Origin of the sequence: Laedolimicola sp. (genome assembly GCF_051972735.1) — a bacterium.
Taxonomy (GTDB): Bacteria; Bacillota; Clostridia; order Lachnospirales; family Lachnospiraceae; genus Laedolimicola; species Laedolimicola intestinihominis.
This window is the reverse complement of sequence record NZ_JBOKYU010000004.1, coordinates 57,672-107,888: the sequence shown is the minus strand read 5'-3', so window position 1 is coordinate 107,888 and position 50,217 is coordinate 57,672. Positions and strand designations below refer to the sequence as shown.

Sequence of the window (50,217 nt, the reverse complement as noted above, 5' to 3'; positions counted from 1 at the left end):
GCCCTGATAGCAGCGCAAGCCCCGGCAAAGTGATCCGAAAAATCGAATTAGCAAAACGCAGAATTTTCTTAGCAAATTTCTGAAAAGCGTTCGAGTCCAATTAGCAAATATACATCATGCGGCGTATAAAAATCTCCCGGTAACGGAAGTGAAATTACCGGGAGAAGGAGGAACAAAAAAACGCTGCAAACCCCGAAAAAAGGCTTGCAGCGGTGCTTTCTGGCGTCCCAGAGAGGATTTGAACCTCCGACCCCACGCTTAGGAGGCGTGTGCTCTATCCAGCTGAGCTACTGAGACATTTTTAAGATTTATGCAATTTTCACTGCTCGAAGGAATCGAACAATCTGCCGCTTAGGAGGCGTGTGCTCTATCCAGCTGAGCTATATGGACACATGCCGTATTTCCGGGATTTTTCGACCCTTTAATTCCGGCTATCATTGGAAACCTGCGAGTCAGTCTTGACTGACCTCACTGGAACAGTGTACCATAAAATAAGAAAACAGACAAGGAGAAAAACGATGGAACGTGAGATTGATATGAAGGAGGTTTCCGACGGAAGGCTCTATGGTCTGCGGGATATGGTGAAGGCTGACTGCGGCGGCTGCGCAGGCTGCTCCCAGTGTTGCGAAAGCATGGGAAGCACAATTATTCTGGATCCCTACGATGTATGGCGGCTGACTGCGGGACTGCAGGTGAGCTTTGAGGCGCTTCTGCAGGACAAGCTGGAGCTGAACCTGGTGGAGGGGATTATTCTGCCGAACATGAAGACCTCCGGGGAAAATGAACGCTGTGGCTTCCTGAATGGGGAAGGGCGCTGCAGCATTCATGCGCTGCGGCCGGGCTTCTGCCGGATCTTTCCGCTGGGCCGGTTTTATGAGAACCACAGCTTTCAGTATTTCCTGCAGGTACACGAATGTCCCAGGGAGCCGAAGCTGAAGGTAAAGGTGCAGAAATGGATCGACACGCCGGATCTGAAGCGCAATGAGAAATTCATCATTGACTGGCACTATTTCCTGAAAGACGTCACAGCGCGCCTCGGGGAACAGAATGGGGAACAGTATCAGAAAATGATAGACCTCTATATTCTGAAAAGCTTTTATCAGGAGGAATGGGAGAAGGACAGAGACTTCTATGAGCAGTTTGACGAGCGGCTGACGAAGGCGAAGGAGATATTGAAAATTTCCGGGTGATGTAATAAAAAACGAGCATTCACAACGATCAGAAAATTTGTGAGTGCTCGTTTTTATTACGAATAGTGAATTTTACAGGTCCAAATCATCCCATCCGCCCCGGTCCTTCGGCGTCCGGTGATACCGGTTTTCCGAATGCTTATTTTTTGCTCCGGTTTTGGATCCGGTGAAAAAGGTGCGTCTTCCACGGGAACGTGCTCGTCTTCGATGGAGCTTCGGCAGATGAATGGAAAACCGGAAGGTCTTCATCAGATGGCGAAGCAAGCGGTAAAGCAGGAATAGAAGCAGAAGGATTCCGGCTACAATCAGAATCATCCGCACATTGATTTTGATAAAATGTGTCTGCTGAATCGGTTTTTCGGTGCCGTCCGTGTCAGCGGTTTCGTCAGAATCAGTTTCTTTATCGAATGTAAATTCCTGTAAATTATCCTTGGTAAGCGAAATATCCGCAGTTCCCACAGGTTCCTCGTTGTAAGTATAGGAGAGACTGGCAATCACGTCAGAATCCGTATTTTCATCCTGGAAGGTTAGCTCCGGAGAGGCGTCTGTAAAGGAAGCTCCGTTTGGAAGCACAATGCCTGCGTTGGTGTCGATCTGAATCAACGGCTTGGACTGACCGAAGATGGCGCTTCCGATATAGGAAGTGCCGGAACCGGCTACCGAGAAATTTGTTTCGTTTTCGGAGACATTAAACCGGGTGAAATTCTCGGAGGCATAATCCAGAAGCAGCGCTGTATCGGTGAACAGGGGTACGCCCTTCTCGCCGGTGGACTGAGTCCGCATGGTCACAACGATGAGCGTCATGCCGTTTCGTTCCGCTACAGTGACCAGAGTACCCTTGGCCACACTGGTGTTGCCGGTTTTTCCTGCAATAACCGAATCGTCCAGGTACTTTGTGACGCCTTTGTAGGGGGCAATCATATAGTGGTGATTGGTCATATAGGTGATTTCATCACGTTTATTGGTGGGCTGCATCTGGTACTTGGCCGTACCGGAGATGCGTAAGAAGTCTTCATTTTGAATGGCGGCCTTCGTAATCAGCGCCATATCGTGGGCACTGGTGTAATGATTATCGTTGTGAAGACCATTGGCGTTGGCAAAATGAGTATTGGTGCAGCCAAGCTCCGCAGCCTTCTGATTCATCATTTCCGTAAAGGCGTCGATGGATCCGGCCACATGCTCGGCCAGGCCGTTGGCACATTCATTGGCGGACTCCAGCATCAAGGCGTAGAGGGACTGCTCCACAGTCAGCTGCTCGTCTTCAGTGGTATAGATACTGCTGCTTCCCGCGTCGATGGTGTGGGTCGCGTTATAGGAATAGGTCACAGTTTCGTCCAGCGAGCAGTTCTCCAGGGTCAGAAGCGCAGTCATGATCTTCGTAATGCTGGCCGGATAATTTTTCATATCCATATCCTTATTATAAAGGATGGCGCCGCTGGAAGCCTCCATGACGATGGCAGATTCCGCGTAGATCTGCGGCCCCTGAGGCCAACCGTCGATGGCGTTCGAGTCGATGGCCTTATTATAAGCGGCTTGGCGTTCCGCCTCCAGCTGTTCGGCGGCAGCCTTTTCAGCAGCAATCTGCTTCGCTGATTTCTTACTGGCCTTCTTTGCAGCTTCTGCGGAAACAGGGCTAAAACAGAGGGAGCCTACCAGGGAAAGGGCCACAAAACCCGTGAAAAATCTAAATTTATGTGAAAATTTCATGTGAAAACGCTCCTGTAATTAAAATATATCTTAAAGATAGAAAAAATTTGGTTCGTAATTGAAAATTGTAACAAATGTAAATTTAAGTATAGGCTATTTCCACTACAGGCGCAAGGGCTTCGGGAAAAAGTTTAAAATTCCTTAAGAAAAAAGTGTGTAAAATCCCTGCCGAACGGTTGACAAAGCCCGCAAAAACGGGTTATACTGACTAATAGCGACGAAACATAAAGAAAAAGCATTGACGAAGAGAGTAGAAAAGCGCCAAAAGGCACAGAGAGCCGGGGAGGGTGGAAGCCCGGTGCGAGTAGGACTTTTTGAAAATCACTTCCGAGCTCCGGGCTGAAAGAATCCTGTATACAAGAGGGATGATTAGGTACCGGCGGTACTCCGCCGTTATGGGAGACACATGTGATGGCATGTTGTAATGAGGTGGTTTCACAGAAGCGATCGGCTTTTGTCCTGTTACAGGACAAGGGTCGTTTTTTTTCGCAAAAGGCACAAGTCCCTTCGGACGCAGCCCCGCGAATCTGAAATTCTGGAGAACAGGGTTTTCAGTGATTTCAAAAGGAGGAAAAATCATGTACAACAAAGTATCAACCGATCTGAATTTCGTTGGACGGGAGAAAGAGATTGAAAAGTTCTGGGATGAAAATCACATTTTCGAGAAGAGCATGGACAGCCGCAAGGAAGGCGAGACCTACACCTTCTACGATGGACCGCCTACCGCCAATGGTAAGCCTCATATCGGCCATGTACTGACCCGTGTTATCAAGGATATGATCCCCAGATACCGCACCATGAAGGGTTACATGGTACCGAGAAAGGCCGGCTGGGATACCCACGGACTTCCGGTAGAGCTGGAAGTGGAGAAGGCACTGGGACTGGACGGTAAGGAGCAGATCGAGCAGTACGGCCTGGATCCGTTTATCCGCAAATGTAAAGAGAGCGTCTGGAAATACAAGGGCATGTGGGAGGATTTCTCCGGAACCGTAGGTTTCTGGGCTGACATGGAGCATCCGTTTGTCACATACGATGACAACTACATTGAGTCCGAGTGGTGGGCGCTGAAGGAGATCTGGAAGAAGGGCCTGCTGTACAAGGGCTTCAAGATCGTTCCCTACTGCCCGCGCTGTGGTACCCCCCTTTCCAGCCATGAGGTAGCCCAGGGCTACAAGCAGGTGAAGGAGCGCTCCGCCATCGTCCGTTTCAAGGTAAAGGATGAGGACGCGTACTTCCTGGCATGGACCACCACCCCCTGGACCCTGCCGTCCAACGTGGGTCTGTGTATGAACCCCAGCGACACCTACGTAAAGGTCAAGGCAGCAGACGGCTACACCTACTACCTGGCAGAGGCCCTGGCAGACAAGGTGCTGGGCGGTCTCGCAGAGGAAGGCAAGCCCGCCTACGAGGTTCTGGAAAAATATGTCGGAAAAGATCTGGAGTACAAGGAGTACGAGCCGCTGTTTGCCTGCGCCGGAGAGGCAGCCGCAAAGCAGCATAAGAAAGGCTTCTATGTAACGGTAGACAACTATGTCAGCATGTCCGATGGTACCGGTATCGTTCATATCGCGCCGGCCTTCGGTGAGGACGACGGACGCGTGGGCCGCAACTACGACCTGCCCTTCGTACAGTTCGTGGACGGCAAGGGTAACATGACCGCCGAGACGCCGTATGCAGGTATGTTTGTAAAGAAGGCTGACCCCGAAGTCCTGAAGGATCTGGACGCAGAGGGCAAGCTTTTCGACGCGCCCAAGTTCGAGCATGATTACCCGTTCTGCTGGCGCTGTGACACACCGCTTATCTACTACGCGCGTGAGTCCTGGTTCATCAAAATGACCGCGGTAAAGGATGACCTGATCCGCAATAACAATACCATCAACTGGATCCCGGAGAGCATCGGTAAGGGACGTTTCGGCGACTGGCTGGAGAACATTCAGGACTGGGGCGTAAGCCGTAACCGTTACTGGGGAACTCCGCTGAACATCTGGGAGTGTGAAGGCTGCGGACACCAGGAGTCCATCGGAAGCCGCGAGGAGCTCTATGAGATGAGTGGCGACGAGAACGCGAAGACCGTCGAGTTCCATCGTCCGTACATTGACCAGATCACCATGAAGTGCCCCTGCTGTGGCAAGACCATGCGCCGCATACCGGAGGTACTGGACTGCTGGTTCGACTCCGGAGCGATGCCCTTCGCGCAGCATCATTACCCGTTTGAAAATCAGGAGCTGTTCCATCAGCAGTTCCCGGCACAGTTTATCTCAGAGGCCGTAGACCAGACCAGAGGCTGGTTCTATTCCCTGCTGGCAGAGTCCACTCTTCTGTTCAATAAGGCGCCGTATGAGAACGTTATCGTTCTGGGACATGTACAGGATGAGAACGGCCAGAAGATGAGTAAGTCTAAGGGAAATGCGGTGGATCCCTTCGACGCCCTGGATAAATACGGCGCAGACGCCATCCGCTGGTATTTCTACATCAACAGCGCACCCTGGCTGCCCAACCGTTTCCACGGAAAGGCCGTACAGGAAGGACAGCGTAAATTCATGGGTACCCTTTGGAACACCTATGCGTTCTTCGTGCTGTATGCCAACATTGACGAATTTGACGCAACGAAGTATGAGCTGAATTATGATTCCCTGAGTGTCATGGACAAATGGCTTCTGTCCAAGCTGAACACCGTAGTAGGCGAGGTCGACGATAACCTGAACAATTACCGGATCCCGGAGGCAGCAAGAGCCCTTCAGGAGTTCGTGGACGATATGTCCAACTGGTATGTACGCCGCAGCCGTGAGCGTTTCTGGGCAAAGGGCATGGAGCAGGATAAGATCAATGCTTATATGACCCTGTATACCTCCCTGGTAACCATTTCCAAGGCAGCAGCGCCCATGGTACCCTTCATGACAGAAGAAATTTATCAGAATCTGGTAAGAAGCATCGACAAGGACGCTCCCGAGAGCATCCATCTGTGCGACTTCCCGGTTGTAAATAAGGCATGGATCAACGAGGAGCTGGAGCGAGACATGGATGAGGTTCTGAAGATCGTTGTGATGGGACGTGCGTGCCGTAACACCGCGAACATCAAGAACCGTCAGCCCATCGCTCAGATGTATGTGAAGGCGCCCTACAAGCTGGCTGAGTACTACTGCGAGATCATCGAGGATGAGCTGAATGTGAAGAAGGTAGACTTCACCGACGACGTCCGCGCATTTACCACATACAGCTTCAAGCCGCAGCTGAAGACCGTAGGACCCAAGTATGGAAAGTGCCTGAACGGCATCCGCCAGCACCTGTCTGAGGTGGATGGCAATACCGCTATGGACGAGCTGAAGGAGAAGGGAAGCCTCACATTTGACGTAAACGGTACAAATGTGGTATTATCGGAGGAGGATCTGCTGATCGACATGGCACAGACCGAAGGCTTCGTATCCGACGGTGACAATACCATCACCGTAGTGCTGGACACCAAGCTCACGCCGGAACTGATCGAGGAGGGCTTTGTCCGCGAGATTATCAGCAAGGTGCAGACCATGCGGAAAGAGGCAGATTTCCAGGTAACCGACAAGATCGTGATTTCCTGCAAGGGCAATGAGAAGATCGAACAGCTTATCAAGGCCAATGCGGATCAGATCAAGTCCGAGGTTCTGGCAGTGGATGTGAAGTTCGACGAGGCCAATGGCTACGTGAAGGACTGGAGTATCAACGGCGAGAATGTTACCATGGGCGTAGAGCGCGCGTAAGCGCGTTCTGGTCTTGCAGCACGAAATGATGCGGACAGCATAATTTCTGTGCATTGCGAAGCGTGTCACTGTGAACGGAGTGAACAGTGATAAACGGTATCAAAGAGGAGGAAACTATTATGAGTAAGAGACCCTTTGACAAGGAACTCTTTAAGAGAAGCGTAGTTTACAACGTGAAGACTCTGTACCGGACACCCATTGAAGAGGCAACACAGCACCAGATTTTTCATGCGGTAGCGCTGGCTACCAAGGACGCGATCATCGATGCATGGATTGCGACCCAGGAGCAGATGAAAAAGCAGGATCCGAAGATTGTGTATTACATGTCCATGGAATTTTTGATGGGCCGTGCTCTTGGCAATAACCTGATTAACCTGACCTATTATGACGAAGTAAAGGAAGCTCTGGAGGAGCTGGGCTGCGATCTGAACGTGATCGAGGATCAGGAGCCGGACGCAGCTCTGGGAAATGGCGGTCTGGGAAGACTGGCAGCCTGCTTCCTGGATTCTCTGGCAACCCTGGGCTATGCGGCATACGGCTGCGGTATCCGTTACCGCTATGGTATGTTCAAGCAGAAAATTGAGAACGGCTATCAGAAAGAGATTCCCGACGACTGGCTTGTGGATGGCAATCCCTTCGAGCTCCGCCGTCCGGAGTACGCGAAGATCGTCAAGTTCGGCGGCTATGTAGATGTAGAAGTCGATCAGAACGGCAAGAACCATTTTATCCAGAAGGGCTATCAGGCCGTACGCGCTATCCCCTGCGACCTTCCGGTAGTAGGCTATGGCAATAACGTAGTAAATACCCTTCGTATCTGGGATGCAGAGGCCATGAATACCTTCCGTCTGGACGCCTTCGACAAGGGCGATTATCAGCAGGCCGTAGAGGAAGAGAACCTGGCGAAGCTGCTGGTAGAGGTTCTGTACCCCAACGACAACCATATGGCAGGCAAGGAGCTGCGTCTGAAGCAGCAGTATTTCTTTATCTCCGCCAGCGTGCAGGAGGCCATTGCCCGTTATAAGAGAAACCATGACGACATCCGTAAGTTTTACGAGAAGGCGGCGTTCCAGCTGAACGATACCCATCCGACCGTGGCGGTAGCCGAGCTGATGCGTATCCTCATCGACGAGGAAGGCCTGGAGTGGGACGAGGCATGGGAGGTCACCACTAAGACCTGCGCTTATACCAACCACACCATCATGGCAGAGGCCCTTGAGAAATGGCCCATCGAGCTGTTCTCCCGTCTGCTTCCCCGTGTATATCAGATCGTGGAGGAGATCAACCGTCGTTTTGTACTGGATATCCAGGCAAAATATCTAGGCGATCAGGAGAAGATCCGCAAGATGGCTATCATTTATGACGGACAGGTTAAGATGGCGCATCTGGCTATCGCAGCAGGCCATTCCGTAAACGGCGTAGCGAGACTGCATACAGAGATCCTGAAAAAGCAGGAGCTGAAGGATTTCTACGAGATGATGCCGGAGAAGTTCAACAACAAGACTAACGGTATTACCCAGCGTCGTTTCCTGCTTCACGGCAATCCGCTGCTGGCTCAGTGGGTGACCGACCACATCGGCGACGAGTGGATCACCGACCTGTCCCAGATCAGTAAGCTGAAGATTTACGCAGACGACGAGAAGGCGCAGCAGGAGTTCATGAACATCAAGTATCAGAACAAGGTGCGTCTGGCAAAATACATCCAGGAGCACAACGGTGTCACCGTAGACCCGCGCTCTATCTTCGATGTACAGGTGAAGAGACTGCATGAGTACAAGCGTCAGCTGCTGAACATCCTGCATGTGATGTATCTGTACAATAAGATCAAAGAGCATCCGGATATGGAATTCTATCCGAGAACCTTTATCTTCGGCGCCAAGGCTGCAGCAGGCTACCGCCGCGCGAAGCTGACCATCAAGCTTATCAACTCTGTGGCAGACGTGATCAACAACGATGCGTCCATCAATGGTAAAATCAAGGTTGTCTTCATCGAGGACTACCGCGTATCCAACGCCGAGCTGATCTTCGCAGCAGCAGACGTATCCGAGCAGATCTCTACCGCCAGCAAGGAGGCGTCCGGTACCGGTAACATGAAGTTCATGCTGAACGGAGCCCTGACCATCGGAACCATGGACGGCGCAAATGTGGAAATGGTAGAAGAGATGGGTGAGGAGAACGCCTTTATCTTCGGTCTGAGCGCAGACGAGGTTATCAATTATGAGCAGCATGGCGGCTACAACCCCATGGACATCTTCAATTCCGATCAGGATATCCGTCACGTGCTGATGCAGCTGATTAACGGCTACTACGCGCCTCAGGATCCGGAGCTGTTCCGGGATCTGTATGATTCCCTGTTGAACACCAACAACAGCGATCGGGCAGATACCTACTTTATCCTGAAGGATTTCCGGTCTTACGCAGAGACACACGCGAAGATCGAGGCTGTATACCGGGATGAGAAGCAGTGGGCGAAGAAAGCCCTCTGGAACACCGCATGCAGCGGCAAGTTCTCTTCCGACCGCACCATCCAGGAGTACGTGGACGACATCTGGCATCTGGATAAGATGACCGTAGAGCTTCCGAAGGAAGACGAGCCGGTTAAGGCCAAGGCCAAAGCAAAATAAAACAGCTTTTTCAAAGGGGCAGACGTTTTCGGGCGTCTGTCCTTTTTGCGATCCGCCGGTTGCAAAATGGGGTGAAATCGTGTATGGTTAAGAAAAAGGGGGGCAGGCTTATGTACAATGAACATCAGAAACCTTACCATATCGGCTTTGTAAATGAGGCGGGAGCTCGCTACGCGATTCTGCCGGGCGATCCGGGCCGCGTGGAGAAGATCGCGACGCATCTTACGAACCCGCGGTTTGTGGCCCAGAACCGGGAATACACCACCTGGGTGGGCGAGATCGAGGGCGAGTCCGTATATGTTATGTCAACCGGAATGGGCGGTCCGTCGGCGGCCATCGGAATCGAAGAGCTGCATCAGATTGGCGTGGATACGGTTATCCGCATCGGCACCTGCGGCGGCATGGCCCTGCCGGTGAAGGGCGGCGATCTGGTGGTGGCTACAGGAGCCATCCGCATGGAAGGCACCTCCAAGGAATATGTGCCAGTGGAATTTCCGGCCATCGCCCATCTGGATGTGACCAATGCGCTGGTAAACAGCGCAAAAGAGCTGGGCCATACGTATCATGCGGGCGTGGTCCAGTGCAAGGATTCCTTCTACGGCCAGCATAGCCCGGAGCGGATGCCGGTGGGCTACGAGCTCCTGAACAAATGGGACGCCTGGATCAAGGCAGGCTGCCTGGCGTCGGAGATGGAGAGCGCGGCAGTCTTTATTGTATCCCAGATCCTGGGTATGCGGGCAGGCTGCGTGCTGAACGTGCTCTGGAACCAGGAGCGCAGGAAACAGGGGATGGATGACACGGAAAGCCAGGACATGACGGCGGCGATTCAGGTGAGCGTCGAAGCCATTCGGAAATTGATTCTTGCGGACAAGGAAAATTAAGTTATGTAAATCATGCGAAAGCAGGCCGGAATTCCCGGTCTGCTTTTTCGTGGCCGCGCATAAGCTGTAGAATGAGAGAAAAAATAAAGACAGCGGCTTCGATTCTGATTATATTGATATTACTGCCCTATGTGGCTGTGGTGCTCTGCACCGGCGAGCTGGCGGGTGGGCAGACGGAGCCTGCGGAAGGCAACCTGGAGCGCTGTGTGGCGCAGATACTGCCCATGCAGATATCCGTGACCTATGAGACCGAGGCGTTGAAGGCTCAGGCGGTGGTGATTCGGACGAATCTTTTGCGGGCGGCCATGGAATATTATGAAGCGGCGGATTGGCAGCAGGCGGCAGAGGCCATCCGGGAGGAGGATTTGGCAGCGCTGGGCTTTACGGTCTGCACAGAAGGCGAGGCAGAAAAGCTCTGGAGCTATGAAAACCGTCAGCGATACCTGGAAAAATGCCGGACGGCGGCAGAGGAGACTGCCGGACAGGTGCTGGCTCTGGAAGGGGAACTGAAAGATCTGCCCTACCATGCAGTTAGCGCCGGAAAGACCAGAGAGGGAGGCGCATTGGGAGAGGGTTATACCTATCTTACTTCGGCGGACTGCGCGGGCGATGTGGAGTCGGCGGATTATCTGCAGATTTTTTATTTCCCGGAGCTGGAGCTGCCGGTGATTGAAAGCCGGGACAGCGCCGGATACGTGCTGGCGGTGCGGCTGGGGGATGAGACACTGACCGGCGAAGCCTTCCGGTTCCGATATGAGCTGAATTCCAGCTGTTTCACGGCGGAGGAGACGGACCAGGGCGTGCGCATCGTCACCCGGGGACTGGGCCACGGCTTTGGCATGAGCCTGTATACAGCTGGGCGGATGGCGCTGGAGGGGCGAACCTACCGGGAAATTTTGTCTTATTTTTATAAAAATCTGGATTGTATAAGCTTTACCGAAAATGGCTATGCTAGGGATAGCACTTAAAAAGCGGAATCATATCATAGAGGTGAAGTTTATGACAACAAAAAAGAAACGGCAGACGAGCCCGGCGGGAAGGCGGATGGCCACAGTGGCGCTGAGCCTGTGTCTTCTGGCGGGCGTGACTTTGTTTGGCATGTACACAGTGGGTAAGACCGAGGAGCAGCAGCGGAGGCTGGAGCAGGAGGTGGCAGACGCGGAAAAAGCGGCGCAGGCCCGGCAGCAGGAGGTGGCGGCGAAAGCCGCCCGGGAGCAGAAGGCAGCGGAGGCCGAGCGGCAGGCGGCTTCGGGAAGCGCCAGCCGGGACCGGACCGGTGAGAGCGCAGCGGAGACTGCGCAGGTCGAAGGCTCAGAGACAGCCGAGACAGACAATGCCGAGCTGGAGGGCGAATACGCGGAAATCAGTGTGGACGAGCCGGTGATCATTGAGGCAAACGCAGGCGCGGAAGCGCCGCCCCTGTCATTCTCGGCCGAGACTGATCAGCTTCTCTGGCCCATTGCCGGCAATATTCTGATGGATTTCAGCATGGACAAGACAGTCTATTTTTCGACGCTTGATCAGTATAAGTACAATCCGGCTATTATAATAGAAGGAAGTGTAGATCAAAGTGTTTTGAGCGCAGCCAGCGGAAAGGTAATTTCTATTGAAAATGTGGATGAGACCGGCACGACCATCACCATGGATATCGGCAGCGGTTACCAGGTTATTTACGGGCAGATCAAAGAACCGGCCGTGCAGCAGGGCGACTACGTGCAGGCCGGGGCTCTGATAGGCTATGTGGCGGAGCCTACCCGCTTTTACAGTAAAGAGGGCAGTAACCTGTATTTTCAGGTGCTGAAGGATGGGGAAAGTATCAATCCTAAAGAATTGCTCCCATAAATTACTTTTGTACACTTTCTGTAGTGGGTGCTTCATGCTGCTCCGAAGGTACTCCTATCGTATAGAGTAAATTTGCATCGGATTCAATAAGCCGTTCCTTCTGAGGGCGGCTTAATTTTTTGATGGCGCATTCCCGTTTCATGGCCTCCTCTTTCGTCTCAAAGATCTCATAGTAAGCCAGCTCCACAGGCCGGTGCGCTTTCGTATATTTGGCGCCGCGGCCTGCGTTGTGATCCGCCACGCGTTTATTCAGATGGTTGGTCCAGCCGGTGTAGAGCGAGCCGTCGCCGCACCGGAGGATGTAGGTGTAGTTCATAAAAAACTCCCTCGCATATAATAGAAGCTGTTGTGAGTCTTTCTTATTATACGCGAAGGAGTTCTTTTATGCAAATTTTACAACCCAATCGGCATCTTTGCCACAAATACATACATCATAATAAAATGACAGATACTCCCGCCCATTACAAACAGATGGAAAATCTCATGGGAGCCAAAATACTTATGTCTGGCGTTAAACAGCGGCAGCTTCAGCGCGTAGATAATACCGCCCACCGTGTAAATGATGCCGCCCGCCAGCAGCCAGCCGAAGGCCGCCGGTGACAGGGCGTTCAGAATCTGCGTGAAAGCCAGCACGCACACCCAGCCCATGGCGATATACAGCACCGAGGAAAACCATTTGGGGCAGGTGATCCAGAACAGCTTCAGGATAATGCCGGCGATGGCGATGCCCCAGACGATGGCGCAGAGGGTATACCCTACCTTGCCGCCCAGCACAATCAGGCACACCGGCGTATAGGAGCCTGCGATCAGCATGAAGATCATGCAATGATCGATTTTCCGCAGGATGCGGTTGGTTCGTTCGGACAGGTTCAGCGTGTGATAGGTGGTGCTGGCCGCGTACAGCAGAATCATGCTGATGATAAAAATGCTTAAGGAAATGAGATGGATCTTATCGGGATTGCTGGCCGCCCGAATTAAGAGCGGCGTCGCCGCAAAGGCAGCCATCAGCATGCCGATAAAATGAGTAATCGCGCTTCCCGGATCTTTGATTTCAAATTTCATGGTAACAACCCCTTTCGTTTAGCTATAATATAAATACGGTTTTTGATAATTCTATATGTAGTATTTAAAACTATGTGTAACTATATTCATATTATATGCGGAAAATGAAAAAAGTCAAGGGGATTTTTACATGCCTGATAGCCCTATAAAAATGTAAAAAAATGGCCCAGAGTGAGCAAGCTCCCTCTGAACCATTTCCTTACATTTTTGCATGCCCTGAAGGTAGTGAGGCTATAAGGCATGCCAGTTCGATTCCGCTGCGCTGCATCTCACTGTCGGGCTGGCGCCCTATAAAAATGTAAAAAAATGACCAAGAGGGAGCTCGCTCCCTCTTGGTCATTTCCTTACATTTTTGCATGCCTTATAGCTTACGCAAAGTATCTCTTCAGCAGACCCTCGAATGCTTTGCCGTGGCGGGCTTCGTCCTTAGCCATCTCATGAACGGTATCATGAATAGCATCCAGGTTAGCAGCCTTTGCGCGCTTTGCCAGGTCGAATTTGCCCTCGGTTGCGCCGTGCTCTGCAGCGACTCTCAGCTCCAGGTTCTTCTTGGTGCTGGGGGTAACTACCTCACCGAGCAGCTCTGCGAATTTTGCAGCGTGCTCAGCCTCTTCGTAAGCTGCTTTCTCCCAGTAGAGACCGATTTCCGGATAGCCCTCTCTGTGAGCTACGCGAGCCATTGCCAGATACATACCAACCTCAGAGCACTCGCCGTTGAAGTTTGCGCGAAGGTCTGCAAGGATATCCTCGCTTACGCCCTGTGCAACGCCTACCTCATGCTCAGCTGCCCAGGTAAGACCCCCAGCCTGCTCCTTGAACTTAGATGCCGGAACGCCACACTGCGGACATTTCTCCGGTGCTGTCTCGCCTTCCCAAACGTAACCACATACTGTACATACCCATGTCTTCATAATCTTGTTCTCCTTTTCTTTTTTTGATATTTAAGATTGTCAGTTATTTTTTACTAAATCAGTAACGATTCCTGTTACTGATATTAATATAGCATACGTTCCTGATTTCGTCAAGCATTATTTAAAAATTATTATCAATAAATTTTAAATCTTTCGCTGTCTCATTTCCTATAATATATAGAAGAAACGGCATCAGGACGTATGTATCTTCGCGCATTCCTCACAGAGCCCGAAATACTGTACCGTATGCCCTTCGATGATTCCCGGAAATACGTTCTGGGCCTTCTCATCGATAAAGGCCTCGTCGTCCATATGGATGTCAAAGAGCGCATGGCATTTCCTGCATATAAAATGAGAGTGGGGCGCCACATGTCCGTCGAAGCGGTCGGCTCCGTCGGTGGTAATCTTGATAATTTCTCCCAGATCCGTCAGCAGCGCCAGGTTGCGGTAGACAGTGCCGAGGCTGATATTCGGAAATTCCTCCTTTACGTGCAGATAGATGGTATCTGCGGTGGGGTGGTCATACCGGGACAACAGAAAGCGCTTGATAGACTCCCGCTGGCGGCTGTATTTTAAAGCTGGCATAAAACCCTCCTTTATCTGATAATAATAACGGTTACTGTTTCTTTTATTTTAGCAAATTTTCCGGGAATGTCAATGGAAAAATATGATAGTTTTGCGGAAAATGAAGCCCTGCGCCCCACAGAGAAAATCCGGCGAGTCATATTATGAAGCGTAAAATAACTCCGGAAGAATATCTGGATAAGGTTGACAAACAATAATCATGCTGTTATAATTCAGTCATAAGTTTTAATAAATTTGTAACATTTAAACTTTTGAGTGAAGAACAACAGCTCTGTGTAATGAGAAGGACGTAGAGCTGCTACAGATAACATTGGAGGAACGATAGCATGCACAAGTTTGCAATGATATGTCTCGCAGGAGCGCTTTGCTTTAGCTTCAGCGGAATCCGCGCGGAGGCAAGCAGCCTGTCACTGGCGTCAGAGGAAGGAATTGCTTCCGTTATGTCAGAGGCTCAGGCAGCAGATCCGGAGGCAGATGAGAAGGTACTGGAGGACATGACTCCGTCAGAGTTCGACGGTATCTGCATTGCGAAGGTAAATGATTACGTAAATGTCAGAAGTGAAGCCGGCGAGGACAGTGAGATCGTCGGAAAGCTTTACGATAAGTCCGCAGGAACTGTGGACGGAGAAGAGAACGGCTGGTACAAGATTACATCCGGCAGCGTGACCGGTTATGTGAAGGCTGATTATGTAGTGACCGGCGACGAGGCAGAGGAGCTGGCCAAAGAGGTCGGCAAGCGTGTGGCGACTGTCACTACCCAGACTCTGCGTGTCAGAACAGACGCCACCACAGACGCCAGCGTCCTGGGATTGATTGGTGAAGGTGAGGAGTTAACCGTTACCGATGAGCAGGAAGGCTTTGTAAAGGTATCCATCGAGGAAGGCGACGGCTGGGTATCCACCGATTATGTAGATTTGAGAACCGATTTCGTACAGGCGGAATCCAAGGCAGAAGAGGAAGCGCGTCTGGCCAAGGAAGAGGCTGCGAAAAAGGAAGGTAAGAAGAAGGCCGAGGAAGTAGCAGCGAAGACCAAGTCCGACAGCAGTTCAAACGCGGTTGTAGGCAGCGGTTCCGGAAGCAGCAGCGGCAATTCCGTAGTCAGCTATGCAAGTCAGTTTGTGGGTAATCCGTACGTATACGGCGGCACAAGCCTCACCAACGGAACAGACTGCTCCGGCTTTGTTATGGGTGTATACGCGCACTTCGGTGTGAGTCTGCCCCATTCTTCCAGCGCCATGAGAAGCGTAGGATACAGCGTAAGCCTTTCCGAGGCGCAGCCGGGTGATATCATCTGCTACAGTGGTCATGTAGCTATCTACTGTGGCAATAACACCGTAGTACATGCCAGCACACCGGCCACCGGAATCAAGTACACCTCTCCGGCGAACTATAAGAGCGTTATCTGTGTAAGACGTATTTTTTAATTTCCAATAGTATAAAATCTAAAGAGGCGGGAATCCGAAATGGTTCCCGCCTCTTGGTGTTTTCCATAGGGAGAAGCCCTGGCTGCACGCCGGACTGAAATCAGACAATATACTATAATTATCAGACACCCATACACAATTTTATGTTACCCATATACGGACCCGGTTACAGATTGCACAAAGAAATCCACCTTTCATAAAAATATGCACGAATCCACGTGGATAAGTGAAAAAGATATCCACATAAAAACGGACAAAAAAGCCCATAAAATAAAGTTATCAACCAAGTTATCCACATTATCCACATTTTTGGATGTGTAAAACCCAGGTTTACATAGTATTTTTAAAAACAAACGTTCTGTACAGATTGAATAAAACTGCATAAGACGAAAATAAAGTGGAAAACAGACTTGACTTTTGCAATGTCGAAATATAATTGGTATTGTCTGATAATTGTGAAAAAATCAGGGAATACAAGCGATGGGAAATAAACAAAAAAGTATGCCATGATACTCTAAGCCAAAGTATTTAGAGTATCATGGCAGTATAAGAAGCTTAGAAATTATGGCTGCAATAAATACCTACCGGATGGCAACCAGTTTATAGATGGGGTTACCCTTTGCTGAAAACTTCTCCTCGTACTCCGTCATGATATTGCCCTCATTCATGGTTGGATCATGATGCAGATCCCTGGAGCAGCCCACAAGCTTCCATCCGGCTTCCTCCACGCTCTCCAGTGAGAAATCGAACAAATCCATATTGTCGGTCTTGAATTCAATCTGACCATCCGCCGCCAGCACCAGATTGTAGCGCGCCAGGAACTCCGTGGAAGTCAGGCGTCGCTTTGCGTGCCGTGCCTTGGGCCAGGGATCGGAAAAATTCAGATAGATCCGGTTCAGTTCTCCATTTGCGAACATCTCCGGCAGCTCCGCCGCGTCCTCGCAGAGGAAATACAGATTCGGCAGCGGTTCTTCTCCCATCTTCTGCAGCGCCCGCAGCAGCACGCTGCTATAGCGCTCCATGCCCAAATAATTAATATCCGGATTCCGTCTGGCCAGCTCCATCAGGAACTGTCCTTTTCCCATACCAATCTCTATATGAATCGGATGATCGTTTCCGAAAAGCTCCTGCCACTTCCCCGGACGCTCTTTGGCGTCGTGAACGACATATTCATTAGCGGCAATGGCTTCTTCGGCTCCTTTAACATGTTTCAGTCTCAAAATAGTCCTCCTTTTTGTACGTAAACAGTGTATTTTTTCAGATACATAGAAATGATTTTTTATGGTTTTTGGGTTCCCGGAATAGGAAATCACTCAGAAACGTAGTTGTTTCTAAATTCCGGAGACTCGAAAAACCTTATAAATACGCGGTTTTTTTACATTGTAAACAAAATCGAAAAAAAAATCAAGAAAAATGAAAAAAAGTGCTTGCATTTTTGAAAACCATGCAGTATAATAAATCTTGCGTTGAGGGACAGCCCAAAACGAACAAAATATGCGCGATTAGCTCAGCTGGCAGAGCACCTGACTCTTAATCAGGGTGTCCAGGGTTCGAACCCCTGATCGCGCACTCTAAGGTACCGGTTTTGCAGATGACTGTGGGGTCGGTGCTTTTTTTGTGCCTGGAAACGGGGGGCTGAGATAATACACGTTTTCTTCTAAGCTGGACATTGTAATTTTTGGCCATCTTCGTTATACTGGGGCTATAGGGAAAAGAGTGCCGTCCCGGCGGTCAGGAGGAAGAAAATATGAAACTGATGATGGTAATTGTGCAGGATCAGGATTACGCGAAGCTGGCGACCCGGTTGATTCAGAACCGGATTCGTGCCACGAAGTTCGAGACGTCTGGTCTCTATTCCAATAAGAAGAACGTGACTCTGTTCATCTGTGTGGAGGAAGAACAGCAGGAGCGGATACTAACGTACATTCAGGAAAGCTGCACCGAACGGGAAGAAATCTGCGAAGTATGGGAGTACAATGGCAACATGATGGTGCAGGCTGAGAAGACCCTGAAAATTGGCGGAGCAACCGTATTTATATCTGAAGTAAACCAGATAATGAAATTTTAAAGATGTTACAAAATGACGACAAAAAAGCGGCCCTGCAAGTGCAGGGCCGTTGACATTTCAGAAATAATCTGAGTTTTACAAAAATTTACTTGCGTTATATAAAATCGTATACTAAAATATCCCTATAAATGAGGAAGTGTGATGGTAAAAGTCGTACCTCGCTGGGGAGTAGAGGCGACTTCGATGGTTCCGTAATGGGCCTTCACAATTTTCTGGGTAATTGCCAGACCAAGACCGGTTCCGCCGGTCTTACCGGAAGCAAAAGGGGTAAAAAGCTCCGCGGCAGCTTCCGGCGTCATACCGCAGCCGTCGTCAGAGATGCGGATAATGAGCTGATCCAGATATTTTCTGGCAGACAGTGAGACACAGCCGCTTTCATCGGTGGCCTCAAAGGCATTTTTGAGAAGATTCAGAAAGGCCTGTTTCAATTTCACAGGGTTTCCAAATACCGTGGGAAGGTGCGCAGGCAGATGGAGGGAAAAATGTTTCCCATGCTCCTGTATGTAAGGCTGGAGACTGCTTTCCAGTGAGGTAAACAGTTCTTTCATATCCACCTCGCACATGAAGAAACGGCGCCCGTCTGTATACGCGGCCAGGTCTTCCAGAAGCTGTCCCAGATAGTCCACATCTTCCAGGGTCTGATTCCAGAACTGGAAATCCCGCACCTCAGGGTGCATCGTCTCAATCAACTGAAGCGAGCTGTTGATTAAAGTCAGCGGGTTACGTATTTCGTGTGTGATTTTTGCGATAGTAAGGTTAAGTTCATCCATAGTTTGTACCACTCCTGTAACTAAGTGTAGCATGGGGTCGGGGATGTGACAATATGGATTCCGCCAACAAATAAAAACAAAAAAGCTTAAAATTCGACAAAAGGAGGAAGCATGATAATGAGACATGATGATTGTATTTTCTGTAAAATTGCGAATGGAGAGATTCCGTCCGCTACGATTTATGAGGATGACGACTTTCGGGCGTTTCTGGATCTGAATCCGGCCACCAGAGGGCATGCGCTTTTGGTACCGAAGGATCACTTTGCGAATCTTTTGGAGTTGGATGAAGAGCACGCAGAGAAGGCTATTCTGCTGGCAAAGAAAATCGGAAGCCGGATGAAGGAGAAGCTGGGCTGCGATGGATTGAATCTGGTTCAGAACAACGGAGAAGCAGCCGGTCAGACCGTATTCCATTTTCATATGCATCTGATTCCGCGTTACGAGAATGACGGAGCAGGAATCGGATGGAAACAGGGAGCGCTGACAGACGACGCGAAAGAGGAACTTGTGGAGCTGTTAAAAGATAATTAAAAAGCCGAATTCAGGGGAAATGCATGGGGATTAGTGAAGAAAAATTTCGTGAACTGCACGAAAAATATAAAAACCTGATACTTCGGCAAGTCTATGATATGACGAAAGATTATTATTTGGCACAGGATATCTGTCAGGAAACATTTCTGAAATTATACAGTTACCGTGACAGAATAGAAGAGGAGAAAGCAAAAGGCTGGATGCTGGTAGTGTCCTATAATAAAACATGTGATTGGCTGCGTCGCAATAAAAAGTACTACGAAATCGTTGAGAAAAACAGCGATGTGGTGGTAAGCAGCGCGGAAAATCCTCTGGAATATCACGCGGCAGAGATGGATAATCAGAATCGGTGTCTGCACATTCTGCGCGCAGTGCGTGAGAAGAATGAGGACTGGTACGAAATGTTGATACTTTTTGATTATTTTGGAATGTCGAAGAAGGAAATCGCGGAACGGACCGGATTCCCGGTCGGTACGGTGGATACCTATCTGAGACGATGTAAGAAATGGCTGAAGGCCAGGTTTCAGGATGTAAAGGAAAAATAAATAATACAGCGGCGGAAATACAGATTTCCGCCGCAAAGAAAACAATTGGGGCCTACCCTAACGGGCAGCAGCCTCTTCGATGAGCCCGATGATCGTATCGATGGAATCGGTCTGACGGCTGGCTTTCATGGCCTCGGAGAAGGAAACGCGCTCTGCGTAGAGTCTGCGGACTGTCTGGAGCAGAAGCTCATTGGTGAGCGTCTCTTCTTCCAGAACCAGACTAAAGCCCTGTTTCTCGAAGGAACGGGCATTGAGAATCTGATCGCCCCGGCTGGCTGCAGCGGAGAGCGGAATCAGCAGGTTCGGCTTGTGAAGGGCCAGCAGCTCGCAGATGGAGTTGGCGCCCGCCCGGGAGATGACCAGATCCGCCAGAGCGAACAGATCCTTCAGCTCCTCGTTAATGTACTCATACTGTACATAGCCGGAGAGACCGTACAGAGAAGCGTCCAGTTTTCCCTTGCCGCAGAGATGGATCACATGGAAATCCTTCAGCAGGGTGGGAAGAATCTTGCGGACCGCCTCATTGACAGCGGCAGCGCCCAGACTTCCGCCCATAACCAGAATGACGGGCTTGTCATCGGCGAGACCGGTGAACCTCCGCGCGGCCAGAGCGTCGCCGTGCAGCAGCTCCTGGCGGATGGGAGAGCCGGAGAGGACCGCCTTGTCCTTGGGCAGATACTGCAAAGTCTCAGGGAAATTACAGCAGACCTTCCAGGCAGCCGGAATTGCCAGCTTATTGGCCAGGCCCGGCGTCATATCGGATTCGTGGATGATACAGGGAACTTTACAGTGTTTCGCGGCCAGAACCACAGGCACGGACACGAAGCCGCCCTTGGAAAATACCACATCCGGCTTCAGTTTTTTCATGGTGCGGACGGCTTCGCCGTAGCCTTTCAGGACCTTGAAAGGATCCGAGAAGTTTTTCAGGTCGAAATACCGGCGCAGCTTACCGGAAGAGATGCCGTAGTAAGGAATCTGGAACTCCGTAATGAGCTTTTTCTCGATTCCATCGTAGGAACCCATATAGGAAATGTCGTAGCTGAGCTCGCGAAGCCGCGGCAACAGCGCGATATTGGGCGTTACATGTCCGGCAGTTCCGCCGCCGGTCAAAAGAATTCGTTTCAAAATTACACCTCCGTAGATAACTGTCTAAGGTTATTATGCTAGGTTCCATCCCTTCTGTCAATTGTAAATCAGAGGGGAGCAGATAGATTTCACACGGAAACCGGAAAACACAAAACTATCAGAATTACGATAAGGAAAGAAATATGAGTGAAGAAAAATTCCGTGAATGGATAAGCAGTGAATTTGAAAAAGAGGCAGAGGAACTGGAAAAGCGGCTGCAGGAGCATGAAGCAGCGGATCCCGAGTTGGCTGCCCTGGAGATGCCGGAGGATTCCTTCGACGATCTGATGCGGCGAATTAAAGCCGAGGAAGAGAATAAGAACATCAGTAAAAATGAGAACGGTCCCGCGAAAAAGCCGTTCCGGATTCGGAAGCGCACGCTCCTCGCCGTGGCCGCTGCCGCGATCCTGGTGGCTGCAATGGGTGCAGGCGTTACCGGTGCGAAATTATTCGTGCCGAAGGTGGAAAACCGGAGTGAGGATGGGGATTTTAATACAACGATTATTAATGGAGAGATGGAAGAAGACAGGGACATTTCAGAGAAAGATGCCTATCAGGAAATTGAGGACAGATTGGGGATTCAGGCGCTCAGGCTGAATGATAAACCTCAGGATATGGTTCTGGAAAAGGTATATATAGATGATGTGATGGGCGAAGCTCAGATGGAGTTTCGGTATAAAGGTCGAATATTTATAATATATGAGAATAAACAAAATGAAGATTCCGCGTTTGATAAACAGACAGATGGAGAGATAGTAGACACCGTGGATATGTTTCATTTGAACAAAAGCGTTGAAGTGTTCAAAATTGATAAAGGAGATGGCGGATATAGCTATGGAGCTCAGTTTGAACGTGGAAATGCATACTATTATGTAAATGCAGATATGGATTTAGAAGAATTCAAGCAAATTATTATGGGAATTATTTTCGAAAGTGTCTGATATGGCTCCCCTCATTCGTATTCTTAATGTAACTATCAATAAGTGCAATATGAAGGAGGGGAAACATATGCACAAGAAAAGAATCGCCATGGCGCTGATGGGCCTTCTGCTGGTAGGAGGAATTTGCAACGCGGGAGCCATCACCAGCCATGCAGAAGAAATGCCGGGATATCACGAGTATGTCAACACAGAGGACGAAGCGATTGATACCTGGTACGGCATTGCAAGAGGAACCTATTTACGTGATGGAACTACCGGAATAAAGAGGACAGGTTCAGGGTTGTTGAGCATCTCAGGAACAACAACTGCGTACAAGACCTGTGATTATGTAAAGGTAAGCCTTCATCTGGATGAGAGTTCTGACGGCGGCAGCCATTTCGGCAATATTGCCAGCTACTATTTCCAGGAAGAGAATACAACATCCTGCCATGGAAATAAAACCAATATTTCCGTAACAAAGGGCTACAAATACCGTGTAAGAGGCGGACATACTGCTGTAAAAGGAAGCACCGTGGAATCCACCACAACCAGTGCAGGTGTTCTCACCGCATCCTAACCCGCGCTCCACTCCCAATACCCGGGCGCAGGAATGGACAAACCATCTACCAATCATTTATACACAACTGAATATGGAAAAGTAAAGGAACCAGAAAACGTAACTGAAAAATCAAAAAAATCTACACACTTTGAAAAAGCAGTGATTGTTGTTTTGTGATGTGATGAAAAGAGTCGGCCGGAGGAATTCCGGCCGACTTTTTTGACCGGCGGGTATCAAAAGGATTCTTTCTTGCAATTCCGTACAAGTGTTGGTAAAATAGAGAACGGAGAAGCAAAGAAAGTGAGGCGTCTATGGGCAGAACAGGTATTATTGGAGCGATGGAAGAGGAAGTTGCTCTCTTAAAAGAGAAAATGGAAATAGAGGTAGTAGTCAAAAAGGCATCCATGGAGTTCTATCAGGGTCATCTGAATGGCCGTGAGGTAGTCGTGGTGCGCAGCGGTATCGGCAAGGTGAATGCAGGCATGTGCGCCCAGATTCTGGTGGATGCGTTCAATGTGAGCCACCTCATCAATACAGGAATTGCAGGCTCCCTGAAAGCGGAGATTAATATCGGAGATATCGTGGTATCATCCGACGCGCTGCAGCACGATATGGACGCGCGGCAGTTCGGTTATGCCAGAGGCGAGATCCCCCGCATGGATACGATCAGCTTCCCGGCAGACCCGGAGCTTATCGCCATGGCGAAAGCAGCCTGCGAGGAAGTGAACCCGGATATCCGTGTCTTCGTGGGACGGGTTGTCACGGGCGATCAGTTCATTGCGGAGCGTTCCGTGAAGAATGAGATTGCGTCCTGGACGGAAGGCTACTGCACCGAGATGGAAGGCGCAGCCATTGCGCAGGCGGCGTATTTGAACAAGGTACCCTTCGTCATCGTCCGCGCCATTTCCGATAAGGCAGATGACAGCGCCACGATGGATTACCCCACCTTTGAGGCACAGGCCATCGAGCACAGCGTGAAGCTGGTAGAGAGCTTTGTATCCCGAATTCCGGAGGATGCGTACTAAAATTTCAGAATGGAAGTTTTGGAAAGAAAAGCGGGAAGCTTGTCAGCCCCTGTCGGGCCATGACGAGCGCCTGCTCTTTTTATTTGCAGGGATATCTTTTATAATAAATAGAAGAATTTAGCGGACGGAATAAAAGATGGGAGGGGTTACATGTTCCGAATCGTCATGATAGCGGCCTGGGCCGCATTGCTGATACTGATACTTTACCTGTGGGCCGACGTCCGGGAAATCCTCGGAATCGTCAAAGACGTCAAGCGGGAGCTGCTCCGCAGCAGCCTGTCCGCCCGGGCGGCGGAGAGCTTTCCGAATTTTGAGCAGGAAGCCCGGGAGGAACAGGAACAACAGGCGCAGCAGGAGACGGAGAAGCCAGTAAAAAGCGTTGTGAAAAATCTGAATCCCCAGGAGGAGCAGGTGCTGAAGGAGGTGCTGTCAGAATTCCTGGGGTGAACCGATGGAAAGAACAAAAAGAGAGTAAAATGTAAAAAAATAGCTTGACAAAAGCGGGGAATTGTTGTATATTATACCCAATAACACGTGTTACTGAATTGCAGGCATGAGTGATTTTTCACTCATGCCATTTTTGTTTTTAGACAAGGATAACCCGGAGGTTCTATGTTTGGATTTTTAAAGAAAAAGAAACAGCAAACGGAGATTTACGCTCCGGTAGATGGCCGGGCGATTTCTCTGGAGGAAGTCGGCGACGGTGTCTTTTCGGAAAAACTGGTCGGTGACGGCATAGCAGTGATTCCGGAAAAAGATCAGATAGTAGTTCCTGTGGACGGTGAGATAAGCTTTGTAATGGAGACAGGTCATGCCTTCGGAGTCAGAGTTCCGGATGGACCGGAGATTCTGGTTCACATCGGGATCGACACAGTGAATGAAAAGGGGGAAGGATTTCAGGTGCAGGTAAAAGCGCATCAGCCAGTGAAAACCGGTACGCCGGCAGTGCTGGTGGATCGGGAAGCCCTCTATAAGAAGGGATACAATCTGGTAACCATGGTACTGGTACCGGAGGTCGAAAGTTATGGATCCCTGCAATATTTAAAAAAAGGGGAGGTATGTGCAGGAAAAAGCGCGGTGCTTGCATTTTAAGTTGCGTAAGAGGGGAAGAGCATGAAAATTACAAGAGTCATTAACAATAATACCGTTGCGACAGTCGCAAATAAAAAAGAAATTATTCTAATGGGCTCTGGAATCGGATTTCAGAAGAAACCGGGAGATACGGTAGAGGTTAAGAAGATAGAAAAGGTATACCAGATACGGGATCGGTTTTTCCAGAAATACGAGCAGATTTTCCGGCATATTGAACCGGGTGTTTTTAAGCTGGTGGAACAGATACAGGAATATGCGGAAAAGGAGCTTGCATGCACGTTGAGTCCGCAGTTTGTATTTGCGTTGGCGGATCATATTTCCTTTGCGGTGGAACGACAGAAAAAGCAGGAGCCGTTGCCCAATCTGATGCTGCAGGAGATTAAACTCCTGTATAACAGGGAATATCAGATTGGACGGTACGGGAAACAGCTGGTAGAAAAGGAAATGGGGATTTCGCTTCCGGAGGATGAGGCGGGGTATTTCGCGTTGCATATTGTGAATACCAGAATGGGAGAACCATCTGTAGATGTGAACAATATTCTGGTGCTGACCAACGGAATTCTGCAAATTCTGGAAGTGGAGATGGGAATTCATTGCCGGGAAGATGACTTTGAGTACAGTAGGTTTCTTACACATCTGAAATTTTTGGCAAGACGTATTTTTAATCAGGAACAGGTTCAGTTTGGCATTATGGAGGGTTTGTATCCGGGGTTATTGGACAGGGAGCCAAAGCTGGAAGGGACAATTGAAAAAATTAAAAATTTCATAAGCGAGACCTTTGATTATGACATATCAGAAGAGGAAGCAGCCTATCTGGCTATGCATATTCTTCGAATCAGAGGCCGGTAGGATTGTTACTCACAGGAGGCAAGACCGTCTATCTTGAAAATACAGGGATTCAGGCTGTATGTTTCAGGACAGAAGGTCTTTTTGTTTATCAGGAGGGAAAGGTATGAAGAAAGGAAATACAATGGTATTTTTTCAGAAATTGTCAAAAGCATTTCTGACGCCGCTGTCGCTGATTGCGTCAGCGTCACTGTTAATGGGAGTCGCATCGTTCTTTACATCGGGGGATATTATTGCGGCAGCTCCCTTTTTGGGTAACACCATGGTTCAGTACATCTTTAAGGTACTGCTTCAGATGGGAAGCATCGTAGTCAGCAATTTCGCGGCGCTGTACGCAGTGGCGTTGCCCTTTGCGCTGGTGGATGAGGATAAGGAATACGCAGCCTTCGCGGGCTTTGTGGGATATCTGTCATTTCTGACGGGAATGGGAATGCTGGTGGATAATTTCCCGAATATCGCAGCCATGTTCCCGGGCAACGGTCTGACCACAGTGCTGGGTATCAGTACCGTAAATGCCGGTATGTTGGGAGGTATTCTGGTAGGTATTCTGACCAGTGTGCTGCACAAAAAATTCCATACGGTAAAATTCCCGATGGCGTTCTCCTTCTTTCAGGGAGTACGGTTTGTGCCGATTATCAGTGTGTTCAGCTTTATGATTCTGGGAAATCTGTTCCCCTTCGTATGGGTGTTTATTTCCCGCGGTATCAATGGACTGGCAACCATTCTGAATCAGATGGGCGTCTTTGGCCTGTGGCTGTACGGTTTTGTAGAGCGACTGTTGATTCCCACCGGTCTCCATCAGATCTGGATTTCTGTTGTACGTGATACTTCTGTGTCCGGTATATTTGAGTTTGCTTCCGGTATTGTAGAGGGTCAGAGACCGGCCTTCATGCAGTATCTGGCAGAGGGACTTCCATTGAATACCACTCTGCGTGAAATGGTGAAATTCTCCTATGGACCGCAGATTCCGATGATGCTGGGCGCGCTTCCGGCTATCGGACTTGCAATTTACCAGTGTGCGGACGCGGATAAGAAAAAAGCAGTAAAGCCGCTGATTCTGGCAGGTGTGACCACAGCCATGATTGCAGGTATCTCAGAACCGCTGGAATTTATCTTCCTGTTTACGGCTCCGGTTCTGTATGTGATTTATGCAGTCCTTTATGGATTAAGCTGGGTATTTATGTATCTATTCGGAAATCAGATTGGTTACGGTTCCGGAATCATTGAATTTGTTGTATTTGGACTTTTACGTTCAGACTCTCACTGGTGGGTATGCGTTTTTGTAACCATTGGCGAATTTATTGCCAACTATGCAATTTTCCGCTGGTTTATCCTGAAATTCAACGTGAAGACTCCGGGGCGCGGAGGTGATTATGACGCATCTCTGGAAGCACTGCAGGAGGCGAATGATTCAGAGAAAGGTAGCAGCGTGGATGCAGCGACGGACCCGAAAACCCTGAAAGCACTGACTATCATTAAGGGTCTGGGCGGCAAGGACAATATTGAGGAGGTAGATTCCTGTATGTCCCGTCTGCGTGTGGTATTAAAAGATGGTTCCCTTGTTGACAAGGAGATGCTGAATAAAACGGGCTGCACAGCCATTCGCGTCATTGATGATCGGAACATTCAGATTATTTACGGAACGACCGTAGGTATTATTAAAGAATCTGTCAGAAAGCAATTAAAGAAATAGGAGGAAATATATTATGAAAAAATATTCTGTATTGATTGTAGGCGGCGGAAGTACGTATACGCCGGGTATGGTTCTGATGCTGTTAAGTCAGCTGGATCGTTTCCCGTTACGGAAAATCAAGCTTTATGACAATGATCCGGAGCGCCAGGAAGTAATTGCCAGAGCATGTGAAATTATTATCCACGCGAAAGCACCGGATATTGAATTCCTGGCATCCACCAATCCGGAGGAGGCGTATACAGATATCGACTTTGCCATGGCGCAGATTCGTGTAGGAAAATACGCTATGCGTGAGCTGGATGAGAAGATTCCGCTGAAATACGACGTGGTTGGACAGGAAACTTGTGGCCCGGGCGGTATCGCTTACGGCATGCGTTCTATTGGTGGAATTTTGGAGAATCTGGACTATATGGAGAAATATTCTCCGAATGCCTGGATGCTGAACTACTCTAACCCGGCGGCGATTGTGGCTGAAGCGACCAGACGGCTGCGCCCCAATTCCAAAATTATCAATATCTGCGATATGCCTATTGAACTGGAAAATCACATGGCGACTATACTGGGTCTGAAATCCAGAAAAGAGATGGATGTGCGGTATTTTGGATTGAATCACTTTGGATGGTGGACGGAGATTCATGATAAGGCAGGAAACGATCTGATGCCCCGTCTGAAAGAGCATGTGCGGAAGTACGGCTACGTGGAAGATGAATCTCTGTATACAGACCCGAAGCGTGACAGCTGGCACGCAACTTATCAGAAGGCCCGGGATATTCTGGAATTGGATGATGCGTATCTGCCGAATACTTATCTGAAATATTATCTGTTCCAGGATTATGTGGTAAAGCATTCGGATAAGAATTATACCCGTACGAACGAGGTTATGGATGGCCGTGAAAAGGATGTATTTACAGCATGCCGGAAGGTGGCGGAGGACGGCCACTGCCATGATGATTTGTTTGATGTGGATAATCACGCAACCTTCATTGTGGATCTGGCAACCGGAATTGCCAATAATACCCATGAAAGAATGCTGCTGATTACGGAAAATAAGGGAGCTATTGCAAACTTTGATCCGACAGCCATGGTGGAAGTGCCCTGTCTGGTAGGAAAGAATGGTATCGAGCCGCTGGCCATGGGGGAGATTCCCCAATTCCAGAAGGGGCTGATGGAGCAGCAGGTATCGGTGGAAAAACTGGTCGTAGACGCATGGATTACCGGATCCTATCATAAGCTGTGGCAGGCACTGACCTTATCCAAAACCGTCCCCAGCGCTACTGTGGCAAAGCAGATTCTGGATGAATTGATTGAAGCTAATAAAGGATATTGGCCGGAGCTGAAATAAGGATATGTTTGGGAAAAAGCTGAATTGGGAATCCTTTTTTCTGGAGGCGCTGGGAAGTCTGCTGGTCGCCGTGAGTATTTATAATTTTGCGGCGGCCGCGGAATTTCCCATGACCGGTTTCTCCGGAATCGCATTGATTCTGTATCGGTTGTTCCGGATTCCACTGGGGTTGTCCAATGTGCTTTTAAATATTCCGGTGGTGATTCTCTGCTTTCGGATGTTGGGAAAAGGTTTCTTTCTGCGGTCTGTGCGCTGCATGGTGATTTCCTCGTTACTGATGGACTATGTGGCTCCTCTGCTTCCTGTTTTTACGGGAAATCGGATGCTGGCTGCGATTTGCACCGGTGTTTTGGGCGGGGTAGGATATGCGCTGATTTATATGCAGAATTCCTCGACAGGTGGCGCGGACTTCCTGATTATGGCATTGAAGGCGAAGAAGCCATATCTGCCTTTGGGCAATATTACCTTCCTTTTCGCGGTCAGCGTCATTGGCGCTACCTGGCTGATTTTCGGGGATACAGAAGGCGTTATCTACGGATTGATTATCAATTATCTGGCCGGAGCAGTGATCAATAAGACCATGTACGGAAGAAATGCCGGGAAAATGACTATGATTATTACAAAGGATGGTAAAAAGATTTCGGATGGAATCGAGAATTGCTGCCATAGAGGCTCTACGATTATTCCAGTCATGGGCGGATACCGGCAGGAGAAAAAATATGCGGTACTCTGCGTCTGCAATAATAAACAGATGTTTGAGATTACGCAGCAGGTAAAAAGGCTGGATCCGGAATCCTTTATGATTATCTGGGAGTCAAATGAAGTACACGGAGACGGTTTTAAAGCATTGACGATAGGGGAAAAATAACGTTATAATGAGATTGCCCTTCAGCGAGGAAGCGGGAGGGCAATCTTTTTCTATCTACAAAACGGAGAGCGTATGAAGGAACTGGAAATCATTTACGAGGACAAGGATGTGCTGGTCATTCGCAAGCCTGCCGGGGTACCGGTGCAGAGCGCGCGGGTGGGGGCAAAGGACTGCGAGAGCCTGCTGAAAAATTACTTATATAAGAAGAATCCAAAGGGCGGCGCGCCCTATCTGGGACTGATTCATCGGCTGGATCAGCCGGTGGAGGGGCTGGTGGTATTTGCGTTAAATCCGAAGGCTGCGGCAGCCTTAAGTAAGCAGTCAGCCGGAAAAGAGATGCAGAAAACCTATCTGGCGGTTCGGCACAGTGTGGATAAGTGTCCACATGCTGTCCCCAATGAGGAAAAGTTCTGTGGAAAACCTGTGGATAATGTGGAAAACTTGGTGGAAAACTGGAACGAGTGCGTGGATTACCTGTGGAAGGACGGGAAAAATAACCGCTCTGAGATGGTACAGGAGGGACATGCCGGGGCTAAAAAAGCAGTGCTCCGCTACCGGATTTTAAAGCGGGTGGATAACCTGGAAATGCTGGAAATCCGCCTGGAAACAGGCCGTCATCATCAGATTCGGGTGCAGATGGCGGGCAGAGGAACCCCTCTGGTGGGCGACCGCAAATATGGAAAGGTTGAAAACTATGTGGATAATGTGGATAACTCCTTCCCGGCCCTGTGTGCATATCGGATAAAATTCCGCCATCCGTCCACCGGAAAATGGATGGAATTTGAACGGAAGCCGGAAAATCCGGTGTTTCAGAAATTTATGTAAATCAGTTATCCACAGCGTAAAACGCTCATTTTTGCAGATACTAAGACGGACAGAAAAGGGAGAAGCCGTTCGCTTTTTCGGGGCCTGTCAGTTCAAGCGGATGCAAAAGGAGCGGCTTTATGGAATGGGTGCGGAAATATCAGAACTTGTGGAAGAAAATCGGAATCGCAGTGGCGGTCGGGCTTGCAATGAAGTACCTGGCGCCACTGGTGATTCCGTTTTTGATCGCGGGAGCGATTGTGTACTGGTGCAGGCCGCTGCTTGCATGGTTAAAGAAACGGCTTCATATCCGCCCGGGAATTTCCATGGCGGTGCTGCTCATAGGGGCAGCAGGAGGGCTTGTGTCAGCCGGAGCGTTGGCGGGTCGAAATCTGCATATTCAGATCCGGCGGTTGTGCGTGTATTTCAGCTACCCGGGACGGGTGGGGGAGCTTCTGGCACAGTGCTGTGAACGGTTTGGGGGTATGCTTCATATAGACAGCAGGATGATGATGCAGTTTGTAGAGGAGCAGACAGCCTGTATCGGAGATAAGACCTGGGAGCAGCTCCTGCCGGGTGTGTTCGGAGGATCCTGGCAGGCGGTACGCGTTTTGGGCGGCTTCCTTACCGGCGCCTTTGTGACGGGAATTGCCGCGATTCTGCTGGCAGGTGATTATGACAAGCTGCGGGAAATGGGACAGCGGTGGAGCTTCTATGAAAACGTGTCCGAAGCGCTCCGGGGAATCTCCCGGGCCATTGGTCGTTACCTGCATGCCCAGTGTATCATCATGGGACTGGTGATGCTGATCTGCACCGTTGGAATCTGGAGCTCGGGAACGGCGAAAAGCCCGCTGCTGGCCGGAGTCGGCACCGGTTTTCTGGACGCGCTGCCGATCTTCGGCACGGGGACGGTGTTTGTGCCATGGATTCTGATTCTGGTCATCTGGCAGAAGCGATATCGGGCGGCTGTCGTGTTAGCTGTGACTTATGGTCTTTGCACCCTGACCCGGGAGCTTCTGGAGCCCAGGCTGGTGGGCGCCCATCTGAAGCTGCTGCCGGTGGTGGTGCTGGCCAGTGTGTATGTGGGCGTGAAGATCTACGGAGCGGGCGGGATCGTGCTGGGGCCTTTATCAGTACTAATTATTCAGGAATTGTGGAAGAGGGTGGATGCAGATAAAAAAGAAGGAGCATCGGCAAATGAAGCAGATACTCCTTCGAAATAGATGTTATCGTAGAAACATTTTCACCAGCCGCCGCTTTCCTTCCGTATACGGCTGATACCGCATCGGAAGATCCGGCCAGTTCTTCTTATCCACGATACTCTTACGGTGGGAAAAGGTCTCAAACCCGGCCTTTCCATGATAACTGCCCATACCGCTCTCCCCGAAGCCGCCGAAGCCCATGTACGGCGTAGCCAGGTGGATGATCGTGTCATTGACGCAGCCGCCGCCAAAGGAGCAGCGGGTCAGCACCCGGCTGGCCAGCTTCCGGTTCCGGGTGAAGACGTAGAGAGCCAGCGGATGGGGCTTCTCGTTGATGGTGCGAATCACTTCGTCGATGGAATCGTAGGTCAGAATCGGCAGCAACGGTCCAAAGATTTCCTCCTGCATCACGTCGTCCCGCCAGGAGACCCGGTCAAGGATGGTGGGTTCAATTTTCAAGGCTTCGGCGTCTGTCCGTCCACCAAAGACGGTCTTAGCCGGATTCATCAGATTCAGGATCCGCAGAAAATGTTTTTCATTGATGATATGGCCGTAATTCTCATTTTCCAGGGGACGCTCGCCAAGCTGGGCGCGGATCTGCCGGATCAGCTCTTCTATGAGCCGGTTTTTCACCCGGATATCGCAGAGAATGTAGTCGGGAGCCACGCAGGTCTGTCCGCAGTTCAGAAACTTGCCGAAGACGATGCGCCGGGCCGCCGCATGGATATCCGCGGTACGGTCCACGATGCAGGGACTCTTTCCGCCCAGCTCCAGGGTCACCGGAGTCAGGTGCGCGGCGGCCTTCTCCATGACGAAGCGGCCCACCGATTTGCTGCCGGTGAAAAAGATATAGTCGAAATGCTGTTCCAGCAGCGCTGCGTTTTCTGCCCGTCCCCCGGTTACGACAGCCACCCGGGACGCCGGGAAATAAGTCGGAATCAGACGCTCCATCAGGCGGCTGGTGTGAATGGAGTAGGCGCTGGGCTTTAAAATCGCCGTATTACCGGCGGCCAGGGCGTCTGCCAGGGGCTCCAGGGTCAGGAGCAGCGGATAGTTCCAGGGACTCATGATCAGCGTCACGCCGTAGGGAGAGGGTTTCCGGTAGCTTGTCGAGCAAAACTGCGCCAACGGCGTCGGGACGATCCGATCCTGCATCCAGAGGCGCAGATGATGCTTCAGATAATGAATTTCGTTTAAAAGAAGGCCGGTCTCACACATATAGCTTTCTGCGGCGCTTTTGCCGAGATCCAGACGGAGTGCGTCCTGAATTTCATTTTCGTGTTCGGTCACCAGCCGCTCCAGTCTGGTCAGGGCGGCCATCCGGTTTTTATAAGAAAGTGTCGAACCCGACCGGAAACACCGCCGCTGCCGGGCCACCAGTTTCTGAATCTCCTGTTCGTCCATGGGAATCCTCCAATCTCATATTTCGTATTATAAATCTATTTTACCCAATTACGGAAAAGCAGTCAAAGGAAATCGCGGGATCCCCGCGAAAACCTTGACAAAATCGCCATTTCCGTACTACAATACAAAAAGATACGCCCACCCGGGCGTGATAATCATAACAGCTTACTGTTAGAGGAAAATAAATGAGAAAAAGCCCCGATGGGCGAGAAGGAGAACACAATGGCGAAGGAGAAGAAACTGGTCGAAGAGATCACTTCCATGGACGTGGATTTCGCACAGTGGTACACCGATGTGGTGAAAAAAGCGGAACTGACCGATTATACAAGCGTAAAGGGCTGCATGGTTATCAAGCCGGCAGGCTACGCGATCTGGGAAAATATTCAGAAGGAGCTGGACGCGCGTTTTAAGGCGACAGGAGTAGAGAATGTCTACCTGCCCATGCTGATTCCGGAGAGCCTGCTTCAGAAGGAGAAGGATCATGTGGAGGGCTTTGCGCCTGAGGTAGCATGGGTAACCCACGGCGGACTGGAGCCGCTGCAGGAGCGTATGTGCATCCGTCCGACCTCCGAGACTCTGTTCTGTGATTTCTATTCCAAAGAGATCCAGTCCTATCGTGATCTGCCGAAGGTATACAATCAGTGGTGCTCTGTTATGCGTTGGGAGAAGACCACCCGTCCGTTCCTGCGCTCCCGCGAATTCCTGTGGCAGGAGGGTCATACCGCTCACGCGACAGCAGAGGAGGCTGAGGCACGTACTCAGCAGATGCTGAACGTATACGCGGACTTCTGCGAGGAAGTGTTGGCAATGCCGGTTATCCGTGGACGTAAGACCGATAAGGAGAAATTTGCCGGCGCAGAGGCGACCTACACCATCGAAGCCCTGATGCACGACGGTAAGGCGCTGCAGTCCGGTACCAGCCACAACTTCGGCGACGGCTTCGCAAAGGCATTTGGTATTCAGTATACAGCAAAAGACAACACCCTTCAGTATGTACATCAGACGTCCTGGGGTATGACCACCCGTCTGATCGGAGCCATCATCATGGTTCACGGCGATAACAGCGGACTGGTTCTGCCGCCGCGTATCGCGCCGACCCAGGTTATGGTCATCCCGATTGCACAGCACAAGGAAGGCGTGCTGGACAAGGCATATGAACTGAAATCCGCGCTGCTGGACGCAGGCTTCAAGGTAAAGGTAGATGATTCCGACAAGAGTCCGGGCTGGAAGTTCTCTGAGCAGGAGATGAAGGGTATCCCGGTTCGTATTGAGATTGGACCGAAAGATATCGAGGCAAATCAGGCTGTGATTGTCCGTCGCGATACTCGCGAGAAGATCGTAGTTGCCCTGCCGGAGCTGGCAGAGAAGGTAGGCGAGGTGCTGACCACCATGCAGAGTGATATGCTGGAGCGTGCGAGAAAGCATCGGGATTCCCATACCTACGACGCGACCACTTATGAGGAGTTTGTGAAGACCATCAACGAGAAGCCGGGCTTCGTACGTGCCATGTGGTGCGGCGATCAGGCCTGCGAGGACAAGATTAAGGAAGATACCACAGCTACTTCCCGTTGTATGCCGTTTAAGCAGGATCACATCGCGGACACCTGCGTATGCTGCGGAAAGCCGGCAAAGGCGCTTGTTTACTGGGGCAAGGCATACTAAAAATGATAGAAGAAAATGATTCAGGGCTGAGAAGCTACTGAACAGTTACGAGAAGCGGCTGGAGGCCAAACCCCTCGGGCCGCTTTTCCATTACAGCTTATCTGGAAGAATCTTACATATATAGATTCTGACGGAAAACGCCCGGAAATAAGATAGAAAGGACACGCGCACATGAAGATTCAGATTCCTGAAAAAGCTAATGAAATCATCACGACCCTCACCGCCGCCGGCTACGAAGCCTATGTGGTGGGCGGCTGTGTGCGCGACGCCATTCTGGGACGGGAGGCGGCGGACTGGGATATCACCACCAACGCCAGACCGGAGCAGGTGAAGGCTTTATTTCCCAGAACGGTGGACACGGGGCTCCAGCACGGAACCGTGACGGTCCTGAACGGAAAAGAAGGCTTCGAGGTCACCACCTACCGGATTGACGGCGAATATCTGGACGGCCGCCACCCGGAGCAGGTGCTGTTCACGCCAAATCTTCTGGAAGATCTGAAGCGGCGGGACTTTACCATCAATGCCATGGCATATAATGAAAAAGAGGGTCTGGTAGATGCCTTCGGCGGTATCGGCGACCTGGAGCGCGGACAGATCCGCTGTGTGGGCGACCCGAGAGAGCGGTTTACCGAGGACGCCCTGCGAATCCTGCGGGCAGTCCGTTTTTCTGCCCAGCTGGATTTTGAGATTGAGGCGGAGACAAAAGCGGCCCTGGCGGAATTTGCAACGAGACTGACTAAGGTCAGCGCCGAGCGGATTCAGGTGGAGCTGATGAAGCTTCTGACCTCGGATCACCCGGAGGTATTCCGCGTGGTCTGGGAGACGGGCATTACGGCGGTGATTCTGCCGGAATTCGACGCCTGCATGGAGACGCCCCAGCACAATCCCCATCACTGCTGGAACGTGGGTGAACACATTCTGCGGACCCTGACCGGCGTAGAGAAGGACAAAGCCCTCCGCTGGGCAGCTTTGCTGCACGATATGGGCAAGCCTGCCACCCGTACTACGGATGAGCAGGGTATTGACCATTTTCACGGGCATGCGAAGCTTGGTGCCGAGATGGCAAATGGAATCTTACGCCGCCTGAAATTTGACAACGACACCCGCAAAAGAGTGGTGAGGCTGGTGGAGTTCCATGATGATCGGCAGTTTCCGCTGAATCATCGGGGCGTGCGCCGGGCCATTCACCGGATTGGCGCGGATCTGTTTCCGGATTATCTGAAGCTTGCCCGGGCGGATGCGCTGGCCCAGAATCCGGCGCTGCTGCCGGAGAAGCTTGCGCGGCTGTCAGAAATCGAGCGTCTGTATACAGAGATACTGGAAGCCCAAAACTGCCTGTCCCTAAAGGATCTGGCCGTGACCGGCCGAGATCTCATAGATGCGGGCGTGAAGCCGGGACCGACCTTAGGAGTCATCCTGAACGCCATGCTGGAGGCCGTTATTGAGCACCCGGAATACAATACAAAAGAATATCTCTTAGAAAGAATATTACCCCTCGTTTCCTCATAGATTTGAAAGGAACGGGGGGATTTTTGTGAACGAAAAAGCGCTGCAAATCCTGGAGCAGTATGATCTGGAGGTTCTTCGAAGCTACGGCGGCCGGGGCGGAATCATGTTGGAGACAAAAGACGGCTTAAAAATGATAAAGGAATTTGCAGGCTCGCGCGCAAAGCTTCCCCTGGAACAGCGGGTGCTGGGGATTCTGGCGGAGCGCGGCGTCTGCGCCGTGGATCAGGTGCAGGCCAACAAAGAAGGGGAGCTTGTAACCATCGGCGACTATGAGACGCCCTACATCATCAAGGACTGGCCGCCGGGGCGGGAATGCGATCCGAAGAATGAGGAAGAGCTTTTGAAAAGTATGCGTCTGCTGGCCCGGGTTCACCGGGAGCTTCGGGGCGTTCTGCGCACAGAAGGGGCGGAGCGCCGCCGGATTCAGGGCGCCGACCGGTCGGAAGAGTTAGAAAAGCATAACCGGGAAATGAAGCGTGCCCGGAATTTTATCCGCACCCGGCAGAAAAAGGGCGAGTTTGAACTCTTATATCTTCAGTGCGCCGAAACCATTTTCCAGAATGGAGCGGATGCCCTGGAGCTTCTGAAGGCTTCCGGCAGTGAAAAGCTGTATCAGCAGGCCGTGGATGGCGAACACCTCTGCCACGGGGAGTATGTCCATCACAATATCCTGCTTCAGCGGCAGGAAACGGCCCTGGTGAACTTCTCCCGGTTTGAAATCAATGTGCAGATGAACGATGTGAGCCAGTTCCTGCGGAAAATCATGGAGAAGCACAACTGGAACGGTGGGCTGGCAGAGCGGATGCTGACAGCCTACGAGCGTGAACGCCCTCTGTCCGGGGAGGAGCGGGCCTATCTGGCTGCCAGCCTCTGTTACCCGGAGAAGGCCTGGAAGCTGGTGCATCATTATTACCATACCAACAAGGCCTGGGTGCCGGAAAAAAGCGCCGAGAAGCTGCAGGTTTTCCTGGCCCAGAATGAAAGCAGGAAGAAAATGGTAAAAGAGTTATGGGTATCGTAAATGTGCTGTAAAATATGCCCGGATACATTGACTTTGCTGTACAAATATTCTAAAATTAAGCATAGATAACTCTATCTAAAAAACTGTATGAGTGAGGTATAAGTTATGTATTTGGACGATTATAAGCGTTGGATGGACACAGAACTGGAGGATCCGGCTCTGACAGAGGAACTGAAGGGTATCGAGGGTAAGGACGATGAGATTAAGGATCGCTTCGCAGTGGCCCTGAAGTTCGGTACTGCAGGCCTGCGCGGCGTGCTGGGAGCAGGATCTAACCGTATGAATATCTATGTGGTTCGTCAGGCCACCCAGGGTCTGGCCAACTGGGTAAAGACCCAGGGCGGCAAGCAGCTGGTAGCCATCAGCTACGACAGCCGTATCAACAGCGACGTGTTCGCGAAGACAGCAGCCGGCGTACTGGCAGCCAATGGAATCAAGGTTCGCATCTACGACGCTCTGATGCCGGTTCCGGCCCTGAGCTTCGCGACCCGTTATTATGAGGCCAATGCGGGTATCATGGTGACCGCGTCCCATAATCCGGCGAAATACAACGGCTATAAGGCCTACGGCCCGGACGGCTGCCAGATGACGGACGAGGCGGCTGATATTGTATACACGGAGATTCAGAAGACAGATATCCTGACCGGCGCGAAGGTTATGGATTTTGAGGAAGGAATCAAGGCCGGACTTATTGAATATGTGGGCGACGACTGTAAGGAAGCCCTGTACCAGGCTATCGAGGCCCGCAGCGTGCGTCCGGGAATCTGCGCTGCATCCGGCCTGAAGCTGGTATACTCCCCGCTGAACGGTTCCGGTCTGGTGCCGGTTACCAGGGTGCTGAAGGATATCGGCATCACTGACGTGACCATTGTACCGGAGCAGCAGTATCCGGACGGTCACTTCCCCACCTGCCCGTACCCGAACCCGGAGATCTTTGAGGCTCTTCGTCTGGGACTGGAGCTGGCCAAGAAGACAGAGGCAGACCTGATGCTGGCCACTGACCCGGATGCGGACCGCGTGGGTATCGCCATGAAGTGTCCGGACGGCAGCTACGAGCTGGTATCCGGTAATGAGATGGGCGTACTGCTTCTGGACTACATTTGCGCAGGCCGCATCGAGAAGGGCACCATGCCGAAGAATCCGGTGGCGGTGAAATCCATCGTATCCACTCCGCTGGCGGATGCGGTAGCGAAGAATTACGGCGTGGAGCTGAGAAGCGTTCTGACCGGCTTCAAATGGATTGGAGACCAGATCGCGCAGCTGGAGGCAGCAGGTGAGGTAGACCGCTTTATCTTCGGCTTTGAGGAGAGCTACGGTTATCTGGCAGGCCCCTATGTACGTGACAAGGACGCGATTATCGGTTCCATGCTCATCTGTGAGATGGCAGCTTATTACCGGAGCATTGGTTCCTCTATCAAACAGCGTCTGGAGGAGATCTATGAGAAATATGGCCGTTATCTGAACAAGGTAGACAGCTTTGAGTTCCCGGGACTGTCCGGTATGGACAAGATGGCCGGCATTATGGACGGGCTGCGCCAGAATCCGCCTGCAAAGCTCGGCGATTATGCGGTAGTGAAGGTAACTGATTATAAGAAGCCTGAGGAGACAGGACTCCCGGCAGCCAATGTTCTGGTGTACAAGCTGGAAGGCGGCGCCGAGGTCATCGTTCGTCCCTCCGGAACCGAGCCGAAGATCAAGACCTATTTTACTACACTCGGAAAAAATCTGGCAGAAGCCCAGGCACAGAAGGATGCGCTGGCAGCAGCAATCGCTCCCATATTTGAGTAACAAAACCCGAAATGCCTTGACAAATAATTGAGAAACGGGTATAAATAGGAAAGAAGATATGGCAGAACGCACACACAGACATATCATCGACAAAAAAGAGTAGTAGTATTATTAGGAGGAATTACCAGATGAACAGAATGGAATTAGTTGCTGCTATCGCAGAGAAGACTGAATTATCCAAGAAGGACGCAGAGAAGGCTCTGAAGGCTTTCACAGATGTAGTAGCAGAGGAGCTGAAGAAGGGCGAGAAGATCCAGCTGGTTGGATTCGGAACCTTCGAGGTATCTGAGAGAGCTGCAAGAGAGGGAAGAAACCCGCAGACTGGCGAGGCTATGAAGATTGCGGCTTCCAAGTCCCCGAAGTTTAAGGCTGGAAAAGCACTGAAGGATGCCCTGAACTAATCTATGCGTCTTGATAAATATTTAAAGATTTCCCGGCTGATTAAGCGGAGGACCGTAGCCAATGAAGCCTGTGACGCGGGACGCGTGCTGGTCAACGACAAGGTGGCCAAGGCGTCTGTGAACGTGAAGACGGGTGACGTCATCGAGATTCAGTTTGGCAGCAAGTCCGTAAAGGTGGAGGTTCTGGACGTTCAGGAGACCGTCCGCAAGGATGACGCCAAGGAGCTCTACCGTTATCTTTAAAAACAGGAATAATGAGAAAGACCTTTTCATACATTTAGTTGTAAACTAGTAAGTGTATGGGGAGGTCTTTTTTTGGAAGAAAAGCAATACGCGAAAGCCCACAAGCTGCTCTTAAGCAACCGGCGGACGGGCACCATCAGCGGCGTGACCGACGTGATTTCCTTCGATATCGCGGAAATCCTGCTGGAGACGGAACAGGGTATGCTGACCATCAAAGGCGCCGATCTCCATGTGAATCGTCTGACCCTGGAAAAGGGCGAGGTGGATATCGAGGGGCGGATTGACAGCATGGCCTACTCGGAGGTCACAGATTTTCATAAGGCGGGCGCGTCGATCCTGGGCCGCCTGTTCAAATAGCCTATGGCCGGTGGAATTCTTTTTGAACTGCAGTTTTTTGGAAAAGCCTTCCTCTGCGGCGCGGCCCTGGCCTTCCTGTACGGGGGATTGAAGGTCTTCCGGCAGCTGATTTTCCATGGGACCGTCTGGATGGCAGCGGAGGATCTGGCCTACTGGCTGCTCTGCGGTTTCCTGATTTTCCGGATGCTGTACCGGGAGAACAGCGGGGCGGTAAGGGGCTTTGCTGTGGCGGCAGTGGTGCTGGGCATGCTTTCCTGGCTGCTGCTTTCGAAAATGTTTCGAAATATAGTCAATTTCATAAGAAAAAAATTGCATAAATGTATAAAAAAGATTATAATTAAATAAATATACCCACAGACAGATGTTTCTGTGGAAAAGCGAAGAAAGACTGGCTGTGGAAACAGTTTTCAGAATGAAAGTGAGGCGGAAGGAGCTATGACGACGAAGACCCGGCGCGGAATGAATCGCAGAAAGCGTATGGGCTACCGACTGATTGTACTGACAGTCATGTGTCTTCTGGTAACGGGTTTTTATGCAAAGCATCGGCTCCAGCAGAAGAACGCGGCCTATCAGAAGCAGGAAGAACAGCTGATGGCTCAGATCGAAGAAGAGGAACAGCGCTCGAAGGATATCGAGGAGCTTGGCAAATACGTCCAGACCAAGAAGTATGTGGAGGAAGTGGCGAAGGAGCGGCTCGGACTGGTTTATCCGGATGAGATTCTGTTCAAGGCTAAAGAATAATTGGTTTACATAATGCGTGTATGCAAAGGCTGTCCGGGACAGGGAAGGTTCCGGACAGCCTTTATGCTTTCCGGCAGGTTCTTAAACAGAATTCTATGTCCCCTTTTGCCGAAAAGATCTGAAATCACCCGCCTCCATTTGACAAAATAATCCGTTTCTGTCCTCTATAATTCCCAATCACACAGACACACACAGAAGACGAGGAGGAGTAAAAGGTGAGACGAGAGGAAAATTACGGCTGGCTCTACGGAATTGTGGCGGGCAGCTGTGTGGCGGCGATGCAGATCGGCGTGGGGATGCTTCAGATGGATCGGGATTACGCCATCCTGCTGGGGGCGGCCCAGGGGCTTTTGGTGTGTTCACTGACGGTAATCTGCGGCGGGATTCTGGCATGGATTTTAAGACCCCTTCCCATGGAAAATGAGGAAGCGCCCAATCCGGTGCAGCAGCGCCTGCGGGATTACCGGGAGGCCTTCGGCAATCTGGCGGTAAGCTTCGCGGGAGAAGGACAGAAAGCGGAAGCCGTTCCGGAGAACGAACAGCTGGATAAGACAGAGAAAATGAAGCTGCTCTGGAAGAACAGGCTGGAAGAAAACCGCGCTGCAGTGGCGATACAGCTGGGGGAAATGGCCCAGATCATGACGGATACCGTAGAATATGCCTGGGATACCAGGCCAGACGAGGAACTGGAACAGGTTTTAGCGAAAAAGCTGAAGGGTATGGGACTCTACGTCCATTCAGTGCTGGTCTATCAGGAGGAGCACCGGCGGCAGGAGGTATATCTGACGGTCAGTACCCGCAGGCGGAAATGTGTGGCGACGAAGGATATTGCAGAGGTATTGTCCAGGATGATGAAGAAGGCCATGATGCCGGGCAAGGACAGCCGGGCCTTTGTGGGCAGTGAGAAGGTGACGGTACTTTTCGCGGAACGGACGAACTTCCAAGTGCTCTGCGGCGTAGAGAAGGCGGTCAAAAGTAAAGAAACCATTTCCGGGGACAATTTTTCCCTGCATCGGTGCCGGGAGGGGCAGTTTATCGGGGCGCTGTCGGACGGTATGGGGTCCGGCATGGCGGCTTACCGGGATAGTGAGATGGTCATCGATCTGCTGGAGCAGTTTCTGGAGGCGGGATTCTCCAAGGAGACGGCGGTGCGGATGATCAATTCGGCGTTGATCGTGCGGTCGGACGCGCAGGTGTTCTCCACCATTGATATCAGTTCGCTGGATTTGTATACGGGTATCTGCGAGTTCCTGAAGGTGGGCGCGTCCACCACCTTTATCCGGCGGGAAAACTGGGTGGAAACCATTTCCTCAACCAGCCTGCCTGCGGGCGTCTTTCACAAGCTGGAGCCGGACTGTACCAGTAAAAAGCTCTACGACGGCGACATGGTCATCATGGTCACCGACGGTGTGCTGGATGCGTTGCCTGCGGCTCATCAGGAGAAATTGATAAAGGATATCATTCTGGAGCACGATACAGGAAATCCGTCCGAGCTGGCAGCTTACATTCTGGCCCGGGTGCGTCAGTACCGGGAGAAGGAGCCTGTCGACGATATGACGGTGTTGGTGATGGGGCTGGTAAAGTATTAAAGAGATATGGTATACTAAAAGCAATGGAAAAACTACGAAAGGAAAACTGGGAAATGCTGGATCGTGTGCGTGCATTTACAGAAAAATATCAGATGATTCGTCCGGGAGACAGGATTGTGGCGGGCATATCGGGAGGTGCGGATTCCGTATGCCTGCTTTTCCTGTTGAAAGAGCTGTGCGGAGAAAAGGGCGCAGCGCTGTCCGCAGTGCATGTAAATCATTGTCTGCGGGGCGCGGAGGCCGACGGGGACGAGGCCTATGTGCGGGAGCTTTGCGGAAGCCTGGAGGTTCCGCTTTCCGTCCGTTCCTTTGACGTGCAGGGCCGGGCTAAGCGGGAGCATCTGACGCTGGAGGAGGCCGGACGGCTCTGCAGGTATGAGGCCTTCGCGGAGGAAGCGGAGCGTCTTGGGGGTGCGCGGATTGCGGTGGCCCACCATGCGGGGGATCAGGCGGAGACGGTACTGTTTCAGCTGTTCCGCGGAAGCGGCCTAAAGGGGCTGTCCGGCATGAGCCCGGCGCGGGACAATATCATTCGGCCTTTGCTCTGCGCAGAGCGTGAGGAAGTCGAGACGTGGCTGACCGGGCGAGGGATAGCCTGGCGCACTGACAGCACAAACCTGAGCATGGACTACACACGCAACCGGATTCGGGGTGACATTCTGAAGACGGCCCGGGAGAGCGTCAATGCGAAGGCGATCCGACATGTGGCCGAGGCGGCTGCGGAGCTTGGGGAGGTGGAGGCGTTTCTGGAGCGGAAGACGGCGGAAGCCTACCGGCTCTGTGTGCGGGAAGAGGACGGCGCACGGTTTGTATTCACCAACGCATTTTCCATGCAGGATCCCCTGATCGGAAGCAGACTGCTGCGACGGTGCATGGCGGAGCTTGGCGGACTCAAGGACGTGGAGCGGGTTCACATCGAGATGCTTCGGGAGCTGTTCGAAAAGCAGACCGGGAGCAGAATGGATCTGCCGGGTGACCGCAGCGCAAGACGGGAATATGAGGGCGTGCGGCTCAGTCGGAGTGAGAAGCCTGCACGGCAGCAGGACGGTGAGAAAACCAGTCCCATATCGTTCTGTCCGGAGATTCCCGGCAGCGTTACCATCCGGGGACAAAAATGGAAATTTACCCTGTATCCGGAGGAAAAAATTGAAATTATTCCCCAAAAAACATATACGAAATGGTTTGACTATGATAAAATAAAAAAATGTCTGGAGATCCGGGGGCGTAAGCCCGGGGATTATCTGGAGATTAACAGAGCGCACGGGCGCAAAAAGCTGAAGGCGTATCTGATTGATGAAAAGGTGCCGGCATCTGAGCGGGACGAGCTTCTGCTGCTGGCGGATGGAGCGCATATTGTATGGATTCCGGGGCATCGTATCAGCGAAGCGTACAAGGTCACGGAAGAGACAAGGAACATTTTAAAAGTACAGATAAGCGGAGGAAATGAACATGGCTGAGAAAATCAGAGTTATGATTCCCGAAGAGGAAGTAGACGCGAAGATCAGAGAGCTGGGACAGAAGATCAGCGAAAAGTTTGCAGGCGAAGAGGTTCACCTGATTTGTATCCTGAAGGGCAGCGTATTCTTTGTATGCGAGCTGGCCAAGAGAATTACCGTGCCGGTGACCATCGACTTTATGCAGGTATCCAGCTACGGCGCGGAGACCAAGTCCAGCGGCGTGGTACGCTTAAGCAAGGACCTGGACGAGCCGCTGCAGGGCAAGAACGTGATTATCGTAGAGGACATCATCGATTCCGGACGGACCTTAAGCCACCTGGTAAAGCTTCTGGGACAGCGTAACCCGAAGACCATGACCCTGTGTACCCTGCTTGACAAGCCGGACCGCAGAGTCGTAGATGTGGACGTGGAATACACCGGATTTACGATTCCGGATGAGTTCGTGGTGGGCTATGGCCTGGATTACGATCAGAAGTACCGGAATCTGCCGTACATCGGCGTACTGGAGTTCGTTGATTAACAGTTCAGCCATGCTTATGCAGAGGCAGATTTCATGCTTGCATGAAAATCTGTCTGTGTATAAGCATGAGATGAGCGCCACGTCATGAGCAAAAATGAGCTGCGGAGCAGCGGGGAGCTCCGCAGGAGCGGTTTTGCGAACGGCGCGGGCTGAACGTACGGATATAAGGAGGACACATTTTGAACAACAGACAATTTCGGATTTCCGGAATCTATTTCGTATTTTTACTGGTGCTGGTCTATCTGTTCAGTACCTACGTAAAACGGATGGACATGGAAAATCTGTATACCTATCAGCAGTTTGAGACTGCCGTGGAGAACGGCGAGGTAGTATCTGCCGTGATCAGCCAGTCCGAAGCTACACCTACCGGCACGGTGCGCCTGACCCTGAAGGACGGCAGCCGTCAGGATGTGAATGTGGCAGACACCACAGAGGCCAGAGAGCTTCTGGAGTCTGAGAATGTGGCGGTAGCCTTTGCTGCAGTGAGCACCAATAACTGGATGGCGTCCCTGGGCGCGCCCCTTCTGGCGGCTGTAGTGGCCGTAGTCGTTATGATGATCCTGATGAACCGTCAGGCCAACGGCGGCGGTGGCGGCAAGATGATGGACTTCGGCAGAAGCCGGGCCCGTATGACCACCCAGGAGCAGATTCACACCACCTTTAAAAATGTGGCAGGTCTGCAGGAAGAAAAAGAAGAGCTTCGTGAGATCGTAGATTTCCTGAAGCTTCCACAGAAATATACTCAGGTAGGCGCGCGCATCCCAAAAGGCGTGCTGCTGGAGGGTCCTCCCGGAACCGGTAAGACCCTGCTGGCCAAGGCTGTTGCAGGCGAGGCAGGCGTGCCGTTCTTCAGTATCTCCGGTTCGGATTTCGTAGAGATGTTTGTCGGTGTAGGTGCTTCCCGTGTCCGTGATCTGTTCGCGGATGCCAAGAAGAACAGCCCCTGTATCGTATTTATCGACGAGATTGACGCGGTGGCGAGACGCCGCGGCAGCGGTATGGGCGGCGGTCATGATGAGCGTGAGCAGACCCTGAACCAGCTGCTGGTGGAGATGGACGGCTTCGGCGTCAACGAGGGCATCATCGTCATGGCGGCCACCAACCGTGTGGACATTCTCGATCCGGCTATCTTGCGTCCGGGTCGTTTTGACCGTAAGATCATGGTGGGCAGACCGGATGTGCGCGGCAGAGAAGAGATTCTGCAGGTTCATGCGAAGAATAAGCCGCTGGCAGAGGATGTGGATTTGAAGCAGATAGCCCAGACCACCGCAGGCATGACCGGCGCGGATCTGGAAAATCTGATGAACGAGGCAGCCATTCTGGCAGCCAAGGACAACCGTCCTTATATCACCCAGGCGGATATCCGCAAGTCCTTCGTGAAGGTGGGCATCGGCGCAGAGAAAAAGAGCCGCATCGTCTCCGAGAAGGAGAAGCGCATCACTGCGTACCACGAGGCAGGGCACGCGATCCTGTTCCATGTGCTGCCGGATGTGGGACCTGTATACAGTGTATCTATCATTCCCACCGGCGTAGGAGCGGCCGGCTACACCATGCCATTGCCGGAGAAGGATGAGATGTTCAATACCAAGGGAAAGATGTTGCAGGATATCGAGGTATCCTTAGGCGGACGTATCGCCGAAGAGCTGATTTTCGACGATATCACCACCGGCGCTTCCCAGGATATCAAGCAGGCTACGAGAGTGGCCCGCGCCATGGTCACCAAGTACGGCATGTCCGACGAGCTTGGTCTGGTCAGCTATGATTCCGACGAGGAAGTCTTCCTGGGCCGTGATTACGGCCACACCAAGGGTTATGGCGAGAACGTGGCAAGCAAGATCGATTCGGAAGTCAAGCGAATCGTAGACGAGTGCTACGATAAGGCCAAAGCCATCATCCTGGATCACCGCGACGTCCTGGACGCAGCCGCAGCGCTGCTTCTGGAGAAAGAAAAGATCTCCCGGGACGAGTTCGAGGCATTGTTTGAAAAGGAAGAGGCCATACCGGCTGTATAAAAGTGAGCTTTTAGGGATTTCACGATTTAGTGAGATCCCTTTTTTTACAGCGCCAGACTAGCGTTTTCGTCATTATGACGGATTAGTATTGTGGATATTTCACAAAAACAGATGATGATTTTTGTGAAGTTTGTGCACACTTATCGCGACATTATGATATAATAATACTCGTAAAACCCCCAATACATTATATAGTTTTTGCTACACCCCATAAGTAAAAAGAAATACCTTCTCCTGAAACAGACAGCGCGAGCTGTCTGTTTCACTTTGTGCGGAAATATCTGTAATAACAGCAGAGACAGAATATATGGGACAGAAGTCTGCAGATAGGCAAGATTGTTACGTAATAAACAAATGTTGAAATGAAAGAGCTGGTATTATAAAATAATAACCAGGGAGCAGCCACAGAAGAGCGGCTGTGACAGAAAGAGAGAGAATTATGGGAAAGATTAACCGACAGGCGCTTTTCGTAGAGGAGTCGGAGGGCTTTCGGATTCCGCTGGAGCCGAAAGCAGGCGAACGGGTAAAGTTACGCTTTCGAACTGCAAAGGATAATGTAGAAGCTGTATATTTTATTAGCGGTGAAGAACGGAATCCGATGACAAAGGTCTGTTCCAGAGGCCGCTTTGATTATTATGAGATTGACATTGAAGTAGGAACTGACACCATCTATTATTATTTTGAAATCCGTTCCGATGAGGAGCGGCTTTTTTATAATAAGCTGAGCATCACCAATAATCTGCAGGACAGCTATGCTTTCCGCATCATTCCGGGCTTCGCTACGCCGGACTGGGCCAAGGGCGCGGTCATGTACCAGATCTACGTGGATCGCTTCTGCAACGGCGATCCCACCAATGATGTGCTGACAGGAGAATACAGCTATATCCACCAGCAGGTGGAACAGGTAAAGGACTGGAGCGAACCGCCTGAGGGCATGGACGTGCGCCGGTTCTACGGCGGCGATCTGCAGGGCATCCTGGATAAATTGGATTATCTGCAGGATTTGGGCATCGAGGTCATTTACATGAACCCGATATTCGTGTCCCCGTCCAATCATAAATACGATTGTCAGGATTATGATTATATCGATCCCCATTATACAGTGATCAAAGAGGACGGCGGTGAGCTGCTCCCGCCGGGTGAGCTGGATAATAAAAAAGCGACAAAGTATATTAAGCGTGTAGTGAGCAAGGAAAACCTGGAGGCCAGCAACGAATTCTTTATCCATTTTGTGGAGGAGGTGCATAAACGCGGCATGCGCGTGCTGCTGGACGGCGTCTTTAACCACTGTGGATCCTTCAACAAATGGCTGGATCGGGAATGCATTTACGAGGATGACGGCGACTACGAAAAGGGCGCTTATGTCTCCGAGAAAAGTCCCTACCGGAATTTCTTCAAGTTCAATAATACCCATGAGTGGCCGTACAATCCCTATTACGACGGCTGGTGGGGTCACGACACCCTGCCGAAGCTGAGCTACGAGACCTCTCAGGAGCTTTATGACTATATTATGGGCATTGCCCGGAAATGGGTTTCTCCGCCTTATAATGTGGATGGCTGGCGTCTGGACGTGGCGGCAGATTTAGGATTGTCCGCGGATTTCAACCATAAATTCTGGCAGGATTTCCGGAAAAATGTGAAGGAGGCCAATCCGGAGGCTGTCATTTATGCGGAGCACTACGGCGACGCCACCAGCTGGCTGAAGGGCGGCGAGTGGGATTCCATTATGAATTACGACACCTTCATGGAGCCCATTACCTGGTATCTGACCGGCATGGAGAAGCACAGCGACGGCAGGGAGCCGGATTTGATGAACAATGCGAATGCCTTTATTGATACCCTGCGGGAAAAATCCTGCGCCTTTACGGGCCAGTCCTATCTGATTGCCATGAATCAGCTTTCGAACCACGACCATTCCCGTTTTCTGACCCGCACCAACCATAAGGTGGGCCGCGTGGATGAACTGGGCAGCGAGGCGGCCGAGGAAGGCGTCTCCAAGGCGGTCTTCCGGGAGGCGGTGGCCATGATGATGACCTGGCACGGCGCGCCGACCATTTACTATGGTGACGAGGCCGGCGTCTGCGGCTTCACCGATCCGGACAGCCGGAGAACCTATCCCTGGGGCCATGAGGATCAGGATCTGATCCGTTACCACAAGGAGCTGATCCGCGTCCGCAAGGAAAACCCGGCCTGTCGTCGGGGCAGCGGTATCCCGGTGTACGCCAAGGACGGACATTTCGCCTTTGGCCGTTTTTTGGACGATAATCATGTGCTGACCATTATCAATAATACTGAGGAAGCGGAGCGCATGACGATTCCGGTCTGGCAGATCGAGATTTCGGACGGCGAACTGTTTGAGCGCCATGTGCTGTCCATGGAAGAAGAATTTAACCTGGAAAAAGCCCACTATCTGGTGTGCGACGGCAAGATTGAGATTTATATGCCGCCCTATTCCGCGGCTGTTATGAGCCATACCGGAAATAATTAAGAAATAGGGTATAAAAAACAAAAATTTTCGAATACAAGAAAAAGAAAAAACGAGAATAGAAAAAGGGGTTGACAAATCCCTACCATCGTGATAAGTTAATAAAAAATTTTATGAACTAAACCGTTGAAGCGGAGATAACGATGTTCATGCGCGCCCAGAGAGTCCGGGGAGGTGGAAGCCGGATCGAGATGCAGGATATCAAATGGACCGCTGAGGGCGCAGTCAAAGGTCAGATATCAGAATGGATATGATGTAAACCAAGTATTCTGCGACGTAGGGCATACGTCAGTTGCCGGGAATATGTAGGTATTCCGCAAAGAGCACGGTTCGTTCCGTGAAACAGGGTGGTACCGCGGGTGGTATATAATTTGTAGAACTCGTCCCTGACAGATGTAGAAGTCTGTCAGGGATTTTTTTATGTAATAGGAAATTCCTATGGAATCCCCTATTACATAAAAAATATTATCGCACTCGGCGCAGTGGTAGATGGTTGCCAAGGCACATTCTTTTTAGGACAGGAGGAAAAAGTGATGTATCCAAGCCTTGAAGAAGTAAAGAAGATAGCGGCGTCGGGCGAATACCGCAGAATTCCCGTATGCCGGGAGCTGTACGCAGACCGCTACACGCCGGTGGAAGTACTTAGGACCCTGCGGGGCTCCAGCCGCCATTGCTACCTGCTGGAGAGTGCCAGCCAGACCGAGAGCTGGGGCCGATATTCCTTTCTGGGCTGTCATCCCACGCTGGAGCTGAATCTGACGGACGGGGAGCTGACCATCCGGCGGACGGCGGAGGCCCGGATAGGGGCAAAGACGCAGGAGGCTGAGGCAGGGAAAACAGATGCCACAGACGCATCAGAGACTGTGGAAGTGCGAAAGATCACCCACCCGGGCGAAGCCCTCCGGGAAATTTTGAAGGACTATAAAAGCCCGGTGCTGGAAGGCTTGCCCCCATTTACCGGCGGCCTGGTAGGCTACTTCTCCTATGATTACATCAAGTACAGCGAGCCGAAGCTGAACCTTAGCGACGCGGAGCAGCAGGACTTCCGGGATATGGATCTGATGCTCTTCGACGAGGTTATTGCCTTCGATCACTATAAGCAGAAAATCTTCCTGATTGCAGGCGTGCGGACGGAACATGTGGAGGAGTCTTATCGGAAGGCAAAAGAGAAGCTTAAAAGGCTGGCAGAGCTTATCCGCACCGGACAGAAGCCGGAGTTCCGGCCATTGAGGTTGAAATCCGAGATTCAACCCAAATTCCCGAAAGAGCGTTACGGCCAGATGGTTGAGAAAGCGAAGGAATACATCCGCGAGGGCGACATTTTCCAGGTAGTGCTGTCGAATCCCATGCGGGCCAAAGCCGAGGGCAGCCTCTTTGATACCTACCGGGTATTGCGGGTCAGCAATCCTTCGCCCTACATGTTCTACTTCTCCAGCGACGATATCGAGATCGCGGGCGCGTCCCCGGAGACTTTGGTGAAGCTGGAGGATGGTCATTTAAGCACCTTCCCGTTGGCGGGCACCCGCCCCAGGGGACGGACAAAGGAAGAGGACCGGGAGCTGGAGGAAGGACTTTTGAAGGACGAAAAGGAGCTGGCCGAGCACAATATGCTGGTGGATCTGGGACGAAATGACATCGGAAAAATCAGCAAAATCGGCACGGTACAGGTGGAGAAATACAT

Annotated in this window: 45 protein-coding genes and 2 tRNA genes (1 of these 47 cut by a window edge); 37 read left to right on the top strand and 10 right to left on the bottom strand. The window is 51.2% G+C overall.

Annotated features, from left to right (window positions below; genetic code table 11):
- Positions 1-220 precede the first annotated feature (220 nt).
- Positions 221-297, bottom strand: a tRNA-Arg gene (locus ACTRC3_RS02505).
- Positions 298-518: 221 nt separating this feature from the next.
- Between ACTRC3_RS02505 and ACTRC3_RS02500 the strand changes: the two genes are divergently transcribed.
- A complete protein-coding gene (locus ACTRC3_RS02500; protein ID WP_440321311.1) occupies positions 519-1,190 on the top strand; it encodes a YkgJ family cysteine cluster protein in 672 nt (223 codons plus the stop codon).
- 72 nt (positions 1,191-1,262) lie between these two features.
- Here ACTRC3_RS02500 and ACTRC3_RS02495 read toward each other — a convergent pair whose 3' ends face one another.
- The gene (locus ACTRC3_RS02495; RefSeq protein WP_440321309.1) at positions 1,263-2,897 is read right to left on the bottom strand and encodes a D-alanyl-D-alanine carboxypeptidase family protein; all 1,635 of its coding nucleotides are present in this window, start codon (positions 2,895-2,897) and stop codon (positions 1,263-1,265) included.
- A gap of 578 nt (positions 2,898-3,475) precedes the next feature.
- On the opposite strand from ACTRC3_RS02495, the gene ileS reads away from it, so the two are divergent.
- The 5 genes from ileS (at position 3,476) to ACTRC3_RS02470 (ending at position 11,975) form a co-directional block, all read left to right on the top strand.
- Entirely contained in the window at positions 3,476-6,631 is a 3,156-nt protein-coding gene (ileS, locus tag ACTRC3_RS02490; RefSeq protein WP_440321307.1) for an isoleucine--tRNA ligase, read from the top strand.
- Between the two features lie 119 nt (positions 6,632-6,750).
- Positions 6,751-9,252, top strand: coding sequence for a glycogen/starch/alpha-glucan phosphorylase (locus tag ACTRC3_RS02485; protein WP_440321305.1), 2,502 nt, complete (start codon positions 6,751-6,753; stop codon positions 9,250-9,252).
- 110 nt (positions 9,253-9,362) lie between these two features.
- Positions 9,363-10,133 (top strand): uridine phosphorylase, encoded by a 771-nt coding sequence (gene udp, locus ACTRC3_RS02480; protein WP_440321303.1) that lies wholly within the window; start codon positions 9,363-9,365, stop codon positions 10,131-10,133.
- Positions 10,134-10,204: 71 nt separating this feature from the next.
- On the top strand, positions 10,205-11,101 hold the full coding sequence (locus ACTRC3_RS02475) for a SpoIID/LytB domain-containing protein (protein ID WP_440321301.1): 897 nt from the start codon (positions 10,205-10,207) through the stop codon (positions 11,099-11,101).
- Between the two features lie 31 nt (positions 11,102-11,132).
- Complete coding sequence (locus tag ACTRC3_RS02470) at positions 11,133-11,975, top strand: peptidoglycan DD-metalloendopeptidase family protein (RefSeq protein WP_440321299.1); 843 nt, start codon at positions 11,133-11,135, stop codon at positions 11,973-11,975.
- Position 11,976: 1 nt separating this feature from the next.
- Here ACTRC3_RS02470 and ACTRC3_RS02465 read toward each other — a convergent pair whose 3' ends face one another.
- The 4 genes from ACTRC3_RS02465 to ACTRC3_RS02450 all read right to left on the bottom strand — a co-directional run bounded on the left by ACTRC3_RS02465 (position 11,977) and on the right by ACTRC3_RS02450 (position 14,533).
- Positions 11,977-12,291: a GIY-YIG nuclease family protein gene (locus tag ACTRC3_RS02465; protein WP_178038967.1), complete on the bottom strand. Its 315-nt coding sequence runs from the start codon at positions 12,289-12,291 to the stop codon at positions 11,977-11,979.
- Positions 12,292-12,368: 77 nt separating this feature from the next.
- Entirely contained in the window at positions 12,369-13,037 is a 669-nt protein-coding gene (trhA, locus tag ACTRC3_RS02460) for a PAQR family membrane homeostasis protein TrhA (protein WP_178038968.1), read from the bottom strand.
- 368 nt (positions 13,038-13,405) lie between these two features.
- Complete coding sequence (locus ACTRC3_RS02455) at positions 13,406-13,948, bottom strand: NADH peroxidase (RefSeq protein WP_440321296.1); 543 nt, start codon at positions 13,946-13,948, stop codon at positions 13,406-13,408.
- A gap of 192 nt (positions 13,949-14,140) precedes the next feature.
- Complete coding sequence (locus ACTRC3_RS02450) at positions 14,141-14,533, bottom strand: transcriptional repressor (RefSeq protein WP_178038970.1); 393 nt, start codon at positions 14,531-14,533, stop codon at positions 14,141-14,143.
- Positions 14,534-14,859: 326 nt separating this feature from the next.
- On the opposite strand from ACTRC3_RS02450, the gene ACTRC3_RS02445 reads away from it, so the two are divergent.
- Positions 14,860-15,957, top strand: a complete 1,098-nt coding sequence (locus tag ACTRC3_RS02445) for a C40 family peptidase (protein ID WP_440321294.1) — start codon at positions 14,860-14,862, stop codon at positions 15,955-15,957.
- Positions 15,958-16,538: 581 nt separating this feature from the next.
- On the opposite strand, the gene trmB is transcribed toward ACTRC3_RS02445, so the two are convergent.
- Complete coding sequence (trmB, locus tag ACTRC3_RS02440; RefSeq protein ID WP_440321292.1) at positions 16,539-17,177, bottom strand: tRNA (guanosine(46)-N7)-methyltransferase TrmB; 639 nt, start codon at positions 17,175-17,177, stop codon at positions 16,539-16,541.
- Between the two features lie 276 nt (positions 17,178-17,453).
- Here trmB and ACTRC3_RS02435 point away from each other — a divergent pair.
- Positions 17,454-17,526, top strand: a tRNA-Lys gene (locus tag ACTRC3_RS02435).
- 178 nt (positions 17,527-17,704) lie between these two features.
- Positions 17,705-18,025 carry a cyclic-di-AMP receptor gene (locus tag ACTRC3_RS02430; RefSeq protein ID WP_440321290.1) on the top strand — a complete coding sequence of 107 codons (321 nt, stop codon included), beginning with the start codon at positions 17,705-17,707 and terminating at the stop codon, positions 18,023-18,025.
- 122 nt (positions 18,026-18,147) lie between these two features.
- Here the strand turns inward: ACTRC3_RS02430 and ACTRC3_RS02425 are convergent, their stop codons facing one another.
- Positions 18,148-18,795: an ATP-binding protein gene (locus ACTRC3_RS02425; RefSeq protein WP_178038974.1), complete on the bottom strand. Its 648-nt coding sequence runs from the start codon at positions 18,793-18,795 to the stop codon at positions 18,148-18,150.
- Positions 18,796-18,912: 117 nt separating this feature from the next.
- On the opposite strand from ACTRC3_RS02425, the gene ACTRC3_RS02420 reads away from it, so the two are divergent.
- Both ACTRC3_RS02420 and ACTRC3_RS02415 read left to right on the top strand, forming a co-directional pair.
- Complete coding sequence (locus ACTRC3_RS02420; RefSeq protein ID WP_349164957.1) at positions 18,913-19,326, top strand: HIT family protein; 414 nt, start codon at positions 18,913-18,915, stop codon at positions 19,324-19,326.
- Positions 19,327-19,349: 23 nt separating this feature from the next.
- On the top strand, positions 19,350-19,871 hold the full coding sequence (locus ACTRC3_RS02415) for a sigma-70 family RNA polymerase sigma factor (RefSeq protein WP_178038975.1): 522 nt from the start codon (positions 19,350-19,352) through the stop codon (positions 19,869-19,871).
- A 57-nt stretch (positions 19,872-19,928) separates the two neighbouring features.
- Here ACTRC3_RS02415 and ACTRC3_RS02410 read toward each other — a convergent pair whose 3' ends face one another.
- A complete protein-coding gene (locus ACTRC3_RS02410; protein ID WP_440321287.1) occupies positions 19,929-20,996 on the bottom strand; it encodes an undecaprenyldiphospho-muramoylpentapeptide beta-N-acetylglucosaminyltransferase in 1,068 nt (355 codons plus the stop codon).
- Positions 20,997-21,139: 143 nt separating this feature from the next.
- On the opposite strand from ACTRC3_RS02410, the gene ACTRC3_RS02405 reads away from it, so the two are divergent.
- The 11 genes from ACTRC3_RS02405 to ACTRC3_RS02355 all read left to right on the top strand — a co-directional run bounded on the left by ACTRC3_RS02405 (position 21,140) and on the right by ACTRC3_RS02355 (position 31,368).
- A complete protein-coding gene (locus tag ACTRC3_RS02405) occupies positions 21,140-21,937 on the top strand; it encodes a hypothetical protein (protein ID WP_440321285.1) in 798 nt (265 codons plus the stop codon).
- A 67-nt stretch (positions 21,938-22,004) separates the two neighbouring features.
- On the top strand, positions 22,005-22,493 hold the full coding sequence (locus ACTRC3_RS02400; protein WP_440321283.1) for a DUF6147 family protein: 489 nt from the start codon (positions 22,005-22,007) through the stop codon (positions 22,491-22,493).
- Between the two features lie 293 nt (positions 22,494-22,786).
- Positions 22,787-23,500, top strand: a complete 714-nt coding sequence (locus tag ACTRC3_RS02395) for a 5'-methylthioadenosine/adenosylhomocysteine nucleosidase (protein ID WP_178038979.1) — start codon at positions 22,787-22,789, stop codon at positions 23,498-23,500.
- Between the two features lie 150 nt (positions 23,501-23,650).
- Positions 23,651-23,947, top strand: coding sequence for a hypothetical protein (locus ACTRC3_RS02390; protein ID WP_440321281.1), 297 nt, complete (start codon positions 23,651-23,653; stop codon positions 23,945-23,947).
- A 165-nt stretch (positions 23,948-24,112) separates the two neighbouring features.
- Positions 24,113-24,592, top strand: coding sequence for a PTS sugar transporter subunit IIA (locus tag ACTRC3_RS02385; protein ID WP_440321279.1), 480 nt, complete (start codon positions 24,113-24,115; stop codon positions 24,590-24,592).
- A gap of 21 nt (positions 24,593-24,613) precedes the next feature.
- Positions 24,614-25,441: a PRD domain-containing protein gene (locus ACTRC3_RS02380; protein ID WP_440321277.1), complete on the top strand. Its 828-nt coding sequence runs from the start codon at positions 24,614-24,616 to the stop codon at positions 25,439-25,441.
- A 103-nt stretch (positions 25,442-25,544) separates the two neighbouring features.
- On the top strand, positions 25,545-27,131 hold the full coding sequence (locus ACTRC3_RS02375) for a PTS transporter subunit EIIC (protein ID WP_440321275.1): 1,587 nt from the start codon (positions 25,545-25,547) through the stop codon (positions 27,129-27,131).
- 13 nt (positions 27,132-27,144) lie between these two features.
- Positions 27,145-28,473 carry a 6-phospho-alpha-glucosidase gene (locus tag ACTRC3_RS02370; RefSeq protein WP_440321273.1) on the top strand — a complete coding sequence of 443 codons (1,329 nt, stop codon included), beginning with the start codon at positions 27,145-27,147 and terminating at the stop codon, positions 28,471-28,473.
- 4 nt (positions 28,474-28,477) lie between these two features.
- The gene (locus ACTRC3_RS02365) at positions 28,478-29,341 is read left to right on the top strand and encodes a YitT family protein (RefSeq protein ID WP_440321271.1); all 864 of its coding nucleotides are present in this window, start codon (positions 28,478-28,480) and stop codon (positions 29,339-29,341) included.
- A 72-nt stretch (positions 29,342-29,413) separates the two neighbouring features.
- Entirely contained in the window at positions 29,414-30,166 is a 753-nt protein-coding gene (locus tag ACTRC3_RS02360; protein WP_440321269.1) for an RluA family pseudouridine synthase, read from the top strand.
- Positions 30,167-30,285: 119 nt separating this feature from the next.
- On the top strand, positions 30,286-31,368 hold the full coding sequence (locus tag ACTRC3_RS02355) for an AI-2E family transporter (RefSeq protein ID WP_440321267.1): 1,083 nt from the start codon (positions 30,286-30,288) through the stop codon (positions 31,366-31,368).
- 3 nt (positions 31,369-31,371) lie between these two features.
- Here the strand turns inward: ACTRC3_RS02355 and ACTRC3_RS02350 are convergent, their stop codons facing one another.
- Positions 31,372-32,751, bottom strand: a complete 1,380-nt coding sequence (locus ACTRC3_RS02350; RefSeq protein ID WP_440321265.1) for an aldehyde dehydrogenase — start codon at positions 32,749-32,751, stop codon at positions 31,372-31,374.
- Between the two features lie 222 nt (positions 32,752-32,973).
- Here ACTRC3_RS02350 and proS point away from each other — a divergent pair, with 222 nt between their 5' ends.
- The 15 genes from proS to trpE form a co-directional block, all read left to right on the top strand.
- Positions 32,974-34,413 carry a proline--tRNA ligase gene (gene proS, locus ACTRC3_RS02345; RefSeq protein ID WP_440321263.1) on the top strand — a complete coding sequence of 480 codons (1,440 nt, stop codon included), beginning with the start codon at positions 32,974-32,976 and terminating at the stop codon, positions 34,411-34,413.
- 171 nt (positions 34,414-34,584) lie between these two features.
- Complete coding sequence (locus ACTRC3_RS02340) at positions 34,585-35,922, top strand: CCA tRNA nucleotidyltransferase (protein WP_440321261.1); 1,338 nt, start codon at positions 34,585-34,587, stop codon at positions 35,920-35,922.
- A 25-nt stretch (positions 35,923-35,947) separates the two neighbouring features.
- Positions 35,948-36,943 (top strand): phosphotransferase, encoded by a 996-nt coding sequence (locus ACTRC3_RS02335; RefSeq protein ID WP_440321259.1) that lies wholly within the window; start codon positions 35,948-35,950, stop codon positions 36,941-36,943.
- Positions 36,944-37,048: 105 nt separating this feature from the next.
- Positions 37,049-38,731 carry a phospho-sugar mutase gene (locus ACTRC3_RS02330; protein ID WP_349164894.1) on the top strand — a complete coding sequence of 561 codons (1,683 nt, stop codon included), beginning with the start codon at positions 37,049-37,051 and terminating at the stop codon, positions 38,729-38,731.
- Between the two features lie 80 nt (positions 38,732-38,811).
- A complete protein-coding gene (locus ACTRC3_RS02325; protein ID WP_349164958.1) occupies positions 38,812-39,132 on the top strand; it encodes an HU family DNA-binding protein in 321 nt (106 codons plus the stop codon).
- A 3-nt stretch (positions 39,133-39,135) separates the two neighbouring features.
- Positions 39,136-39,375, top strand: a complete 240-nt coding sequence (locus ACTRC3_RS02320; protein WP_349164895.1) for an RNA-binding S4 domain-containing protein — start codon at positions 39,136-39,138, stop codon at positions 39,373-39,375.
- A gap of 72 nt (positions 39,376-39,447) precedes the next feature.
- A complete protein-coding gene (gene yabP / locus ACTRC3_RS02315; RefSeq protein ID WP_178038990.1) occupies positions 39,448-39,732 on the top strand; it encodes a sporulation protein YabP in 285 nt (94 codons plus the stop codon).
- A gap of 3 nt (positions 39,733-39,735) precedes the next feature.
- Positions 39,736-40,077 carry a spore cortex biosynthesis protein YabQ gene (gene yabQ / locus ACTRC3_RS02310; protein WP_440321256.1) on the top strand — a complete coding sequence of 114 codons (342 nt, stop codon included), beginning with the start codon at positions 39,736-39,738 and terminating at the stop codon, positions 40,075-40,077.
- A 90-nt stretch (positions 40,078-40,167) separates the two neighbouring features.
- Complete coding sequence (locus tag ACTRC3_RS02305) at positions 40,168-40,473, top strand: septum formation initiator family protein (RefSeq protein ID WP_178038992.1); 306 nt, start codon at positions 40,168-40,170, stop codon at positions 40,471-40,473.
- Between the two features lie 215 nt (positions 40,474-40,688).
- Positions 40,689-42,062, top strand: coding sequence for a SpoIIE family protein phosphatase (locus ACTRC3_RS02300; RefSeq protein ID WP_440321253.1), 1,374 nt, complete (start codon positions 40,689-40,691; stop codon positions 42,060-42,062).
- Positions 42,063-42,115: 53 nt separating this feature from the next.
- On the top strand, positions 42,116-43,519 hold the full coding sequence (gene tilS / locus ACTRC3_RS02295) for a tRNA lysidine(34) synthetase TilS (protein WP_440321251.1): 1,404 nt from the start codon (positions 42,116-42,118) through the stop codon (positions 43,517-43,519).
- Positions 43,512-44,039: a hypoxanthine phosphoribosyltransferase gene (gene hpt / locus ACTRC3_RS02290; RefSeq protein ID WP_178038995.1), complete on the top strand. Its 528-nt coding sequence runs from the start codon at positions 43,512-43,514 to the stop codon at positions 44,037-44,039. The genes tilS and hpt overlap by 8 nt, the downstream gene beginning before the upstream one ends.
- A 179-nt stretch (positions 44,040-44,218) precedes the next feature.
- On the top strand, positions 44,219-46,051 hold the full coding sequence (ftsH, locus tag ACTRC3_RS02285; protein WP_440321248.1) for an ATP-dependent zinc metalloprotease FtsH: 1,833 nt from the start codon (positions 44,219-44,221) through the stop codon (positions 46,049-46,051).
- A 439-nt stretch (positions 46,052-46,490) separates the two neighbouring features.
- Entirely contained in the window at positions 46,491-48,539 is a 2,049-nt protein-coding gene (locus tag ACTRC3_RS02280) for a glycoside hydrolase family 13 protein (protein WP_440321246.1), read from the top strand.
- A gap of 530 nt (positions 48,540-49,069) precedes the next feature.
- Positions 49,070-50,217 carry the 5' portion of an anthranilate synthase component I gene (gene trpE / locus ACTRC3_RS02275; protein ID WP_440321244.1) on the top strand. Its footprint extends 394 nt past the window's final position, so 1,148 of the gene's 1,542 nt are visible here — the first part of the coding sequence; it begins with the start codon at positions 49,070-49,072; the stop codon falls past the right edge of the window.

Excerpts from the sequence above, each read along its gene's own strand:
- ACTRC3_RS02465 (WP_178038967.1), bottom strand. The coding sequence starts at position 12,291 with ATGAACTACACCTACATCCTCCGGTGCGGCGACGGCTCGCTCTACACC.
- ACTRC3_RS02485 (WP_440321305.1), top strand. The coding sequence starts at position 6,751 with ATGAGTAAGAGACCCTTTGACAAGGAACTCTTTAAGAGAAGCGTAGTT.
- proS (WP_440321263.1), top strand. The coding sequence starts at position 32,974 with ATGGCGAAGGAGAAGAAACTGGTCGAAGAGATCACTTCCATGGACGTG.
- ACTRC3_RS02320 (WP_349164895.1), top strand. The coding sequence starts at position 39,136 with ATGCGTCTTGATAAATATTTAAAGATTTCCCGGCTGATTAAGCGGAGG.
- ACTRC3_RS02350 (WP_440321265.1), bottom strand. The coding sequence starts at position 32,751 with ATGGACGAACAGGAGATTCAGAAACTGGTGGCCCGGCAGCGGCGGTGT.
- ACTRC3_RS02450 (WP_178038970.1), bottom strand. The coding sequence starts at position 14,533 with ATGCCAGCTTTAAAATACAGCCGCCAGCGGGAGTCTATCAAGCGCTTT.
- ACTRC3_RS02445 (WP_440321294.1), top strand. The coding sequence starts at position 14,860 with ATGCACAAGTTTGCAATGATATGTCTCGCAGGAGCGCTTTGCTTTAGC.
- ACTRC3_RS02400 (WP_440321283.1), top strand. The coding sequence starts at position 22,005 with ATGCACAAGAAAAGAATCGCCATGGCGCTGATGGGCCTTCTGCTGGTA.
- ACTRC3_RS02370 (WP_440321273.1), top strand. The coding sequence starts at position 27,145 with ATGAAAAAATATTCTGTATTGATTGTAGGCGGCGGAAGTACGTATACG.
- ACTRC3_RS02375 (WP_440321275.1), top strand. The coding sequence starts at position 25,545 with ATGAAGAAAGGAAATACAATGGTATTTTTTCAGAAATTGTCAAAAGCA.
- ACTRC3_RS02455 (WP_440321296.1), bottom strand. The coding sequence starts at position 13,948 with ATGAAGACATGGGTATGTACAGTATGTGGTTACGTTTGGGAAGGCGAG.
- ACTRC3_RS02360 (WP_440321269.1), top strand. The coding sequence starts at position 29,414 with ATGAAGGAACTGGAAATCATTTACGAGGACAAGGATGTGCTGGTCATT.
- ACTRC3_RS02405 (WP_440321285.1), top strand. The coding sequence starts at position 21,140 with ATGAGTGAAGAAAAATTCCGTGAATGGATAAGCAGTGAATTTGAAAAA.
- ACTRC3_RS02470 (WP_440321299.1), top strand. The coding sequence starts at position 11,133 with ATGACAACAAAAAAGAAACGGCAGACGAGCCCGGCGGGAAGGCGGATG.
- ileS (WP_440321307.1), top strand. The coding sequence starts at position 3,476 with ATGTACAACAAAGTATCAACCGATCTGAATTTCGTTGGACGGGAGAAA.
- ACTRC3_RS02495 (WP_440321309.1), bottom strand. The coding sequence starts at position 2,897 with ATGAAATTTTCACATAAATTTAGATTTTTCACGGGTTTTGTGGCCCTT.
- ACTRC3_RS02415 (WP_178038975.1), top strand. The coding sequence starts at position 19,350 with ATGGGGATTAGTGAAGAAAAATTTCGTGAACTGCACGAAAAATATAAA.
- ACTRC3_RS02430 (WP_440321290.1), top strand. The coding sequence starts at position 17,705 with ATGAAACTGATGATGGTAATTGTGCAGGATCAGGATTACGCGAAGCTG.
- ACTRC3_RS02365 (WP_440321271.1), top strand. The coding sequence starts at position 28,478 with ATGTTTGGGAAAAAGCTGAATTGGGAATCCTTTTTTCTGGAGGCGCTG.
- ACTRC3_RS02425 (WP_178038974.1), bottom strand. The coding sequence starts at position 18,795 with ATGGATGAACTTAACCTTACTATCGCAAAAATCACACACGAAATACGT.
- ACTRC3_RS02475 (WP_440321301.1), top strand. The coding sequence starts at position 10,205 with ATGAGAGAAAAAATAAAGACAGCGGCTTCGATTCTGATTATATTGATA.
- ACTRC3_RS02330 (WP_349164894.1), top strand. The coding sequence starts at position 37,049 with ATGTATTTGGACGATTATAAGCGTTGGATGGACACAGAACTGGAGGAT.
- trhA (WP_178038968.1), bottom strand. The coding sequence starts at position 13,037 with ATGAAATTTGAAATCAAAGATCCGGGAAGCGCGATTACTCATTTTATC.
- ACTRC3_RS02420 (WP_349164957.1), top strand. The coding sequence starts at position 18,913 with ATGAGACATGATGATTGTATTTTCTGTAAAATTGCGAATGGAGAGATT.
- ACTRC3_RS02395 (WP_178038979.1), top strand. The coding sequence starts at position 22,787 with ATGGGCAGAACAGGTATTATTGGAGCGATGGAAGAGGAAGTTGCTCTC.
- ACTRC3_RS02385 (WP_440321279.1), top strand. The coding sequence starts at position 24,113 with ATGTTTGGATTTTTAAAGAAAAAGAAACAGCAAACGGAGATTTACGCT.
- udp (WP_440321303.1), top strand. The coding sequence starts at position 9,363 with ATGTACAATGAACATCAGAAACCTTACCATATCGGCTTTGTAAATGAG.
- ACTRC3_RS02500 (WP_440321311.1), top strand. The coding sequence starts at position 519 with ATGGAACGTGAGATTGATATGAAGGAGGTTTCCGACGGAAGGCTCTAT.
- ACTRC3_RS02355 (WP_440321267.1), top strand. The coding sequence starts at position 30,286 with ATGGAATGGGTGCGGAAATATCAGAACTTGTGGAAGAAAATCGGAATC.
- hpt (WP_178038995.1), top strand. The coding sequence starts at position 43,512 with ATGGCTGAGAAAATCAGAGTTATGATTCCCGAAGAGGAAGTAGACGCG.
- yabQ (WP_440321256.1), top strand. The coding sequence starts at position 39,736 with ATGGCCGGTGGAATTCTTTTTGAACTGCAGTTTTTTGGAAAAGCCTTC.
- ACTRC3_RS02390 (WP_440321281.1), top strand. The coding sequence starts at position 23,651 with ATGTTCCGAATCGTCATGATAGCGGCCTGGGCCGCATTGCTGATACTG.
- ACTRC3_RS02380 (WP_440321277.1), top strand. The coding sequence starts at position 24,614 with ATGAAAATTACAAGAGTCATTAACAATAATACCGTTGCGACAGTCGCA.
- ACTRC3_RS02305 (WP_178038992.1), top strand. The coding sequence starts at position 40,168 with ATGACGACGAAGACCCGGCGCGGAATGAATCGCAGAAAGCGTATGGGC.
- ACTRC3_RS02280 (WP_440321246.1), top strand. The coding sequence starts at position 46,491 with ATGGGAAAGATTAACCGACAGGCGCTTTTCGTAGAGGAGTCGGAGGGC.
- tilS (WP_440321251.1), top strand. The coding sequence starts at position 42,116 with ATGCTGGATCGTGTGCGTGCATTTACAGAAAAATATCAGATGATTCGT.
- ACTRC3_RS02340 (WP_440321261.1), top strand. The coding sequence starts at position 34,585 with ATGAAGATTCAGATTCCTGAAAAAGCTAATGAAATCATCACGACCCTC.